The organism is Stutzerimonas stutzeri SDM-LAC, assembly GCF_000235745.1.
Lineage (GTDB): Bacteria > Pseudomonadota > Gammaproteobacteria > Pseudomonadales > Pseudomonadaceae > Stutzerimonas > Stutzerimonas stutzeri_H.
The window spans coordinates 1-57,671 of sequence record NZ_AGSX01000010.1 but is presented as its reverse complement, the minus strand read 5'-3'; the positions used below and the strand labels follow the sequence as shown (position 1 = coordinate 57,671).

42 protein-coding genes and 3 tRNA genes (1 of these 45 running past the window's edge) are annotated in these 57,671 nt (G+C 59.8%); 29 read left to right on the top strand and 16 right to left on the bottom strand.

Annotation, left to right across the window (positions count from 1 at the left end):
* Nucleotides 1-222, top strand: partial view of an alpha/beta fold hydrolase gene (locus PSTU_RS0100985; protein WP_019339180.1) — the 3' portion only. The gene continues 753 nt to the left of window position 1, outside the view; the window shows 222 of its 975 coding nt (coding positions 754-975); the start codon falls outside the window, past its left edge; the stop codon is at nucleotides 220-222.
* Between the two features lie 67 nt (nucleotides 223-289).
* On the top strand, nucleotides 290-1,003 hold the full coding sequence (locus PSTU_RS0100980; protein ID WP_019339179.1) for a DUF1294 domain-containing protein: 714 nt from the start codon (nucleotides 290-292) through the stop codon (nucleotides 1,001-1,003).
* Between the two features lie 64 nt (nucleotides 1,004-1,067).
* Here PSTU_RS0100980 and PSTU_RS0100975 read toward each other — a convergent pair whose 3' ends face one another.
* Entirely contained in the window at nucleotides 1,068-2,654 is a 1,587-nt protein-coding gene (locus tag PSTU_RS0100975; RefSeq protein ID WP_019339178.1) for an ABC-F family ATPase, read from the bottom strand.
* 324 nt (nucleotides 2,655-2,978) lie between these two features.
* Nucleotides 2,979-5,588 carry a bifunctional aconitate hydratase 2/2-methylisocitrate dehydratase gene (acnB, locus tag PSTU_RS0100970; RefSeq protein WP_019339177.1) on the bottom strand — a complete coding sequence of 870 codons (2,610 nt, stop codon included), beginning with the start codon at nucleotides 5,586-5,588 and terminating at the stop codon, nucleotides 2,979-2,981.
* 403 nt (nucleotides 5,589-5,991) lie between these two features.
* On the opposite strand from acnB, the gene PSTU_RS0100965 reads away from it, so the two are divergent.
* Nucleotides 5,992-6,477, top strand: a complete 486-nt coding sequence (locus PSTU_RS0100965) for a DUF1289 domain-containing protein (protein ID WP_029404546.1) — start codon at nucleotides 5,992-5,994, stop codon at nucleotides 6,475-6,477.
* Between the two features lie 6 nt (nucleotides 6,478-6,483).
* Here the strand turns inward: PSTU_RS0100965 and PSTU_RS0100960 are convergent, their stop codons facing one another.
* Nucleotides 6,484-7,347, bottom strand: a complete 864-nt coding sequence (locus PSTU_RS0100960; RefSeq protein ID WP_019339175.1) for a universal stress protein — start codon at nucleotides 7,345-7,347, stop codon at nucleotides 6,484-6,486.
* A 173-nt stretch (nucleotides 7,348-7,520) separates the two neighbouring features.
* Between PSTU_RS0100960 and PSTU_RS0100955 the strand changes: the two genes are divergently transcribed.
* Nucleotides 7,521-8,126, top strand: a complete 606-nt coding sequence (locus tag PSTU_RS0100955) for a tRNA-(ms[2]io[6]A)-hydroxylase (protein WP_019339174.1) — start codon at nucleotides 7,521-7,523, stop codon at nucleotides 8,124-8,126.
* 4 nt (nucleotides 8,127-8,130) lie between these two features.
* Here PSTU_RS0100955 and lpxH read toward each other — a convergent pair whose 3' ends face one another.
* Together lpxH and PSTU_RS0100945 are read right to left on the bottom strand one after the other, a co-directional pair.
* On the bottom strand, nucleotides 8,131-8,853 hold the full coding sequence (gene lpxH / locus PSTU_RS0100950) for a UDP-2,3-diacylglucosamine diphosphatase (protein ID WP_019339173.1): 723 nt from the start codon (nucleotides 8,851-8,853) through the stop codon (nucleotides 8,131-8,133).
* A gap of 5 nt (nucleotides 8,854-8,858) precedes the next feature.
* Nucleotides 8,859-9,353 (bottom strand): peptidylprolyl isomerase, encoded by a 495-nt coding sequence (locus tag PSTU_RS0100945; protein WP_019339172.1) that lies wholly within the window; start codon nucleotides 9,351-9,353, stop codon nucleotides 8,859-8,861.
* A gap of 185 nt (nucleotides 9,354-9,538) precedes the next feature.
* Here PSTU_RS0100945 and PSTU_RS0100940 point away from each other — a divergent pair, with 185 nt between their 5' ends.
* Both PSTU_RS0100940 and cysS read left to right on the top strand, forming a co-directional pair.
* Nucleotides 9,539-11,209, top strand: coding sequence for a glutamine--tRNA ligase/YqeY domain fusion protein (locus PSTU_RS0100940; protein WP_019339171.1), 1,671 nt, complete (start codon nucleotides 9,539-9,541; stop codon nucleotides 11,207-11,209).
* Nucleotides 11,209-12,594, top strand: coding sequence for a cysteine--tRNA ligase (gene cysS, locus PSTU_RS0100935; RefSeq protein WP_019339170.1), 1,386 nt, complete (start codon nucleotides 11,209-11,211; stop codon nucleotides 12,592-12,594). Before PSTU_RS0100940 ends, cysS begins: the two co-directional genes overlap by 1 nt.
* A gap of 159 nt (nucleotides 12,595-12,753) precedes the next feature.
* On the opposite strand, the gene PSTU_RS0100930 is transcribed toward cysS, so the two are convergent.
* Nucleotides 12,754-14,625: a sigma-54-dependent Fis family transcriptional regulator gene (locus PSTU_RS0100930; RefSeq protein ID WP_019339169.1), complete on the bottom strand. Its 1,872-nt coding sequence runs from the start codon at nucleotides 14,623-14,625 to the stop codon at nucleotides 12,754-12,756.
* Between the two features lie 220 nt (nucleotides 14,626-14,845).
* Here PSTU_RS0100930 and PSTU_RS0100925 point away from each other — a divergent pair, with 220 nt between their 5' ends.
* Genes PSTU_RS0100925 through PSTU_RS0100900 form a run of 6 tightly spaced genes read left to right on the top strand, consistent with a single transcriptional unit; the run spans nucleotide 14,846 to nucleotide 20,774 of the window.
* A complete protein-coding gene (locus PSTU_RS0100925; protein WP_019339168.1) occupies nucleotides 14,846-15,928 on the top strand; it encodes an ABC transporter ATP-binding protein in 1,083 nt (360 codons plus the stop codon).
* A gap of 10 nt (nucleotides 15,929-15,938) precedes the next feature.
* Nucleotides 15,939-17,036 carry an ABC transporter ATP-binding protein gene (locus tag PSTU_RS0100920; protein ID WP_019339167.1) on the top strand — a complete coding sequence of 366 codons (1,098 nt, stop codon included), beginning with the start codon at nucleotides 15,939-15,941 and terminating at the stop codon, nucleotides 17,034-17,036.
* A complete protein-coding gene (locus PSTU_RS0100915; protein WP_019339166.1) occupies nucleotides 17,033-17,896 on the top strand; it encodes a carbohydrate ABC transporter permease in 864 nt (287 codons plus the stop codon). Before PSTU_RS0100920 ends, PSTU_RS0100915 begins: the two co-directional genes overlap by 4 nt.
* 13 nt (nucleotides 17,897-17,909) lie before the next feature.
* Nucleotides 17,910-18,710, top strand: a complete 801-nt coding sequence (locus PSTU_RS0100910; RefSeq protein ID WP_019339165.1) for a carbohydrate ABC transporter permease — start codon at nucleotides 17,910-17,912, stop codon at nucleotides 18,708-18,710.
* A 10-nt stretch (nucleotides 18,711-18,720) separates the two neighbouring features.
* A complete protein-coding gene (locus PSTU_RS0100905; RefSeq protein WP_019339164.1) occupies nucleotides 18,721-18,993 on the top strand; it encodes a DUF2160 domain-containing protein in 273 nt (90 codons plus the stop codon).
* 41 nt (nucleotides 18,994-19,034) lie between these two features.
* Complete coding sequence (locus tag PSTU_RS0100900) at nucleotides 19,035-20,774, top strand: ABC transporter substrate-binding protein (protein ID WP_019339163.1); 1,740 nt, start codon at nucleotides 19,035-19,037, stop codon at nucleotides 20,772-20,774.
* An 84-nt stretch (nucleotides 20,775-20,858) separates the two neighbouring features.
* Here PSTU_RS0100900 and folD read toward each other — a convergent pair whose 3' ends face one another.
* Nucleotides 20,859-21,713, bottom strand: a complete 855-nt coding sequence (gene folD, locus PSTU_RS0100895) for a bifunctional methylenetetrahydrofolate dehydrogenase/methenyltetrahydrofolate cyclohydrolase FolD (RefSeq protein WP_019339162.1) — start codon at nucleotides 21,711-21,713, stop codon at nucleotides 20,859-20,861.
* Between the two features lie 270 nt (nucleotides 21,714-21,983).
* On the opposite strand from folD, the gene PSTU_RS0100890 reads away from it, so the two are divergent.
* From PSTU_RS0100890 to PSTU_RS0100880, 3 genes are all read left to right on the top strand, one after another.
* Nucleotides 21,984-22,060: transfer RNA gene (locus tag PSTU_RS0100890), tRNA-Arg, on the top strand.
* A gap of 29 nt (nucleotides 22,061-22,089) precedes the next feature.
* Nucleotides 22,090-22,165: transfer RNA gene (locus PSTU_RS0100885), tRNA-His, on the top strand.
* A gap of 46 nt (nucleotides 22,166-22,211) precedes the next feature.
* Nucleotides 22,212-22,296: transfer RNA gene (locus PSTU_RS0100880), tRNA-Leu, on the top strand.
* 684 nt (nucleotides 22,297-22,980) lie between these two features.
* Here PSTU_RS0100880 and PSTU_RS0100875 read toward each other — a convergent pair.
* From PSTU_RS0100875 to murJ, 4 genes are all read right to left on the bottom strand, one after another.
* Nucleotides 22,981-23,946: an XdhC family protein gene (locus tag PSTU_RS0100875; RefSeq protein ID WP_019339161.1), complete on the bottom strand. Its 966-nt coding sequence runs from the start codon at nucleotides 23,944-23,946 to the stop codon at nucleotides 22,981-22,983.
* 181 nt (nucleotides 23,947-24,127) lie between these two features.
* Nucleotides 24,128-24,820 (bottom strand): RES family NAD+ phosphorylase, encoded by a 693-nt coding sequence (locus PSTU_RS0100870; RefSeq protein WP_019339160.1) that lies wholly within the window; start codon nucleotides 24,818-24,820, stop codon nucleotides 24,128-24,130.
* Nucleotides 24,814-25,218 carry an antitoxin Xre-like helix-turn-helix domain-containing protein gene (locus PSTU_RS0100865; protein WP_019339159.1) on the bottom strand — a complete coding sequence of 135 codons (405 nt, stop codon included), beginning with the start codon at nucleotides 25,216-25,218 and terminating at the stop codon, nucleotides 24,814-24,816. The genes PSTU_RS0100870 and PSTU_RS0100865 overlap by 7 nt, the downstream gene beginning before the upstream one ends.
* Nucleotides 25,219-25,329: 111 nt before the next feature.
* Entirely contained in the window at nucleotides 25,330-26,799 is a 1,470-nt protein-coding gene (gene murJ / locus PSTU_RS0100860) for a murein biosynthesis integral membrane protein MurJ (RefSeq protein ID WP_019339158.1), read from the bottom strand.
* Between the two features lie 273 nt (nucleotides 26,800-27,072).
* On the opposite strand from murJ, the gene PSTU_RS0100855 reads away from it, so the two are divergent.
* The 4 genes from PSTU_RS0100855 to PSTU_RS0100840 all read left to right on the top strand — a co-directional run bounded on the left by PSTU_RS0100855 (nucleotide 27,073) and on the right by PSTU_RS0100840 (nucleotide 36,083).
* Nucleotides 27,073-28,317: an MdtA/MuxA family multidrug efflux RND transporter periplasmic adaptor subunit gene (locus PSTU_RS0100855; protein ID WP_019339157.1), complete on the top strand. Its 1,245-nt coding sequence runs from the start codon at nucleotides 27,073-27,075 to the stop codon at nucleotides 28,315-28,317.
* Nucleotides 28,314-31,394, top strand: a complete 3,081-nt coding sequence (locus PSTU_RS0100850) for an MdtB/MuxB family multidrug efflux RND transporter permease subunit (RefSeq protein WP_019339156.1) — start codon at nucleotides 28,314-28,316, stop codon at nucleotides 31,392-31,394. The genes PSTU_RS0100855 and PSTU_RS0100850 overlap by 4 nt, the downstream gene beginning before the upstream one ends.
* A 118-nt stretch (nucleotides 31,395-31,512) precedes the next feature.
* Entirely contained in the window at nucleotides 31,513-34,617 is a 3,105-nt protein-coding gene (locus PSTU_RS0100845; RefSeq protein WP_019339155.1) for an efflux RND transporter permease subunit, read from the top strand.
* Nucleotides 34,614-36,083: an efflux transporter outer membrane subunit gene (locus PSTU_RS0100840; RefSeq protein WP_019339154.1), complete on the top strand. Its 1,470-nt coding sequence runs from the start codon at nucleotides 34,614-34,616 to the stop codon at nucleotides 36,081-36,083. The genes PSTU_RS0100845 and PSTU_RS0100840 overlap by 4 nt, the downstream gene beginning before the upstream one ends.
* A 147-nt stretch (nucleotides 36,084-36,230) precedes the next feature.
* On the opposite strand, the gene PSTU_RS0100835 is transcribed toward PSTU_RS0100840, so the two are convergent.
* The 5 genes from PSTU_RS0100835 to PSTU_RS0100815 all read right to left on the bottom strand — a co-directional run bounded on the left by PSTU_RS0100835 (nucleotide 36,231) and on the right by PSTU_RS0100815 (nucleotide 44,556).
* Nucleotides 36,231-37,223 carry a TRAP transporter substrate-binding protein gene (locus PSTU_RS0100835; RefSeq protein ID WP_029404545.1) on the bottom strand — a complete coding sequence of 331 codons (993 nt, stop codon included), beginning with the start codon at nucleotides 37,221-37,223 and terminating at the stop codon, nucleotides 36,231-36,233.
* A 217-nt stretch (nucleotides 37,224-37,440) separates the two neighbouring features.
* Entirely contained in the window at nucleotides 37,441-38,844 is a 1,404-nt protein-coding gene (locus PSTU_RS0100830) for an efflux transporter outer membrane subunit (RefSeq protein WP_019339152.1), read from the bottom strand.
* Nucleotides 38,841-42,011, bottom strand: coding sequence for an efflux RND transporter permease subunit (locus tag PSTU_RS0100825; RefSeq protein WP_019339151.1), 3,171 nt, complete (start codon nucleotides 42,009-42,011; stop codon nucleotides 38,841-38,843). The genes PSTU_RS0100830 and PSTU_RS0100825 overlap by 4 nt, the downstream gene beginning before the upstream one ends.
* A 99-nt stretch (nucleotides 42,012-42,110) precedes the next feature.
* Entirely contained in the window at nucleotides 42,111-43,340 is a 1,230-nt protein-coding gene (gene mexE, locus PSTU_RS0100820) for a multidrug efflux RND transporter periplasmic adaptor subunit MexE (RefSeq protein ID WP_019339150.1), read from the bottom strand.
* A 298-nt stretch (nucleotides 43,341-43,638) separates the two neighbouring features.
* The gene (locus tag PSTU_RS0100815; protein WP_019339149.1) at nucleotides 43,639-44,556 is read right to left on the bottom strand and encodes a LysR family transcriptional regulator; all 918 of its coding nucleotides are present in this window, start codon (nucleotides 44,554-44,556) and stop codon (nucleotides 43,639-43,641) included.
* Nucleotides 44,557-44,824: 268 nt separating this feature from the next.
* Here PSTU_RS0100815 and PSTU_RS0100810 point away from each other — a divergent pair, with 268 nt between their 5' ends.
* The 10 genes from PSTU_RS0100810 to PSTU_RS20260 all read left to right on the top strand — a co-directional run.
* Complete coding sequence (locus tag PSTU_RS0100810) at nucleotides 44,825-45,841, top strand: zinc-dependent alcohol dehydrogenase family protein (protein ID WP_019339148.1); 1,017 nt, start codon at nucleotides 44,825-44,827, stop codon at nucleotides 45,839-45,841.
* A 105-nt stretch (nucleotides 45,842-45,946) separates the two neighbouring features.
* Nucleotides 45,947-46,804: an SDR family oxidoreductase gene (locus tag PSTU_RS0100805; RefSeq protein ID WP_019339147.1), complete on the top strand. Its 858-nt coding sequence runs from the start codon at nucleotides 45,947-45,949 to the stop codon at nucleotides 46,802-46,804.
* Between the two features lie 29 nt (nucleotides 46,805-46,833).
* A complete protein-coding gene (locus PSTU_RS0100800) occupies nucleotides 46,834-47,841 on the top strand; it encodes a Ku protein (RefSeq protein ID WP_019339146.1) in 1,008 nt (335 codons plus the stop codon).
* A gap of 17 nt (nucleotides 47,842-47,858) precedes the next feature.
* Nucleotides 47,859-48,779, top strand: coding sequence for a non-homologous end-joining DNA ligase (gene ligD, locus PSTU_RS0100795; protein ID WP_019339145.1), 921 nt, complete (start codon nucleotides 47,859-47,861; stop codon nucleotides 48,777-48,779).
* 155 nt (nucleotides 48,780-48,934) lie between these two features.
* Nucleotides 48,935-52,003: a formate dehydrogenase-N subunit alpha gene (gene fdnG, locus PSTU_RS0100785; protein ID WP_141566874.1), complete on the top strand. Its 3,069-nt coding sequence runs from the start codon at nucleotides 48,935-48,937 to the stop codon at nucleotides 52,001-52,003.
* A 9-nt stretch (nucleotides 52,004-52,012) separates the two neighbouring features.
* Nucleotides 52,013-52,948, top strand: coding sequence for a formate dehydrogenase subunit beta (gene fdxH / locus PSTU_RS0100780; protein ID WP_019339142.1), 936 nt, complete (start codon nucleotides 52,013-52,015; stop codon nucleotides 52,946-52,948).
* On the top strand, nucleotides 52,945-53,637 hold the full coding sequence (locus tag PSTU_RS0100775; RefSeq protein ID WP_019339141.1) for a formate dehydrogenase subunit gamma: 693 nt from the start codon (nucleotides 52,945-52,947) through the stop codon (nucleotides 53,635-53,637). The genes fdxH and PSTU_RS0100775 overlap by 4 nt, the downstream gene beginning before the upstream one ends.
* A gap of 45 nt (nucleotides 53,638-53,682) precedes the next feature.
* The gene (gene fdhE, locus PSTU_RS0100770) at nucleotides 53,683-54,576 is read left to right on the top strand and encodes a formate dehydrogenase accessory protein FdhE (RefSeq protein WP_019339140.1); all 894 of its coding nucleotides are present in this window, start codon (nucleotides 53,683-53,685) and stop codon (nucleotides 54,574-54,576) included.
* A gap of 611 nt (nucleotides 54,577-55,187) precedes the next feature.
* Complete coding sequence (locus tag PSTU_RS0100760) at nucleotides 55,188-57,200, top strand: alpha-1,4-glucan--maltose-1-phosphate maltosyltransferase (protein WP_019339138.1); 2,013 nt, start codon at nucleotides 55,188-55,190, stop codon at nucleotides 57,198-57,200.
* Between the two features lie 143 nt (nucleotides 57,201-57,343).
* Nucleotides 57,344-57,671: alpha-amylase family glycosyl hydrolase (locus PSTU_RS20260; RefSeq protein WP_036992436.1), on the top strand; the 328-nt coding region annotated here is incomplete at its 3' end.

Genomic DNA, 57,671 nt, shown 5'->3' with positions numbered 1-57,671 from the left:
GCCGAGCGCAAGGTGGAGCAGCCCGCGCTTTTCCTGCTGGGCGACAAGGACCCGGTCGGCACCCTGGAAGCACATACCCTGCAGAAGATGCCCAGCTGGGTGCCCGACCTCGAGCAGTACCTGATTGAAGACTGCGGCCATTGGATACAGGGCGAGCAGCCTGGGGAGGTCAACAAACTGCTTGTCGATTTTCTCGAGCGCCGCTACATCCCAACCCGATAACGGCTTGCTGCTCGCAGGTCCGAAGGTAAGCGTCTAGAATCCCCGGTTTTTCGCTGGGCCACTTGCTATGGAATCGCGCGGTCAGCTGAAAAGCTGGAACGATCAGAAGGGATTCGGTTTCATTCGACCGGAGCAGGGCGGTGAGGAAATCTTCGCGCATATCTCGGCCATGCGCGGCACTCGCCGTCCAGTGCAGGGTGACCCGGTTCTCTATATCTGCGAACGGGACGAGAAGGGGCGCTTGCGCGCCGCGCATATTCGCCTGGATGGGGGACTGTCTTTAGACGAGCCAAGCATCGGACGAAAGCCGCCAGTCGTAGCGATCCAGTCCGCGAAGACCAAAACCTCCCAAGCACGCACTAAGCCTGAAGTGCGGCCTCGGAGCCGCGGTTCGATAAAACGGGCACTACCAAAGCTCTTGGGTCTCGTCCTGCTCGGTCTGCTGCCAGCGCTCGGGCTTTTTCGTCTGGCGGAGCAGGGCGCTTACTGGCCGCTCTATGCCTATCTATCGGCCAGCCTGTTGGCCTTTGGGCTCTACCTGCACGACAAGCGCAGCGCACTGCGTAGCGGCTGGCGTATACCCGAGGCGCGTCTGCATCTGGTTGAGCTATTTGGGGGCTGGCCGGGGGCGTTGATCGCTCAGCAAATGCTACGTCACAAGACGCGCAAGCTTTCGTTCCAGCTGGTGTTCTGGCTGATCGTTTTGGCCCACCAGGCTGTGTGGCTGGACTATCTGTATCTCCAGAGGCTGCATCAGTTCCTGCGGTATCCGAGCGCATAAAACCAAACGCAGCAGACACAAAAACGCCCCGGTTGAACGGGGCGCTTTGTCAGATCGAATTGCCTTAGATCACACCGAGGCTGCGCAGGTAGTCATCGTAGGTACCGCTGAAGTCGGTCACACCTGAATCCGACAGCTCGATAATGCGGGTCGCTAGCGAGCCGACAAATTCCCGGTCGTGGCTGACGAAGATCAGCGTTCCCGGGTAATTCTCCAGTGCAAGGTTCAGCGCCTCGATCGATTCCATGTCGAGGTGGTTGGTCGGTTCGTCCATCAGCAGCACGTTGGGCTTTTTCAGGATCAGTTTGCCGAACAGCATGCGGCCCTGTTCACCACCTGATATCACCCGGACGGATTTCAGAATCTCGTCGTTGGAGAACAGCATGCGACCCAGCGTGCCGCGGACGACCTGCTCACCCCCTTGCGTCCACTGACCCATCCAGTCGAACAGCGTGACATCGTCCTCGAAATCATCAGCGTGATCCTGGGCGTAGTAGCCGAGCTCGGCGCTCTCGGTCCACTTTACCGAACCCGCGTCGGGCTGCAGTTCGCCAACCAGCGTGCGCAGCAGGGTGGTCTTGCCGATGCCGTTGGGCCCGATGATGGCTACGCGCTCGCCGGCCTCGACGGTAAAGCTGAAGTTCTTGAACAGCGTTTTGCCGTCGAAGCCCTTCGCGACGTTCTCCACAGTGACTGCCTGGCGGTGCAGCTTCTTTGTTTGCTCGAAGCGGATGAACGGGCTGACACGGCTGGATGGCTTGACCTCAGCCAGCTGGATCTTGTCGATCTGCTTGGCTCGCGAGGTTGCCTGCTTGGCCTTCGAGGCGTTGGCTGAAAAGCGGCTGACGAAGGTTTGCAGTTCGGCGATCTGTGCCTTCTTCTTGGCGTTGTCGGCCAACAGTTGTTCGCGCGATTGAGTGGCCGCGGTCATGTATTCGTCGTAGTTGCCCGGGAACAGCCGCAGCTCGCCGTAGTCGAGGTCGGCCATGTGCGTGCACACGCTGTTCAGGAAGTGCCGGTCGTGGGAAATGATGATCATGGTGCTGTTACGCGCCGTGAGGATGTTTTCCAGCCAGCGGATGGTGTTGATGTCCAGGTGGTTGGTTGGCTCATCGAGCAGCAACACTTCCGGATCGGAAAACAACGCCTGGGCCAGCAGTACGCGCAGTTTCCAGCCCGGCGCCACCTCGCTCATCGGCCCAAAGTGCTGTTCGAGCGGGATACCCAGGCCCAGCAGCAGCTCGCCGGCGCGCGATTCGGCGGTATAGCCGTCCATCTCCGCGAACTCTGTTTCCAGTTCCGCCACCGCCATGCCGTCTTCTTCGCTCATTTCCGGTAGCGAGTAGATACGCTCGCGCTCGGCCTTGACCTTCCATAGCGCCTCATGGCCCATGATCACCGTGTCGATGACGTTGAAGTCTTCGTAGGCGAACTGATCCTGCCGCAGCTTGCCCAGGCGCACGTTGGGCTCGAGCATGACCTGACCGGCGGACGGCTCCAGGTCGCCACCGAGGATTTTCATGAAGGTCGACTTGCCGCAGCCGTTGGCGCCGATCAGGCCGTAGCGATTGCCATTGCCAAACTTGACGGAAACGTTTTCAAACAGCGGCTTGGCGCCAAACTGCATGGTGATGTTAGCTGTAGAAATCAAGAACGCTATCTCGCGGGTTTCAGAGTGTTAGGTTTCGGCTTGTGCATGTTTGGCGCAAACGTCGTTGCTCGTTTGCCCAAAGCCCTACCGCATTGATCTGGTGGGCGTACGTTGGCGGCAGCATTCGTGCGCAGGAGGCCGAGCTGTTGGGATCAAGGTAGGGGTTCATGCCAGACAATGCCGCCATTGTCGCATAGCTGCGCCGGCAGTTGTATGAGATCCGCAAAAGCAAGCGCCCCGAACCAGTCGGGGCGCTTGCTCATCTACTGCTGCATCGTCAGGCCGTTCTATCCAGCCTGCAAGGCGAGCGTTGTCACGGGTCCATCAAACAGCATTCACCTCGATCTTTGCCTTCGCCGCGGATTCGCGGAACTCAGCAATCTGATCGAAGCTCAGGTAGCGGTAGACATCAGCTGCCATGGTATCGATCTGAGCGGCGTAGACCATGTACTCCTCGACGGTCGGCAGACGGCCAAGAATCGAAGCAACTGCTGCCAGTTCGGCAGAAGCCAGGTACACGTTGGTCGCGTCGCCGAGGCGGTTAGGGAAGTTACGGGTCGAGGTGGAAACGACTGTCGAGCCGGTTTCAACACGTGCCTGGTTACCCATGCACAGCGAGCAGCCTGGCATCTCCAGTCGTGCGCCGGCGCGACCGTAAATACCGTAATAGCCTTCCTCGGTCAGCTGATGCTGGTCCATCTTGGTCGGAGGCGACAGCCACAGGCGCGTAGGCAGGGAGCCTTCGACTTTGTCCAGCAGCTTGCCGGCGGCGCGGAAGTGACCAATGTTTGTCATGCACGAACCGATGAACACTTCGTCAATCTTCTCGCCTTGGACGGTCGAGAGCAGGCGAGCGTCGTCCGGGTCGTTCGGTGCACAGAGCACAGGCTCAGTGACTTCGGACAGGTCGATCTCGATGATCTCGGCGTATTCGGCGTCCGCATCGGCAGCCAGCAGTTCCGGCTTGGCCAACCAGGCTTCCATGGCCTGTGCGCGGCGCTCCAGCGTACGAGCATCGCCGTAGCCTTCGCTGATCATCCAGCGCAGCAGGGTGATGTTCGACTGCAGGTATTCGGCAATTGCCGCTTCCGGCAGCTTGATCGTGCAGCCAGCAGCAGAGCGCTCTGCCGAGGCGTCGGACAGCTCGAACGCTTGCTCGACGGTCAGTTCATTCAGACCTTCGATCTCGAGAATGCGGCCAGAGAAGATGTTCTTCTTGCCTTTTTTCTCGACGGTCAGCAGGCCTTTCTGGATGGCGTAGTAAGGGATTGCATGAACCAGATCGCGCAGGGTGATGCCAGGTTGCATCTTGCCCTTGAAGCGAACCAGTACCGATTCCGGCATATCCAGCGGCATTACGCCGGTAGCGGCAGCGAAGGCAACCAGGCCGGAACCGGCCGGGAACGAGATGCCCATCGGGAAGCGGGTGTGCGAGTCACCGCCGGTACCAACTGTGTCCGGCAGCAGCATGCGGTTCAGCCAGCTGTGGATGATGCCGTCACCAGGACGCAGGGAAACACCGCCGCGGGTCATGATGAAGTCCGGCAGCGTGTGGTGGGTGGTGACGTCGATCGGCTTCGGATAAGCCGCGGTGTGGCAGAAGGACTGCATCACCAGGTCAGCCGAGAAGCCCAGGCAAGCCAGGTCCTTCAGCTCGTCGCGAGTCATCGGGCCAGTAGTGTCCTGGGAACCGACAGTGGTCATCTTCGGCTCGCAGTAGGTGCCCGGACGCACGCCTTTGCCTTCCGGCAGACCGCAGGCGCGGCCGACCATCTTCTGCGCAAGAGTAAAGCCCTTGTTGCTCTCTGCCGGTGCTTCTGGCTTTTTGAACAGATCGGACGGACCCATGCCCAGTTCGGCACGTGCTTTTTCGGTCAGGCCGCGACCGATGATCAGAGGAATACGGCCGCCAGCGCGCACTTCGTCGAGCAGGACGTCGGTTTTCAGCTGGAAAGTGGTGACCACTTCATCGCTGCCATGACGACGGACTTCGCCTTTGTATGGGTAGACGTCGATCACGTCGCCCATGGCCAGGTCGGAGCAATCGAACTCGATTGGCAGGGCGCCGGCGTCTTCCATGGTGTTGTAGAAGATCGGAGCGATCTTGGTGCCGAAGCAGAAACCACCGGCACGCTTGTTCGGTACGTTGGGAATGTCATCACCAAAGAACCACAGCACGGAGTTTGTAGCGGATTTACGCGAGGAGCCGGTACCGACTACGTCACCCACGTAGGCGATTGGGAAGCCTTTTGTCGTCAGCTCTTGCATCTGCTTGAGCGGACCAACCGAACCAGGAACGTCGGGGTTGATGCCGTCGCGCGCCATTTTCAGCATGGCCAGGGCATGCAGTGGGATATCCGGGCGCGACCAGGCGTCAGGCGCCGGGGACAGATCGTCGGTGTTGGTTTCGCCAGTGACCTTGAATACGGTCAGAGTGACTTTCTCGGCGACCGGTGCGCGATTCTTGAACCACTCGCCGTCGGCCCAGGACTGCAGAACAGATTTGGCGTTGGCATTGCCAGCTTTGGCTTTTTCCGCCACGTCGTGAAACGCATCGAACATCAGCAGCGTGTGCTTTAGCTCTTTTGCGGTGGTGTCAGAGAGCTCCGGGTTGTCCAGAAGGTCAACCAGCGTGACGATGTTGTAACCGCCCTGCATAGTGCCCAGCAGCTCTACAGCGTGTTGCTTGCTGATCAGCGGAGAGGCGGCTTCACCCTTGGCGATGGCTGCCAGGAAACCGGCCTTGACGTAGGCAGCTTCATCGACGCCCGCCGGAACACGGTTGGTGATCAGGTCGAGAAGAAACTGTTCTTCGCCGGCTGGCGGGTTTTTCAGAAGTTCGACCAGGCCTGCGGTCTGCTCGGCGTTCAGCGGCTGGGGCACGACGCCCTGGGCGGCACGCTCTTCTACGTGTTTGCGATAGGCTTCAAGCACAGTTATATACCCTCATCATTGGTCCCTTGGGTGTCTCGGGACGCGCATCCGGAAGCTGTTTTCAAAGTTTTACGCCGGTTTGAAAGCCGGGGCGCAGGTTAGAGGGATCTGCGCGCCCGGTGGAGTAGCCGGTCAACTGTGCTCGTGACGCTTTGAAAACAGCTTCTTGCGGATTGTGGCGCCTAAAACGGCGGGCTGATTCTACTGGAACGGGTTCGCAAAGTTAAGTGAAACGCCCGGCTTCGCCAGTGGCGCGGCTGATAGGGAACACCTGGCGCTTTCGGCTGAGGCCCGTAATCCGTGGGCTGTGCGGCTTTTTATCGAACGGCTGGTATGGATTGGTCAGTGACCGGGCTTGGACAAAAGTCTAAGATGCGGCGCTGTCCATTGATCCATCGCACCCATGTCGAATCAGCGAATCAAAACCCCTTGCGTAGGCCTTTGCTCCACTGTTTATGGTGATCTCGTCTGCCGTGGATGCAAACGGTTTCATCATGAAGTAGTGGACTGGAATGGCTATAGCGAAGAAGTCAAGCGCTCGGTCTGGAAGCGCCTGGAGGTATTGCTTGCGCAGGTGATGGCGGCAAAGCTGGAGGTTTTCGATGCGGCGCTGCTGCGTCGTCAGCTGGAAAATCGGCAGATTCGCTTCGTTGCGGACCAGTCGGCTTACTGTTGGGCTTATCAACTGATCGCACGCGGCGCGCGCGTTATTCAGCAGCTCGAAGCCTATGGCGTCGTGCTGCTGCCGGAGTTTCGCGATTGGTCCTTGCCTGAGCTGCGCGATGCCGTTGACCGGGAGTTCTTTCTCCTTTCTGAAGCCCATTACCAGCGTTATATCGCCCCTCAGTTTCTTCAGGGCATGACTCTAGGGACTCAACACAGCCAATAGATGGTCCTAGCGGCGAGCGACGAGCTCTTCAAGGTGGTCGATGATGTCCTCTGGCTTGAGTACCAGCACATCGCTTTCCAGCGTATCGAGCACCACTTCCGCAGTGTTGCCCATCAAGGCTCCAGAGAATCCGGTGCGGGCGACAGTGCCGATGACCGTTACGACAGCCTGAAGCTGATGACAGACGCGAGGAATCAGAGCATCGGCGGGGCCTTCCTCGACGTGTAACTGACCATCGGGAATGTCGAACTCGGTCTGAAACTGGCGGCAGGCGTTGCGGTAACGCGCCTCGATCGTTTCCTTGAGTTGAAACGCGGGATCAGCGGAGGACAGCATCGCCGACGGATGAGCGCTGATTACGTGCAATGTGCCCTCGGCAAGCGAGGCAATTTGGTATCCATGGTTGATGATGCTGGAATGAAGTGTCCGATGTTCGATGTCCGCATTGCCAACGTCTACCGCGGCCAGAATGTTGCCGCCCGTCCAGGGCGCTTCGGTTTTGACCATTAGCACCGGGCAGGGGCAGTAGCGAAGCAGCTTCCAGTCATCTGGAGTCAGCAGGGCACGCTTCAGAGGATTGTCCGCGATGTGCTGTTTGATCACCAGGCCGCAGCCTTCGGCTTGCTGAACACAGATGATGGTCTGGTGCAGGTTTTCATGCCAGGCCTGCTTAGCGGTGACGACGTGGCCCTGGTCTTCGAGCTCTTGACGCAAGCGCTCGAGGTAGCCGCTGTGGTCCTGTTTGGCGTCGCAGATCAGCAAGTGCAGCCGGGACTGGCTGACGCTGGAGATCAATCGGGCTCTTTTCAGTGCCAGGTTTTCGGAAAGTTTCGGGTCAATTACCACGAGAATACGACGTATGGCCTGCATGATCGGCTCCGTTTGGGTGATCGGACGGTTTCACTATAGACAAGGTTTCACGACAACTACTGATCCATATCAAGCAGTGCTGGCCGTTGCTCGCCGGGCTCGTATAATGCGCGGCTGCGGGTGACTTCATGCCTTTCCGCCGCTCTCATTTCCCTCATGAATACCTAGATCCGATGCTTCCTGAACTGAACGAATTCCTTGGCTGTGCGACACCTTCGACGTGGGTCGACGTTGCGTTGCAGAACCAAGACGTGATGCTGGTCGATCACGGCAACTGCGAGAAGAAGGCCGCGGGCGCGGCCTTCCAGTTGATGTTTCGCTATGTCGATAAGCCTGATTTGCAGAACAAGATGTCGAGACTGGCCAGAGAGGAACTGCGTCATTTCGAGCAGGTGCTCTCGATCATCCGCAAGCGCGGGATTGGTCTGCGCAATATTGGCTCATCCCGTTATGCGGCAGGTTTGCGAGAGTTGGTGCGCAACCACGAACCCTACCGGCTAACCGATACGCTGGTGATTGGGGCATTTATCGAAGCTCGGTCCTGCGAGCGTTTTGCCATGCTGGTGCCGCATCTGGACGAAGAGCTTGGGCGCTTTTACCACGGGCTGCTGAAATCCGAAGCGAGGCATTTTCAGGACTATCTGAAGCTGGCATATCTCTACGGAGAGGCTGCGGACATCGATGCGACTATCGTTCGCGTGCGCGAACGTGAGCGCGAACTGATCGAAAGCCCTGACAGCGAATTCCGCTTTCACAGCGGCGTACCGAGCGCCGCCTGACGGGTCAGTCCAGGTCGAACGGAGCCTGGTGAAAGCCTGACTCGTCGACTTGCAAGGCCCAGCCTTGGCGATCCCAGTCACCCAGCACGATGCGCGTAGCGGGCTGACCGTCGATTTGCATCGTATGGGTTGCGGGTCGGTGGGTATGGCCATGGACCAACAAACGAACCTTATGGCGCTGCATGATTGCTAGGACTTCGTCGGGCGTTACGTCGACGATGTCGCTGGCTTTCATGCGTGTCTCTTCCTTGCTGCTCGAACGCAGTTTCTGCGCTAACTTCTGACGCTTGGCGAGCGAAAGGTTATGCAGGATGAAGAGGCTGACCGGGTTGCGCAACCAGCGGCGCAGTCGCATGTAGCCTTCATCCCGTGTGCACAGGCTATCGCCATGCATCAGCAGTACTCGCTCGCTGCCGAGCTGGGTCACATGCGGATCGGCGAGCAGCGTGCATCCGGCCTCGCGGCAAAAAGCCTTGCCGATCATGAAGTCGCGGTTGCCGTGCATCAGATAGATACGCGTCCCGGTCTGGCTCAGGGCATGCAACGCGTGGGCGATCTCATGCTGGAAGGGTGTCATGCCGTCATCGCCGACCCAGACCTCGAAAAAATCACCGAGGATATAAAGCGCCTCGGCTTCGATTGCACGAGTCTCGAGAAAACGAAGAAACGCCCGGGTGATATCCGGGCGCTTTTCTTCAAGGTGGAGGTCGGAGATCAGCAGAATCAATGGGTTTACTCGACGATCTCAGCTTTCTCGATCACCACGTCTTCTACCGGAACGTCCTGGTGGCCCGATTTCATGGTGGTGGGTACGCCCTTGATCTTCTCAACCACGTCCATGCCTTCGACCACTTCGCCGAACACCGCGTAGCCCCATCCCTGAACGGTCGGAGCTGTGTGGTCGAGGAAGTCGTTGTCCTTGACGTTGATGAAGAACTGAGCGGACGCCGAATGCGGCTCCATAGTGCGTGCCATGGCCAGCGTGCCTGTCTTGTTGGACAGACCGTTGTTGGCTTCGTTTTTGATCTGGGCGCGGGTGGCTTTTTGCTTCATACCGGATTCGAAGCCGCCGCCCTGGATCATGAAGTTGCTGATTACACGGTGGAAGATGGTGCCATCGTAATGGCCGCTCTTCACGTATTCCTTGAAGTTGGCGGTTGTCTCCGGGGCTTTGTCTTCAAAGAGCTTGACGGTGATGACGCCGTGATTGGTATGAAGCTTGATCATTGAAATCATTCCTTAAATGAAGAAGGGAAAGTGGCGCGCTGATAACGAGAGCGAGCGTCGCAACTGAAGGGCACCGCATGGCAGGGCGCTTTGCTCTGTCAGGGGGTTGACGGGTCCGCTATGATAGGCGCTTTGATTTGGCGGGCCTACCCTGAGCCGCACACTCGCAGATCGTGAAGGACACCATGAGCAAGCCTGAGACTACCGCAGCCACCAATTTTCTCCGCCCGATCGTCCAGGCTGACCTGGAATCCGGCAAGCACGCGAAGATCGTGACGCGCTTTCCACCGGAGCCCAATGGCTACCTGCACATCGGCCATGCCAAATCCATCTGCCTGAACTTCGGTCTGGCGAAAGAGTTTGGTGGCCAGTGCAATCTCCGTTTCGACGACACCAACCCGGCAAAGGAAGACCAGGAATACATCGACGCGATCAAGAGCGATGTCCAGTGGCTCGGCTTCGAGTGGGCAGGTGAGGAGCGTTACGCCTCCAACTATTTTCCGCAGCTGCATGGCTGGGCTGTCGAGCTGATCAAGGCGGGTAAGGCTTATGTCTGCGACCTGACGCCTGAGCAGGCGCGGGAATACCGCGGCAACCTGACCGAACCGGGCAAAAACAGCCCGTTCCGTGACCGTTCGGTGGAAGAAAACCTGGATTTGTTTGCGCGCATGAAGGCCGGTGAGTTCCCGGACGGTGCCAAGGCGCTGCGTGCCAAGATCGATATGGCCTCGCCGAACATGAACCTGCGCGATCCGATTCTCTATCGGATTCGCCATGCCCATCACCATCAGACCGGCAACGACTGGTGCATTTACCCGAGCTACGACTTTACGCATGGGCAGTCGGACGCCATCGAAGGCATCACGCACTCGATCTGCACCCTCGAATTCGAAGACCACCGCCCGCTCTACGAGTGGTTCCTGGAAAACCTGCCGGTGCCGGCACGTCCACGTCAGTACGAATTTGCGCGTCTCAACCTGAACTACACAATCACCAGCAAGCGCAAGCTCAAGCAACTGGTGGATGAAAAGCACGTCGTCGGCTGGGACGACCCACGCATGTCGACGCTCAGTGGCTATCGTCGTCGTGGCTACACGCCCGCATCGATCCGTACCTTCTGCGACATGATCGGGGTCAATCGTGCCGGCGGCGTGGTGGACGTAGGCATGCTGGAGTTCGCCATTCGCGAAGATCTGGACGCCAATGCGCCGCGTGCCATGTGCGTCCTCAAACCGCTGAAAGTCGTCATCAGCAACTATCCCGCAGACCAGACGGAGATGCTTGAACTGCCTCGTCATCCGAAGCAGGACATGGGCGTGCGTCAGCTGCCGTTCTCGCGGGAAATCTATATCGACGCCACCGATTTCGAAGAAGTGCCACCAGCCGGATTCAAGCGCCTGATTCCGGGCGGCGAAGTGCGCCTGCGTGGCAGTTATGTGATTCGTGCCGATGAAGCGATCAAGGACGAGCAGGGCAACATCATCGAACTGCGCTGTTCCTACGACGAGAATACGCTGGGCAAGAACCCCGAGGGACGCAAGGTCAAGGGCGTCATCCACTGGGTGCCGGCTGCTGAGAGCGTCGAATGCGAAGTGCGTTTGTACGATCGTCTGTTCCGCTCGGCCAATCCCGAGAAGGATGAGGATGGCGGTAGCTTCCTGGACAACATCAACCCTGAGTCGCTGGTGGTGTTGAAGGGTTGCCGCGCCGAGCCGTCGTTGGCCTCGGCTGAAGCTGAGGATCGCTTCCAGTTCGAGCGCGAAGGCTATTTCTGCGTTGATCGCAAAGACAGCCGGCCCGACGCAATGGTGTTCAACCGTACCGTGACGCTGCGTGATTCCTGGGGAGGCCAGTAATGGCGCTGGCGATTTACAACACGCTGAGCAAAACCAAAGAGCCGCTCAAGCCTCTGATCGCTAATCAGGTGCGCATGTACGTTTGCGGCATGACGGTCTATGACTTCTGCCATATCGGTCATGCACGCGTCATGGTGGCGTTCGATGTCGTATCGCGCTGGTTGCGCCAGCGCGGTTACGATTTGACCTACGTGCGCAACATCACCGATGTCGACGACAAGATCATCCGTCGCGCTCAGGAAAACGGCGAAAGCTTCGAGGCCTTGACCGGGCGGATGATCGCTGCGATGCATGAGGACGAGGCGCGGCTCAACGTGCTTCGCCCCGACCTTGAGCCGCGTGCCACCGACCACATTGCCGGTATGCATGAGATGATCCAGACCCTGATCGACAAGGGTTTCGCCTACGCGCCGGGCAACGGCGACGTGTACTACCGGGTTGGGAAATTCGTCGGTTACGGCAAGCTTTCACGCCGCAAGATTGAAGACCTCAAGATTGGTGCACGCATCGAGGTCGACGAAGCCAAGCAAGATCCGCTGGATTTCGTGCTCTGGAAGGGCGCTAAGCCGGGTGAGCCGAGCTGGGAATCGCCTTGGGGAGCGGGGCGTCCGGGGTGGCACATTGAATGCTCGGTCATGTCCACCTGCTGCCTGGGCGAGACCTTCGACATCCACGGCGGTGGCCCCGATCTCGTATTTCCACATCACGAGAACGAGATCGCACAAAGCGAGGCGGCCACTGGCAAGCTCTACGCCAACGCCTGGATGCATGCCGGCGCGGTCCGCGTCGATGGTGAGAAGATGTCCAAGTCGCTGGGCAACTTCTTCACCATTCGCGAGGTGCTCGAGAAATACCAGCCGGAAGTGGTGCGCTACCTGTTGGTCTCCAGCCATTACCGCAGCCCGATCAACTATTCCGAAGACAGTTTGAAAGAAGCCAAGGGTGCTCTTGAGCGCTTCTATACCGCGCTCAGAGGACTACCTGAAGCGCCTCCCCAAGGCGGTGATACGTTCGTGGCTCGCTTCGGTGAGGCAATGGATGACGACTTCAACTCGCCCGAAGCTTGCGCGGTGCTGTTCGAAATGGCTCGTGAGATCAACCGTCTACGCGATACGGATCTGCAGGAGGCGGCCGGCCTTGCGGCACGTCTCAAGGAGCTGGCTGGCGTACTCGGTGTATTGCAGATGGACCCTGACAGCTTCCTGCAGGCCGGGGCCGACGGCAAGGTGAATGCTGCCGAGGTAGAAGCGCTGATTTCGGCGCGTCTCCAAGCCCGGGCCGACAAAAACTGGGCCGAATCCGATCGGATTCGTGACCAGTTGACGGCCATGGGCGTGGTGCTTGAAGACGGGAAGGGTGGAACGACCTGGCGTCTCGGCGAATAACCCGCACCGTCTCTTAATGGCCGCACTTCAGGCTTTCAACGCCTCAAGTGCGGCCTTTTCATATGGAATCAACGGAGCGTGATCGCCTCTCGTGTCGCCTGTTAGCTGGAAGGCCTAGTCATCAGTTTGACCGTAAGAGACCGGCTCGCTCCAGCTGGCTCATGCTGGATACAGCCCCTCGGCGCGCAGCCGCTTGTACAAGGTGTTACGGCTGACACCCAGATGCCGGGCCAAATGCGAAACGTTGCCGCGACAGGCCTCGAACTGGGCCTTGAGTGGCCCATCAGAAGGCGCTGGGAATCTCAACGTCTCTCCTGTCGACACAGACGGATTCGCTCCGTCTTGGGCAGTCAGCCCTGCGCGGGTGTCCGCGAGGAAATCATCCGGCAGATGCTCCGACCGTATCGGTTGGTCCTGAGCCAGGGCCAGCGCGACCTGCATGACGCTGGCCAACTGGCGAATATTCCCCGGCCAGGGATGGATCTCAAACAGGCGCAGCACTTCCGGACTTAAACCGGCCCACTGCTGTGGTTCTCGGTACTGCTCCCACACCCGTTGGAAAAGGGCTTGTTTGTCGAAACGGGCTCGTAGCGGTGGCAACTCGATGCTAAGACCGTTGACCCGGTAGAACAGGTCCTGGCGGAAGCGACCACACTCAACCTCTTGGCGTAGCGAACGGTTAGTCGCGCAAATCAATCGAAAGTCGACTCGATAGGGTTCACCACCGCCCAGCGGCTGGACGCTGCGTTCCTGCAGGACTCGCAACAGGCGCGCCTGCAAGCTCAGCGGCATATCCCCGATTTCGTCGAGAAACAGCACTCCACCGTCCGCTTTGCGGATGAGGCCGAGGCTGCCTTTGTGGTGTGCGCCGGTGAACGCGCCTTTCTCATAACCGAAGAGTTCGGATTCGATCAGCTCGCTGGGAATCGCTGCGCAATTTACGGCGATCAACGGGGCGCTCGACCGTGAGCTGGCTGCGTGCAGCGCTTTGACCAGTACTTCTTTGCCAACGCCCGTTTCGCCGCTCACCAGAACCGGAATGTTCTTCTCCAGCATGAGTTGAGCCTGGCGAATACCCTTATGAACCTGTGGGTCACCCTGATCAATACTCGCCAAGTCGATGGTATGTTCCTGCTTGGCCGCTGCCGTTCGAAAATCACGGGGCTGGATACGGGGTTTCTGCGGACGACGAACCAGGCCATGGAAACGATGATTGCCTGTGGTCCGCAGCAGCATCGGCTGATCTTCTGGCTGACTGAGCAGCTGCCGCAGCCCTACATCGAACAGGTTGCCAATGCGGCTACGGGTAAGCGCCAAGCCGAGTAGATTGTCTGCGCGTCGATTGGCTGAGACGATCAGCCCGGATTCGTCGAAGACCAGCAGGCCGGCCCACTGGCTGTCGAGATTGTCCTGGCCTGTATTAAAGGTCAGCTGAAAATAGTCGTCGCGAAACAGGTTGAGGATCAACCGGTTTTCAACCGACTGGCTCATCATCTTGACCATGCCCAGCGTGTGCGATGGCGGCAGATAGCTGTCGCTGGAGACATCGAGCACCGCGATCAGTTGGCGTTGCGCGTCGTAAATGGGCGACGCTGCGCCGGACAGATAACGGTTGGCCTTGAGGAAGTGCTCGTCGCGCTGAATATGCACCGCCTGCCCGCTGGCCAGTGCGGTGCCGATCGCATTGGTTCCGGTGTCTCGCTCCATCCAGCTGGCGCCTGGCTTGAACCCACGCTGCTGCGCGGGATCAACGAAGCGTCGGTCCCCCCAGGACTCGAGCAGCTGACCACCACTGTCCGCCAGCAGGATCAGGCAGCTCGAGTTCGAAAGGATGTTCTCGTAATAAGGAAGTACTTCGCGCTGCGTGGTCTGGACCAGGTTGCGCTGACGCTCCAGCAATGCGTTCACGTCCTGCTCCGCTGGATCGCCGAAGCTGGGGATGCTGAGCGGGTTTAGTCCGTAGCGTTCGCAACGGCTCCAGGAACCTTCTACCAGAGCCTGATGTGAGATGGGCTGGGCTGGGCTGGCCATGTTGCCTCTCTATCGCTGCATATTCTTGTTGTTTTGGTGTTTGCCACAGTCGGTGCCCTGAACAGTCTTGTTCATTTTTGTTCACTGTCAATGTTCACAACTGTTCATTTTGAACACTTAACAACAACGGTAGACCCACCGCACCACGCGCTAGAGGGGTTGAGCGCGGCTGGCACGGATATCGCTCTGTGTCCTTCCATAACAACTAGAAGGATGCGGCATGTCCCTCACCCTGGAACACGTCACCAAGACTGTCGATGGTCAACTGCATATCGACGACGCCAGTCTTAGCTTCGAACCCGGCTCGTTCAATGTGCTGATCGGCCGAACCCTGTCGGGCAAGACCTCGCTGATGCGGCTCATGGCGGGGCTCGACAAGCCGACTCGGGGGCGGGTTTTGATGAACGGCGCCGATGTCACCGGTGTGCCGGTGCGCAAGCGCAACGTGTCGATGGTGTACCAGCAGTTCATCAACTACCCGACGTTGACTGTCTACGAGAATATCGCTTCACCGTTGCGCCAGGCCGGTGTGGGCAAAGCGGAGATCGAGCGCAAGGTGCGCGAAACTGCCGAGATGTTGCACATCGAAGCCCTCCTGCAGAAATACCCGCTGGAACTCTCCGGGGGGCAGCAGCAACGCACCGCAATGGCTCGGGCGTTGGTTAAGGACGCCGATTTGGTCCTGTTTGACGAGCCGCTGGTGAACCTCGATTACAAATTGCGTGAAGAGCTCCGTCAGGAAATGCGCGAGCTGTTCAAGACTCGCCGCAGCATCGCCGTATACGCGACCACCGAGCCGAACGAGGCGTTGGCATTGGGCGGGACTGCAACCATCTTGCACGAAGGTCGCATCATCCAAAGCGGCCCGACCTCAGCGGTGTACCACCGCCCCAGCCAGGTGCTCAGCGCCGAGCTGTTCTCCGAACCGCCGATCAACCTGTTGCCGGGCCTGATCGCGGCGAACGAAGTCAGTTTTCAGGACTGCATGCATTTCCCGCTCAACGCTGATCTGAGCGGGTTGGACAAAGGCGAGTATCGCTTCGGAATCCGGCCCAGCCATATCGGTTTGGTGCCGTCTAACGACGATGATCTGGAAGTGTCCGGCCTGGTCGAGCTGGCGGAGATCAGCGGCTCGGAAACCTTTCTCCATGTGCGTAACGAGCACCTCAGCCTGGTGCTGCACCTGCAAGGGGTGCACGACTACCACGTCGATTCGCCGATCCGGGTCTACATCCCGTCTCACAAACTCTTCGTCTTCGATGCTTTGGGCCGTCTCGCCCAGGCGCCGGCTCGACGCGCCTGAGGAGATCGTTATGGCAGAAATCCGTTTGCAGAATCTTGCGCACAGCTATAGCAGCCAGCCGCAGGGCGACGCCGACTATGCGATCCGTGAAATGGACCACGTGTGGGAGCAGGGCGGCGCGTACGCATTACTGGGCCCTTCCGGATGCGGCAAGTCGACATTGCTCAACATCATTTCGGGCTTGCTCAGCCCTTCCGAAGGGGACGTTCTGTTCGACATGCGGAAGGTCAATACGCTGACGCCGGAGCAGCGCAACATCGCCCAGGTTTTTCAGTTTCCAGTCGTCTACGACACCATGACGGTGTTCGACAATCTGGCTTTCCCGCTGCGCAATCAAGGCATCGCAGAGGCGCGCGTCGCCAGCAAGGTTCACGAGATCGCCGAGGTGCTGGACCTCCATCCACTGCTCAAACGAAAGGCTCACAACCTCACTGCCGATGAAAAGCAGAAGGTGTCCATGGGGCGGGGGCTGGTCAGGGATGATGTCTCAGCGATTCTGTTCGACGAGCCGCTTACCGTCATCGATCCGCACCTGAAGTGGAAGCTCCGGCGCAAGCTCAAGCAAATCCATGAGCAGTTCAACATCACCATGATCTACGTCACGCATGATCAGCTGGAGGCGTCGACCTTTGCTGACAAGATCGCGGTGATGTATGGCGGCCAGATCGTCCAGTTCGGCACGCCGCGGGAGCTGTTCGAGCGGCCCCAACATACCTTTGTGGGCTATTTCGTCGGCAGCCCAGGCATGAACCTGATCGAAGTGCAGGCGCGCGATGCTGGAGTCGCGTTTGGTGACCAACATTTGCCACTGCCCGCTGCGCTGGCTGAGCAGCTGCCGGGCTTGGCCACTAAGCGCCTGCACATCGGCATCCGCCCGGAGTTCGTTCAGGTCAGCGAAGAGCCGGGTGTCGGCGGGATGTTGGCCGAAGCCGTACGGGTCGAGGATCTGGGAACGTACAAGATCATCACGCTTCGGCTGCAAGGGCATCTGGTCAAGGCGCGCCTGCCAGAAGACCAGGCGGTCCCCAAGGGGGAAGCCTGGGTTGGCTTTCCAGCGCAGTGGCTGCTGCTCTATGCCGACGATCGACTGGTGGAGACGCAGCCATGACCAAGACGCACAACAACCGCGCCTGGTGGTTGGTCCTGCCGGTGTTCCTGCTGGTGGCCTTTAGCGCGATCCTGCCGATGATGACCGTGGTGAACTATTCGGTTCAGGACATCTTTGACTCTTCAACACGGTTCTTCGTCGGCGCGGACTGGTACCGGCAGATACTCAACGATCCTCGGCTGCATGACTCACTGCTGCGGCAGTTCATCTTTTCGGGCTGCGTACTGTTGATCGAGATCCCGCTGGGGATCGCGGTCGCGCTGGCGATGCCGACTCGTGGCCGCTGGGCGTCGCTGTGCCTGATCGTGATGGCGATACCGCTGCTGATCCCATGGAACGTGGTCGGAACCATCTGGCAGATCTTCGGGCGTGCGGATATCGGTTTGCTGGGTTACAGCCTCCGCGAGCTGGGCATCAGCTACAACTACGCATCCAACACCCGGGACGCCTGGCTGACGGTCCTGGTGATGGACGTCTGGCACTGGACGTCCTTGGTCGCGTTGCTCTGCTACTCGGGCCTGCGGGCCATCCCGGATGCCTATTACCAGGCGGCTCGCATCGACAGGGCATCGAGCTGGGCCGTGTTTCGCTACATACAGCTGCCAAAGCTCAAGAGCGTGCTGCTGATCGCCGTCATGCTGCGCTTCATGGACAGCTTCATGATCTATACCGAGCCCTTCGTGCTCACCGGTGGCGGGCCTGGCAACGCCACCACCTTCCTCAGCCAGACCCTGACCAAGATGGCGGTCGGCCAGTTCGATCTCGGACCGGCAGCGGCGTTCTCGCTGATCTACTTCCTGATCATCCTGTTGGTGTCCTGGCTGTTCTACACCGCCATGACCCATGGCGACCAGAAATGACGAGGGCCTGCTGATGAACCTGCGCAAGCGAGTGGTGTTGATCCTCTACATCGCGTTTTTGATGGTGCCGATCTATTGGTTGATCAACATGTCGTTCAAGAGCAACACCGAGATTCTCGGCGGGCTGACACTTTGGCCGCAGGGGTTCACGCTAGATAACTACAAGGTGATCTTCACCGACCGAAGCTGGTATAGCGGCTATATCAACTCTCTGTATTACGTGTGCCTGAACACGATCATTTCGCTGGCCGTCGCGCTACCCGCAGCCTATGCATTTTCCCGATTCCGGTTTCTTGGGGACAAGCATCTGTTCTTCTGGCTGCTGACCAATCGGATGGCGCCACCGGCGGTTTTCCTGCTGCCGTTCTTTCAGCTTTACTCATCAATCGGCCTGTTCGACACGCATATCGCGGTGGCGCTCGCGCACTGCCTGTTCAACGTGCCCTTGGCTGTCTGGATTCTTGAAGGGTTCATGTCAGGTGTGCCCAAGGAGATTGATGAAACGGCCTACATCGACGGCTACAGTTTTCCTAAATTCTTCGTGAAGCTTTTTATTCCGCTGATTGGTTCGGGTATCGGCGTCACGGCGTTTTTCTGCTTCATGTTTTCCTGGGTCGAGCTGCTGTTGGCACGCACGCTGACTTCGGTAGATGCCAAACCAATCGTCTCGGTGATGACACGAACCGTCTCGGCATCGGGGATCGACTGGGGCGTGTTGGCCGCGGCTGGCGTGCTGACGATCCTGCCCGGCATGCTGGTGATCTGGTTTGTCCGCAATCACGTCGCCAAGGGCTTCGCCCTGGGCAGGGTATAGGAGGCAGCAGATGAACTGGATGGCCTGGACCACCCCCACCGCAGCCTTCTTCGCGGTGATCGGCTTGATGCTGGCGATGATGAGCGTGTGGGAGCTGCGGCGCCCCTGCCTGCCGCGCAAAGGCTTTCTACCAATCGTCACCACACGGGGTGATCGATTGTTTATCGGACTTCTGGGCAGCGCCTATTGGCACCTTCTGCTGATAGGGCTGACCGACTGGAGCATCTGGATAGCGTCCGCGCTGTCTCTCGTCTGGTTGTTTGCAGTGATGCGCTGGGGTTGAGCCTGTGGTTCATCCTTTCGAAAAACCCAAAGGAGGTGTTTATGTTCGAAAATAAAAACAACACCCGACATGGCATGGCGCTCGCGGCCCTGCTGACGTTGTCCGGCCTTTCAGGTGCTGCGTGGGCTGACGCCTATGAAGACGCGGCGAAAAAATGGATCGAGTCGGAATTCAACCCCTCGACGCTATCGCCAGAAGAGCAAATGGAGGAGCTGCGCTGGTTCATCAAGGCCGCTGAGCCTTTTCGTGGGATGGAAATCAACGTCGCATCGGAAACCATCACCACCCATGAATATGAGTCCAAGACGCTTGCGCGTGCATTCCGCGAAATCACTGGCATCAAGCTGCGACACGATCTGATGCAGGAGGGCGATGTCGTCGAGAAACTGCAAACACAGATGCAGTCTGGCAAGAACATCTACGACGGCTACATCAACGACTCCGACCTGATCGGCACACACTTCCGCTACGGCAAGGCGGTCGCTATCAGCGACATGATCGAGGGCGAAGCCAAGGATTACACGCTGCCGACGCTCGATCTGGACGACTTCATTGGTATCTCGTTTACCACCGGGCCGGACGGCAAAATCTACCAGTTACCGGTCCAGCAATTTGCCAATCTCTATTGGTTTCGCGCCGACTGGTTCGAACGGCCGGAGCTGAAGAAACAGTTCAAGGAACGGTATGGCTACGAGCTTGGTGTGCCAGTGAACTGGTCCGCATATGAAGACATCGCTGAATTCTTCAGCAAGCATGTCAAGGAGATCGACGGGCAGCGGGTCTACGGTCACATGGATTATGGCAAGAAGGATCCGTCGCTTGGCTGGCGCTTCACCGATGCCTGGTTCTCCATGGCTGGCGCCGGTGACAAAGGTCTTCCAAACGGTTTGCCGGTAGACGAGTGGGGGATTCGTGTCGAGGATTGCCATCCAGTTGGATCAAGCGTAGCGCGTGGCGGCGCGACCAACGGTCCGGCGGCGGTTTATGCAACGCAGAAATACGTCGACTGGATGCGCGAGTACGCGCCGCGCGAAGCCCAGGGCATGACGTTCTCCGAGTCGGGTCCGGTTCCTGCGCAAGGCAATATCGCCCAGCAAATTTTCTGGTACACCGCCTTTACTGCTGACATGACCAAGCCGGGGCTGCCTGTTGTCAACGAGGACGGCACGCCGAAGTGGCGGATGGCGCCGTCGCCTAAAGGGCCGTATTGGGAGGAGGGCATGAAGCTCGGCTATCAGGATGCGGGTTCATGGACATTCCTGGAGTCGACTCCTGAAAAGCGCCGTCTGGCTGCCTGGCTCTACGCGCAATTCACCGTGGCGAAAACCGTGTCGTTGAAAAAGACGCTGGTGGGGCTGACGCCGATCCGTGAGTCAGACATCAACTCGGACGCCATGACCGAGGTGGCGCCGAAATTGGGTGGTCTGGTGGAGTTCTATCGCAGCCCGGCACGGGTGCAGTGGACACCAACCGGAACCAATGTGCCGGACTATCCGCGTCTCGCGCAGCTCTGGTGGCAGTACATCGCCGAAGCAGCCAGTGGTGACAAGACACCTCAGGAGGCGCTGGATGGGCTCGCCGAAGCACAGGACACGATGATGGCGCGGCTCGAGAGAGCCAATGTACAACCGAAGTGTGGGCCAAAGCTGAACGAGCCGCGTGACCCGGAATACTGGCTGACCCAGCCCGGTGCGCCGAAACCCAAACTGGAAAATGAAAAGCCACAGGGCCAGACAGTCAGCTATAGCGAACTGATCAAGTCCTGGGAGCAGGCGCGGTAGTCGGATTGCGCTGAGTAAAACAAAACGGCACCCGCGGGTGTCGTTTTGATGTGTCCGTTGCCTTCGCTTCAGGCGCTACGCGCCTCAACCGTGGAGGTGTTCAGCTGCATGGAGTGTGTTTTCCAGCAGACAGGCACGTGTCATAGGACCTACACCACCCGGTACGGGGGTGATCCAACTGGCGCGTTGCACCGCCACATCGAACTCAACATCACCCACCAGCTTGCCGTCGGCTTGGCGATTGATGCCCACATCGATGACGATGGCGCCTTCCTTGATCCACTCTCCTTTGACCAAACCGGTGATACCCGTTGCGACTACGATCAGGTCGGCGCGTTTGACGTGGTCAGCCAGGTCATGGGTGAATCGGTGAGTGACGGTAGTTGTGCAGCCTGCCAGCAATAGCTCGAGCGCCATGGGTCGGCCGACGATGTTGGACGCTCCCACCACCACCGCGTTGAGGCCATGCAGATCGACCCCGGTGCTGTCCAGCAAGGCCATGATGCCCTTAGGTGTGCAGGGGCGCAGCAGCGGCATCCGTTGGGCGAGCCGGCCAATGTTGTACGGGTGGAAGCCATCCACGTCCTTGTCGGGGCGGATGCGCTCAAGCAGTTGCGAGGCGTCCAGATGCTTAGGCAACGGGAGCTGCACAAGAATGCCGTCGATCGAGGGGTCGTCATTAAGCTGATCGATCAATCCCAGCAATTCATCCTGGCTGGTGGAAGCGGGTAGATCATGCGCGGTGGACTTGAATCCCACCTCCTCGCAATCCTTGCGCTTGTGCGCCACATAGACCTGAGAAGCTGGGTCCATGCCTACGAGGATCACCGCCAGGCCAGGCACTCGTAAACCTTGCTTGGATCGCTCGGCAACTCGGCCGGCGATTTGCTGGCGGACATTGGCAGCGATCTGTTTACCGTCGATCAGTTTTGCGGTCATGACGCGTGATTAACCATCGAGAAGGACTGAAAAAGGACGCGCATTCTCGCACGGCGGCACCGTTCGGCAAAGGCGACACGGTGGGGGATTCCCGTAACTCCTTTACCAGACTGAATTTTTTTCGGTTTAGCTGTTGACGAGGTAAAGCCAGGCCATTAAGATTCGCCCCGCTTGTCGAGCACAGCTTGCTGCTGGGTAAGACGGCTTTTGAAGGTCAAGCCTTCACTGGCCGGAGCTTGAAGTCTGCGCTCAATCGAATGCAGATATAAAGCGCCCGTAGCTCAGTTGGATAGAGCATCCGCCTTCTAAGCGGATGGTCGCAGGTTCGAGTCCTGCCGGGTGCGCCATTCCGGCTTGGTACAAGCAAAGCAATATGGTGGGCGTAGCTCAGTTGGTAGAGCACAGGATTGTGGCTCCTGCGGTCGTGGGTTCGAACCCCATCGTCCACCCCATATTCCGGAACGCCAGGCGCTGCCTGGCGTTTTCGTTTAGAAGTTTGCGGACGTGGTGAAATTGGTAGACACACCAGATTTAGGTTCTGGCGCCGCAAGGTGTGAGAGTTCGAGTCTCTCCGTCCGCACCATCTGAAACGCTGAAAGCCCCGTTAATCGGGGCTTTCGCGTATCTGGAAACCGACAACAGCGGCGCTTCTCTGTGTATACGCGCGAGCGCTCGCGCTACTCCCAACTTTCAACCCCGCGATGGCATTTTCTATGGCTAAGCCGCAGTGGTGTTATTCAGCATTGCAGTGTGTGCAGATCGCATCAGCGAGAGTGGCTCGGTTTGCTATGACTGGAAGCGTTGCGCTCGATAGTAGCCAGCAGGACGTGCTCGCACTAGGTTAGAAGTGATCGGGTCTCGGCCTGCAAGAGCAATTTTATCTAAAAAAATTATTGACAAGAATTGTTATGCACACTCCCAGGCCGATCTTCACTATCAAACCGAAAGCCTTTTTGGTTGTTGGTGTTGCTTATTGCAAGTTATTGAATCGAAAGCGTTTTTCGTTAATGGATAAAAACTCGACGATCTGTGGCAGCCCCCGTCAGTCGGGCGTTTGAGCGAGTCATTCCTGATATGTTCACAGTCTTATCCACAGCTTTTGTGGATAACCGCGTGCAAGCCAAGCGCGGCGGGGCCTTCACGGCTTCGCTGGATGGCCCTGATGTTTATGACAGGAATTCAATCACAAAAAAGCCGTCGGTAAGCATTGGGTGACCGGTGCTCTCTGCCAGCCGCGAGAGGTATTGGATGGCTGTGATCTCATCGTTTAAAGTACGTCCCGCGCCTTGCCTCGATATACCCGCAGCACGTCAGCCATCACCGATAGGGCAATTTCAGCCGGCGTCTTGCTGCCGAGGTTCAATCCGATAGGCATATGGATGCGCTCGATTTGCTCTTCGGTAAGCCCGCCGACGCGCTGCAGTCGCTCGGCCCGCTTGGCCGATGTCTGCAGCGAACCCATGGCGCCGATATAGAACGCCTGGGTTCGTACCGCTTCCATTAGCGCGAGATCATCGATGCGCGGATCGTGTGTCAGTGCGACCACGGCGGTGGCTTCGTGGCACGCGCCGGACGCAATAAGTACGGAGGGTAATATTGGTTGCACTTCGATGCCTTCGATCAGCATGCCCTGCATTTCTTCGCGCGGATCACAAGCTATAACTTCGCAACCAAGCGCTCGGGCGAAGCCAGCGCACGCCCGTGCAACTGGCGATACACCCGCGAGCAGCAGCCGAAGCGCAGGGCCGATACGAATATCCACCTGTTCATCCCTGAGGCACGTCTGCTCGCCGCCTTGGTCGGCCAGCAGTTCGGCGGTGCCGGTCGTCAGGTCTACACGCCGCAGCAAGCGTTCCTGGCCTCGTAGAGTTGCCTGCAGCGTAAGCAGATGGGCACGCCATGCTGGGCTCGGTGTGTGGTGTTCCACCAGCACCTGCAGGATGCCGCCGCACGGTAGTCGTAGGCGATGTCGGTCGTCATCGGTTTCACCGTAGCGCACGATTTGCGCCGGCGCTTGCAGCTCGCCTTGCGCCAGGCTGGCGAGAAATTCCTCTTCGACGCACCCGCCGGACAACGAGCCTGCATGTGTGCCATCGGCTCGGGCAACGAGGAGCGCGCCGGGCGCTCGCGGTGCTGATCCGTAGGTCGATAATACGGTGCAAAACCATACGTCATGTCCGTCCGCTACCCATTGAAGCGCCTGATCGATCACCTGCAGATCAAGGTGTTGCATAGCTGTCCCCCTGGCGAATCGGCGAGACTGGGCCGCCCATTTTGGATCGGACCAGCCCGAAGCGCGTTCTGCTGCATGGGGCTGCGTTGTACGTTGCTGGCAAGCGTTCAGGGAGAGGGCGTGCCGGGCGCCCGCCGCGTGCCGCTCGGTCTGCAAAGTTGCCGCAGGCAGATGACGATGTTCAGATTGAGCCGATCGAGCTGACGCTCGAGATGCAACCGTTCCAGACCATCTCGTAACGCGCGCTTTGGATGATCGAAATCACCGGCTTTGGGGTCATCAGCGCCCAGCAATGCTGGCCTGCCTTGCGTACGGAGTGATAACGCAAACCCGGCTTTCGACCTTCCCTCAGCCGCCGCCCTAGACGATGACCGCTCGAATAGTCGTCAGGGGCGTAGAGCGGATCCGTCATCGGGATGGGCAGTGCATCGAGCATTCCGGCTTCACTGAAGCGGCACGACAAGCCTCGGAAAACAAAGCGCTCATAGTTCAGGCCAATCACCTTGGACCAGTAGCGGTCCTGGTGATAGCTCACCTCAGCGAGCGCCGTATCCATGGTGCTGGCGAGATAAAGCACGCCAAAACTGCCATCGCTGAAGCGCGACCCCGCGGGGTTTATATGAGTAAACGGAGCGGTGGCGTATGAGCAGCCTGGTATGCCGAAGGGGATCTCGGCGCGCGAGATCAACTCCAGATGTCCAGTCTCGTTGCGCAGTCGTGGATTGGTCAGGGCTTGTAGTTGATAGAGCGTTTCGAATTCGTCGGCATCGGCGACATCATCGAACAAGGCGATAGGCGGGAACTTCGAGTTCACCAGCCGATAGGCCTGTTGTTGGACATCAGCCAGCTCCGGCAGCTGATTCGGATTTACCACTGAGCGCCTCGCAGGCTGTCGATACGACGGAATGATTCATACAAGGAAATCATGTCTCCTTGCGCCATGATTTCCAGCGGCGAGCGCCCATTGAAGAATTCGTTGTGGTTGGCCATCGCAGCGAACCCGTACACGTTCTCCGGATTGTCAAAAACCAGTCGAAGGGCGGCATGAATGTTCAGAACGAAGCTGATGCGTTGCATCTGGTCCGGGTCGAGACTGACCGACCAACTGGCGTCACCCGACCTGGCTCGATTATGGGTACTGCGTGAAATGCGAAGAATAGTGCAGGCCTGGTCGGTGGTTGCCTGCCATTTCTCCAGAATGCTCACCGCAGCCCTTAGACCGGTTGCGCACTGGTCTTTCGAAAATGCCTGTGCCTGAAGAATTGCTGCCATGGCTAACCTGCTTGTTTTGCGTCTGTGGAAACAAAGTTAGCACATATTGTATCTGCAGACAAAAACGATGGCTGTCTTTTCATATCGGAACAGCTGGCGTAGCAGGAGCGATCAGGCCTTTTTCATAGACCAATAGGCCGGCTTGAACAGATCCCGCTCGCCGAGCAGTACTACGCCCACAGCGAAGGCGCAGAGTACTAGCGCTATGTACAGGCACAGCTGGAGCAAGCCATGCGGTGCGGGTAGCCAATGCAGCGCGGTAGCCACTGCTGCGGCCGTGGCTACCCAGCGTAGAAGAACGGCAGGTGCCAGGCCTGCCGGGGAGGCGCGATAGACGTACAGGCCCATGAACAGCGCTTGCAAGGCGGCGCCGCTCGAGAACGCGAATGCCAGGCCCTCTGCTCCGTAGGTTCGATACAGCAACGCGTCGAGGCTTACCGTCATTGCAGAGCTGATCAGCGTGATGACCAGAAACAGGCGTGCCTGATGCTGGGCGAGAAGAACTCGTCCCCACAGCAGGGCCAGACCCATCGCCGGAAGCCCTAAGGCATACAGAACTACCAGCGATGCCGTGGCGTCGGTTTGCGTTGCGCCGAACTGGCCGCGTTCCAGCAAAACGGCGACCACGGTTTGGGGAAACGAACAGAGCACCACTGTGGCTGGAACGAGAAACAACAGAGTCGCCAACAGGCCCTTGCGGACCATCGTGGCGTGGCCGCTGAGATCGTCCTGCGTCCAGCTCGATACGAAACGGGGAAACAACACAGACAGTACTGACAACGCGTACAGCGTGAGCGGAATGGTGACGATGCGGAACGCAAACGACAGCATGGTGATGCTGCCTTCGTCCAGATAGGACGCGAAGATCCGTTCGGCCAGAATGCAGCCCTGTTGCGCCCCCGCTGCGAGCAACACCGGAGCGAACGCCAGCCCGAAACCACCACCGTGTCCGTCTGTATCCGCGCGATGGACCTCGCCTCGCAGATACGCGATGCGCCGGTGTTGGACAACAATCAGCGCCAGTTGGGGGAGCAGCATGCCGATGAAAATCACCATGCCGGTGGGCTGAAACAGCAAGATGCCGATGATTGCCCCCGCGTTGAGCAGCACGGTGCGGGTCATCGGCAGGATGAACACTTCATCCATGTTGAGCAGCGCACCCTGGCAATAGAGCACGGCCTGTACCGCCACCAGCGCTGCGCCAAAGCAAAATACGATCTGACCGGCATCGACCTGCGCATCGGTCCAGCCCGGCGCAAGCAGGTTCAGGAACCAGTAGCTACCGACGATTGCAATGGCGCTGACTGCCGCGCCTGCGAGCATGACCCGCCAGTAAAGCCAGCGGCTCACCGTTTCGAAAAGTGCTTCCGACTGGCTACGCAATTTTTGCAGGTAGGGAATCATGGCGTCGCGCAAGGCGAGGCCGAGGAAGTTCTCGAAGAACATCGGCAGGATCAGCGCGACGAAGATAAGGTCCGCTTCCCAGCTCAGGCCGAAGGCCTTGGCAATGAACAGGTCGCGTAGAAAACCCAGTAAAAAGCTGGCAACAGTTAACGCCAGGATGACCAGTGATGCGTTCATTCCTTGATCCTGTGCAGGCCATTATCGGACGGCCTGAAAAAATACGGCATAACTCATCGAGCACGGGGTGATTGCGCTGAGCCACGTTTGGCAGCATCCCGGCGAACGCTACATAGACTGGATAGCTCAAGCATGGTTCCTGCGCCGGCATGGAGCGTTTTGCCATCAGTTCGCGTTGTGACAAGGACGGATACGTAAAAATGCCGTAAATCCCCTTTGCGAGCGGAGCGCGACTGCTTATGGTTCACGCTCATTTTCAGGCGAACCCAGTTCATGTCCGAGGCAAACACTTCTTCCGCCGGCTCCTTTCGGCGCTGGTTGATCATCGGTGGCGTCGTCGCTGTGATTGCGCTATTGCTTTGGTGGCTATGGCCAACCGAGGCCGAGACGCCGTCACAGCGAGAGGGTGGGCGGCCGGCTTTCGGCGCGTTTGGCGGCCCAACGCCCGTGCGGGTCGCATCGGTCGAGCAGGGGACGTTTGAGGTCTATGCCAAGGCGCTCGGCACCGTTACGCCGCTGAACACCGTGAATGTGCGCAGTCGCGTGGCTGGCGAGCTGGTCGAGGTACGCTTCGAAGAAGGCCAGCGGGTCAAGGCCGGTGATCTACTGGCGGTCATCGATCCGCGGCCCTACCAGGTAGCGTTGCAGCAGGCGGAAGGTACCCTGCAGCAGAACCGCGCGCTGCTGCAGAATGCCCAGCTGGACCTGAAGCGCTACCGAGGTCTGTTTGCCGAGGACAGTATTGCCAAGCAGACCCTCGACACCCAGCAGGCGCTCGTCAACCAGTATCAAGGCACACTGGCGGCCAACCAGGCGGCGGTCAATGAGGCCAAGCTGAACCTGCAATTCACTCAGATTCGCGCGCCAATCGATGGGCGCGTCGGCCTGCGCCAGCTTGACCAAGGCAATCTGGTCGCGGCGAACGACACCACACCCTTGGTCGTCATCACTCAGACGCAACCCATGGCGATCAGCTTTACCTTGCCTGAGGGTGAGTTGCCGCCGGTCATCGCCCGCTTTCGTCGCGGTGACGAACTGTCGGTACAAGCCTGGGATCGCGGCGAGCGGGTGCTGTTCGGCGAAGGGGTACTGGAAAGCCTCGACAACCTGATCGACACGACCACTGGCACGCTAAAAATGAAGGCTCGCTTCGATAACGAGGCGGAGCTGTTGATACCCAATCAATTCGTTAACGTTCGCCTGCGCGTGGAAACCCTCGATGATGCGGTGCTGATTCCTTCTGCAGCACTGCAGTTCGGTTCGCGTGGCAACTACGCCTATGTGGTTGGCGAAGACTCGAAGGTCGAGCTGCGGGTGCTTGAGGTTGGCCCGAGCAACGACGAGAAAACGGTCATCACCAACGGCCTCAACGTCGGTGAGCGAATCGTCATGGAAGGCACCGATCGGCTGCGTGACGGCAGCGAAGTCGAAGTGGTGGATCGCCAGAAGCTCGCCGAAGAAGCAGCCGATAATCCGAAAATCGACACACAGAGCGCCAAGGAGCGTCCTGCGCGATGAATATGTCGCGGCTGTTCATCCTTCGGCCGGTGGCAACCACCCTGACGATGATCGCGATCCTGCTGGCCGGTCTCATCGCGTACCGCATGCTGCCGGTCTCCGCGCTGCCTCAGGTGGATTACCCGACCATCCGAGTGATGACGCTGTATCCCGGTGCCAGTCCCGAAGTCATGTCCAGCGCCGTGACCGCTCCGCTGGAACGGCAGTTCGGACAGATGCCGGGATTGACCCAGATGTCCTCGACCAGCTCCGGTGGCGCTTCGGTGATCACCTTACGTTTCTCGCTCGAAGTCGAGCTGGATGTGGCCGAGCAGGAGGTTCAGGCGGCCATCAACGCTGGAAGCAATCTGCTGCCAAACGACCTGCCGGCGCCGCCCGTGTACAACAAGGTCAACCCGGCGGACACACCGGTGATGACGCTGGCGATCACCTCGGAAAGTCTTGCGCTGCCCGAGCTTCATGATCTGGTCGATACGCGCATGGCGCAAAAGCTCGCGCAGATCAGCGGCGTGGGTATGGTCAGTATCGCCGGGGGGCAACGCCCAGCCGTGCGCATCCGCGTCAATCCGGAGGCCTTGGCCTCCTACGGATTGTCACTCGCTGATGTCCGCACATTGGTAACCAGCTCCAACGTCAACCAGCCCAAGGGCAATTTCGACGGCCCGACGCGTGTATCGATGCTCGATGCCAACGATCAGCTGAAGACTCCGGAGGAGTACGCCGAACTCATACTGGCGTACGAGGACGGGGCAACGTTGCGTTTGAAGGATGTTGCCGACATTGTCGATGGTGCCGAGAACGAACGCCTTGCCGCCTGGGCCAATGAAAGCCAGGCCGTGCTGCTGAATATCCAGCGCCAGCCAGGCGCCAATGTGATCGAGGTGGTCGAGCGCATTCAGGCGCTGCTTCCCGAGGTCACAGCCAGCATGCCGGCTGGTCTCGACGTGGTGGTGCTCACCGACCGTACCCAGACCATCCGCGCCGCTATCACCGATGTGCAGCATGAGCTGCTGATGGCCACCTTTCTCGTGGTGATGGTCACTTTCGTTTTTCTCAAGCGGCTCTCGGCAACCATCATCCCCTCTATCGCGGTGCCGTTGTCGCTGATCGGCACCTTTGCTGTGATGCATCTTGCCGGGTTCTCGCTGAACAACCTGACCTTGATGGCGTTGACCATCGCGACCGGTTTTGTGGTCGACGACGCCATCGTTATGCTGGAAAACATTGCGCGCCACGTGGAGGAGGGTGAGACGCCCCTGCAGGCTGCTCTCAAAGGCGCTAAGCAAATCGGCTTCACGCTGATCTCGCTGACGCTGTCGCTGATCGCGGTCCTCATTCCTCTGCTGTTCATGCAAGACGTGGTGGGACGTCTGTTCCGCGAGTTCGCCATTACGCTGGCCGTCGCTATCCTCATCTCGCTGGTGGTGTCACTGACACTGACGCCGATGATGTGCGCCAAGTTGCTCAAGCCTGCGGCAGCGGAAAAATCCAAGCCGGACTGGGTCGAGCGGCTGATCGGCGGCTACGCGCGTTGGCTGACCTGGGTGCTGGGGCACCAGACGCTGACTCTGCTGGTTGCCGTGGTCACACTGGGATTGACGGTCGTGCTGTACCTGGCCGTACCGAAAGGCTTTTTTCCGGTACAGGACACCGGCGTGATTCAAGGCATCAGTGAAGCGCCTCAATCGATTTCCTTCCGCGCGATGAGCGAGCGTCAGCAGTCCTTGTCTCGCGTGATCCTGGCCGACCCGGCTGTGGCCAGCCTGTCGTCCTATATTGGTGTCGATGGCGATAACGTGACGCTCAATAGCGGTCGCCTGCTGATCAATCTAAAACCTCACGCTGAGCGTGATGCAACCGCCAGCCAGATCATCGACCGGCTGCGACCGGAATTGGCGAAACTGCCGGGCATCGACCTGTATTTGCAGCCGGTGCAGGATCTCTCCATCGAGGATCGAGTCAGTCGTACGCAGTTCCAGTTCAGCCTCGAGTCCCCGGACGGCGAACTGCTGCAGGAATGGACGCCGCGTCTGGTCGCGGCGCTGCGCGAGCGCCCCGAGTTGACCGATGTTGCCAGCGATCTGCAAAGTGACGGGCTGCAGATTTTCCTGGATATCGATCGTGATGCGGCGGCGCGGCTGGGTATCGAGATATCGGCTATCACCGATGCGCTGTATGACGCGTTCGGTCAACGCCAGATTTCGACCATCTTCACCCAGGCCAGCCAATACCGCGTGGTGATCGAGGCCGAGGCGGGTGGGCGTCTTGGCGCGAAGGCACTGGAACAGCTGTTCGTGCAGAGCGAAGGCGGCACGCCGGTAAGACTGTCGAGTCTGGCGACGCTTGAGCAGCGCAGCGCGCCGCTGTTGATCAACCACATCGGCCAATTCCCGGCCGTGACGCTGTCATTCAATCTGGCAGACGGCGTTTCGCTCGGCGAAGCGGTGGAGGTCATCGAAGGGGGCGAGGCCGAGATCGGGTTGCCGGCCGGTATTCAGAGTCGTTTCCAGGGCGCCGCCGAGGCGTTCCGCGCGTCGCTGTCGAGCACCTTGCTGCTGATCCTGGCGGCGGTGGTGACCATGTACATCGTGCTCGGCGTGCTCTATGAGAGCTACATTCATCCAATCACCATTCTCTCGACGCTGCCATCGGCTGCGGTCGGCGCCTTGCTCGCGCTGCTACTGACCGGCAACGATCTGGGACTGATCGCCATCATCGGCATCATTCTGCTGATCGGCATCGTCAAGAAGAACGCAATCATGATGATCGACTTCGCGCTCGAGGCCGAACGCCACCAAGGCATGAGCCCGCAGGACGCGATCTACCGCGCGGCGCTGCTGCGTTTCCGCCCGATCCTGATGACCACCCTGGCGGCGCTGTTCGGTGCCGTACCCCTGATGCTGGCGTCCGGCTCGGGCGCAGAACTGCGCCAACCACTGGGCCTGGTGTTGGTCGGTGGCCTGTTGCTCAGTCAGTTGCTGACGCTGTTTACCACGCCGGTGATCTATCTGTTTTTCGACCGCCTGGGCAATCGCTTTTCCCGTAACGGCACGACAGGTCAAGAGGCGAGCGCATGAGCACGGGCGTTCGTAGGATGGGTACAACCCATCAGCGGGGATTAATGGGTTACACCCATCCTACCGTTGACCTGGCTCGTCCAGCCCTCAGACAGCGGCTTCCAGCGGCTTTCAATCGATGAACCTCTCCGCGCCCTTTATCGCGCGTCCGGTCGCGACCATGCTGCTGAGCCTGGCGATTTTGCTGTTGGGAGGAGTCAGCTTCGGCCTATTACCGGTGTCGCCGCTGCCGAACATGGACTTCCCCGTCATTACGGTGCAAGCGAGCTTGCCGGGGGCGAGTCCGGAAATCATGGCCTCCAGCGTCGCAACGCCGCTGGAGCGCTCATTAGGCAGCATTGCCGGCGTCAGCCAGATGAGCAGTCGCAGCAGCCAGGGCTCGACGCGGATCATCATCCAGTTCGATCTCGATCGCGACATCAACGGTGCCGCCAGGGACGTGCAGGCGGCCATCAACGCGTCGCGCAACCTACTGCCCAGCGGCATGCGGAGCATGCCGACCTACCGCAAGATAAACCCGGCGCAGGCGCCGATCATGGTGCTGTCCCTAACTTCCGAGGTGTTGGATAAGGGGCAGCTCTATGACATCGGTTCGACCGTCCTGGCGCAGAAGCTTTCCCAGGTGCCCGGTGTCGGCGAGGTACAGGTCGGCGGCAGCTCCTTGCCGGCCGTGCGCGTCGAACTGCAGCCGCAACAACTCGAGCAATACGGTGTTTCCCTTGATGAGGTGCGCCAAACCATCGCCTCGGCCAACGTGCGTCGCCCCAAAGGCATGGTCGAAGACGATCATCGTCACTGGCAGGTGCAGGCCAACGATCAACTGCACGAAGCCGCGGATTACCTGCCACTAATCATTCGCTATCAGGATGGCGCGGCGCTGCGCCTGAGCGACGTTGCCAAGGTCAGGGATGGGGTCGAAGACCGCTACAACGACGGATTCTTCAACAACGAGCGAGCGGTGCTGCTGGTAATCAATCGCCAGGCCGGCGCAAACATCATCGAAACCATCGAGGGCATCCGCAACGAGCTACCCGCGCTCCAGGCAATCGTGCCTGGCAGCGTAAAGATGGCAGTGGCGATGGATCGATCACCCGTCATCCGGGCAACCCTGCACGAGGCTGAGCGGACCTTGTTGATTGCGGTGGGGCTGGTCATTCTGCTGGTATTCCTGTTCCTTGGCCGCCTGCGTACAGCGCTGATACCAGCGCTTGCGGTACCGGTTTCGTTGGTCGGCACCTTTGCCGTGATGTATCTGTTCGGCTTCTCGCTCAATGTGCTGTCGCTGATGGCTCTGATCCTCGCCGCCGGGCTGGTGGTGGACGACGCGATCGTGGTGCTGGAGAACATTGCACGACACATCGATGACGGCGTCCCACCGATGCGTGCCGCCTACATCGGGACCCGTGAGGTTGGCTTTACCCTGCTGTCGATGAACCTGTCACTGGTGGTGGTGTTCGTTTCGATCCTGTTCATGGGCGGTATCGTCGAGCGGCTGTTCCGCGAGTTCTCCATCACCCTGGCGGCTGCCATCCTCGTCTCGCTGTTAGTGTCGCTGACCTTGACGCCAATGCTGTGCGCCCGTTGGCTCAAGCCTCACCAGCCCGAGCACGATGGCCGGCTGCATCGCTGGAGCCACGATGCCCACCAATGGCTGTTGCGCCACTACGACCGTTCCCTGGGCTGGGCGCTGCGTCATCATCGCATCACCTTATTCACGTTGCTGGCGACCATCGGCCTCAATGTTTTCCTTTATATCGAGGTACCGAAAACCTTCCTCCCGCAACAGGACACCGGCCAGCTGACCGGCTTCATCCGCGGTGACGACGGGCTGTCGTTCCAGGTCATGCAGCCGAAAATGGAAACCTACCGTAAGGCGGTGCTGGCCGATCCGGCGGTGGAAAGTGTGGCCGGCTTTATCGGTGGCCAGGGTGGCATCAACAACGCCTTCATGATCGTTCGGCTCAAGCCGCTGGCCGAGCGCAAGATATCCGCGCAGAACGTAATCGAGCGCATTCGCAAGAATCAGCCAAAGGTCCCCGGCGGCCGCATGTTCCTCATGGCGGATCAGGATCTACAGTTCGGTGGCGGCCGGCAGAGCAGTTCGGCCTATTCATACAATCTGTTGGCGAGCGATCTGGCCGATCTGCGCACCTGGGTGCCGCAAGTGACCCGAGCGCTGATGGCCTTGCCGGAGCTCACCAGCATCGACGCCAATGAAGGCGAGGGCGCGCAACAGATCAGCCTGAAGATCGATCGCGACGCGGCCAAGCGACTCGGCATCGACATGAGCACGGTGACAACCTTGCTCAATAACGCGTTCAGCCAGCGACAGATCTCCACCATCTACGAATCGCTCAATCAGTATCAGGTAGTGATGGAGATCGACCCGAGCTACGCCCAACATCCAGAAGTGCTGGAACAGATCCAGGTGATCACCAGCGATGGCCGGCGCGTACCGCTGGCCGCATTCGCCCGCTACGAGCGAAGCCTGGAAGAGGACCGCGTCAGCCATGATGGGCAGTTCGCCGCCGAAAACATTGATTTCGATCTGGCGCCCGGCGTCAGCCTCGATCAGGCGACACGGGCCATCGAACGGGCTGTCGCAGCCATCGGCATGCCCAGCGAGGTGCAGGGGCGCCTAGGTGGTACCGGCGACGTATTCAAGGCCACTCAGGAAGGTCAGCCGCTGATGATCCTCGGTGCCTTGCTGCTGGTGTACATCGTGCTTGGGATTCTCTACGAAAGTTACATTCATCCGCTGACTATCCTGTCGACGCTGCCTTCGGCTGGTGTCGGGGCATTGCTGGCTATCATCCTGACACGCGAAGAGTTCAGTCTGATCTCTCTGCTGGGCCTGTTCCTGCTGATCGGCGTGGTGAAGAAGAACGCGATTCTGATGATAGATCTCGCGCTGCAGTTCGAACGGAACGACGGCCTGCCGCCGGCGGAATCGATTCGTCGGGCCTGCTTGCTGCGTTTCCGCCCGATCCTGATGACGACCATGGCCGCCATTCTCGGCGCGCTGCCTCTGCTGATGGGCGGTGCCGAAGGTTCCGAAATGCGCCAGCCGCTGGGGCTGGCCATCATCGGAGGTCTGATGCTCAGCCAGATTCTCACGCTCTACACCACGCCGGTGGTCTACCTGTACCTGGACCGCGCGCGTCATCGTTTCAACCGCTGGCGCGGTGTACGCACCGACGCCGCACTGGAAAATCCGCTATGAGTCCGTTGTCCCTGAAACACACCCTCCGTCCGCTGGCCCTTGTGGTTCTGGTGCTCTCTGTAACCGCCTGCACCTTGGGCCCTGACTATCAGCGGCCCGAGTTGCCCATGGCTGCAGAATTCAAGCAGGCCGAAGGTTGGAAGGTCGCCAATCCGGCAGATACGCTGGAGCGCGGTAATTGGTGGCGGCTATACGGAGATACGAAGTTGGATGCCTTGGTTGGTCGGCTGAACCTGTCGAACCAGAATCTGGCGGCGGCAGAAGCACAGTATCGCCAGGCGCGGGCGCTGGTTCGGGGCGCACGCTCGCAATTGTTTCCGACAGTGGGCAGCAGTGCTGGAGCGACGCGCGCTGCGCAGAACGGTTCGACCAGCGCAGTACAAGGCGGCAGCGCCAGTGGTATCAGCGAGAGCTACAGTGTTGGCCTCGATGCTTCCTGGGAGCTGGATGTGTGGGGCCGTCTGCGGCGCAACCTGGAAGCCAATCGCGCCAGCATGCAGGCGAGCGCGGCAGATCTGGCAGCGGTTCGCTTGAGCCTGCAATCCGAATTGGTCCAGACCTATTTGCAATTGCGCGTGATGGACGAACAGCAGCGATTGCTGAACCAGACGGTCGAAGCCTTCGCCCGTTCATTGCGACTGACGGAAAACCAGTACCGCGCGGGAATCGTGCCGAAGTCCGATGTAACCCAGGCACTGACGCAGTTGCGGAGCACTGAGGCCCAGGCCATTGACCTGCAGTGGCAGCGAGCGCAGATGGAACATGCGATCGCAGTGCTGATCGGAGTGCCGCCAGCGGAGCTGAACATAGCCGAACTCGACGAGATTCCGGAGCTGCCGGCGGTGCCGCTGGCGCTACCTTCGCAATTGCTTGAGCGTCGCCCGGATATAGCCTCGGCTGAGCGTCAGGTGATCGCTGCCAATGCCCAGATCGGTGTGGCCGAAGCGGCCTGGTATCCGGACCTGACGCTGAGCGCGAGCGGTGGCTACCGCAACAGCAGTTTGAGTAACCTGATCAGCTTGCCCAACCGCTTCTGGTCGCTCGGCCCACAGCTGGCGGTCACGCTGCTCGATTTTGGTGGCCGTCGTGCTGACCTCGAAGCAGCCGAGGCTAACTATGATTTGACGGTGGCCAATTACCGCCAGACGGTGCTCGACAGCTTCCGTGAGGTCGAAGACAACCTGGTACAACTGCGCGTTCTCGCTGCTGAAGCGGTGGTCCAGCGTCAAGCCCTGGAAGCGGCACAAGAATCGCTGCGCCTGGTTCAGAACCAGTACCGCGCCGGTACCGTCGACTTCCTCAGCGTTGCCACCGTGCAAACCAGTGCGCTGAACAACGAGCGCACCTATCTGACGCTGCTGGGCGATCAGCTCGCCGCCAGTGTTCAATTGATCGCAGCGTTAGGCGGTGGGTGGGAAGAATCGCAGCTGGATTTCGAACCCGTGCTGGAGACGCCTGAGCGCTGATAATCAACGGACGCGCCCGTGCCAAGTCATTCTTCAGATGGCGAGCCGCATGCTGCTTACAGATAAAGGCTGGGCTTGGGCTGTCGTTGAGGGGCAATTTGAAACCGCGGCATTGCTGCCGCGGTCAGGAAGTGAAGCGGGGAGTGGTCAGTCGCGCTGCTTGCGATTGACCGTTTGCGCCGCCTTGATGATATCGGCGCCGATCACCGGTTCGAATTCCTTCCAGACCGGTCGCATGGCTTCGCGCCAGGCTTCGCGTTGTGCTGGCGTCAGTTCGATGATCTCGGACGTCCCAGCTTTGCGGATGCGCTCACGGTCGGCCTGGTTGGCTTCCTCCGCCGCGCGATTCACCTCGAAGGTGACCTCGTCGATGATGCCTTCCAGCTCGGTACGGACTCGATGCGGTATGCCGAACCAGAATCGCGTATTGCTCACCAGCATGTAGTCGAGTACGCCATGGTTGGATTCGGTGATGTAGGGCTGCACGGTGTGCATCTTCTTGCTGTAGATGTTCGACCAGGGGTTCTCCGCACCTTGCACGGTGCCGTTCTGCAGCGAGGCGTAGACCTCGGAAAAGGGGATCTTCTTGGTCGGCGCCTCTACCTGCGCGAATTGCGATTCCAGAACGGCTGAGGGTTGGATACGGAATGCCAGCCCCGCTGCATCGCTCGGCAGCAGTAGCGCCCTTGTCGCCGATAACTGCTTCATACCGTTGTGCCAGTAAGCCAGGCCGGTGATGTTTTCCTTTTCCATCGAGCGCAGCAGTTGGCGGCCCTTGGCGCGTTTCTGGAACCGGTTGACGGCTTCCAGATCGTCAAACAGGAAAGGCAGGTCGAACACCTGCACCTGCTTGGTGTACTTCTCGAACTTCGCTAACGACGGCGCCAGCAGTTGCACCTCGTTGTTGGCCAATGCCTCGAGTTCGTTAGCATCGCCGAACAGTGACGAGTTGGGATAAACCTCGACGGTCACCTGGCCGGGCAGACGCTCTTCAACGAGTTTCTTGAACAGCAGGGCACCCTTGCCTTTCGGGGTGTCTTCAGCGACGACGTGCGAGAACTTGATGACGATCGGCTCAGCTTCGACCGCGGTCGCGGTCAACGCCAGCACGAGGCCGGCGAGGGTGATGATCGGCTTGATCATGAAAAGGCTCTTTATTTTTGGTGGGTTGGCATCACATCCGGAAACCGAATGTTATTTGAGCTTCAACGAAGCGTTATGCCAAATAAGGCGCACCGTAAAAAGGGCTTTCTCAAAGAATTCATAATTGAGGGAGCGGGAGTTGCAACAGGTCACACTTTGGCCGCTGAGAGCAACTGCTCTGCGCAGCAAGGCGGCGGCGCAGAGCTATTGCAGATCAACGACTGGACAACTGCCAACCGCCGCCAAGTGCTTTGTAAACACCCACGACGCCACGATAGACCGCGACTTCGGCTTGCGCCTGCGCATCCTCCGCAGCCAGACGCTCACGTTCGGCATCCAGCAGCACCAGAAAGTCCACCGTGCCTTCGCGATAACGGATGGCGGCTTGCTCCGCTGCTGCGCGACTGGCGCCTGACTGACGCAACAGGGCGAGCAACCGCTCCTGCGCGCGGGCATAGTCGCTGAAGGCGTTCTCCGATTCCTCCAACGCCAGCAGGACCTGCTGCTCGTAGCTGGCCAGCGCTCCTTCGGCGTCCGCTTTTGCACCGCGCAATCTGGCGCGAACACTGCCCATGTCGAACGCTGCCCAAGTGATGCTCGGTGCGACGCCCCAAGCCTGGGCCGCACTCGAACCGATCTGCGAGCCGCGCCCGGCGATGAAGCCGAGGAAGCCACTCAGGCTTACCCGCGGAAACAGATCAGCAGTCGCCACGCCTACGTTGGCGGTCGCCGCTGCCAGTTGCCGTTCCGCCGCAAGAATGTCTGGCCGGCGACGTAACAGTTCGGTCGGGTCGCCAATCGGCAGCGCCTTGGCAATGGCCGGTAGCTCGCGCGCCGAGAGGTTAACACTCAGCTTGTCGGCGCGCTGACCAAGTAAGGTTGCGATGCGATTGGTCGCGCGGGTCTGCTGCGCCTGCAGTTGCGGCAAGCTGGCCTCGGTTGCGGCCAGCCGCGCATCGGCGCGCAGCACGTCGAGCTCGCTGCCCACGCCAGCGTCTCGCAACTGCTCGGTTAGAAGATGCGAGTTGCGCTGGTTTTCGAGATTTTCCCTGGCGATGCGTTCACGCAATTGCGCGCCGCGCAGCTGGCCGTAGGCATCGACCAGTTCGGCGATCAGGCTGACCTGTAACTGGTACAGCTCGGCTTCTGCGGCCTCGCTCTGCGCCTCGCTGGCTTCGATGCGCCGTTGCACCCGACCGAACAGGTCCAGTTCCCAAGCCATGTCGAGTCCCAGATCGTAGCGCTCGACGCTGCTGCGCTCCTCGCTGAAGCCGGGCTGTTGAGCCTCGCCGTATTCGGCACTGGCGCCTGCAGTTACGATGGGGAATCGATCGTTGGCCGCATCATCCCGGATCGAGCGAGCGGCTCGGAGCCGGGCGAAAGCGATGCGCAGCTCGCGGTTTTCCGACAACGCTTCACTCACCAGCACATCGAGCGTCGGATCGTCGAACTGACGCCACCAGGCCGCCTGAAAGCGTGACTGGTCGAAACCCGCCGCCGCAGCGCGTTCAATTTGCGCGGGCGCAACCTCCGGGGCGCGATAGTCCGGTCCCACTGCACAGGCACTCAATGCGAGGGCAGCCACCAGCAGCAGCGGGGTGGTAATGACAGCCTTCATGCATGTGCCTCCTTCAGTACCGCTTTCTTCTCCGCGCGCCGTTCGACGAAGGCGCGGATCACCAGATAGAACACCGGCGTCAGCAACAGCCCGAAGAAGGTGACGCCGAGCATGCCGCTGAACACTGCGACGCCCATGGCGTGACGCATCTCGGCGCCAGCGCCGGAGGAGAGCACCAGCGGCACCACACCCATGATGAACGCGAAGCTGGTCATCAGAATCGGGCGCAGCCGCAGGCGGCAGGCCTCGAGTACAGCGGACAGCCGATCCATGCCTTCTTCCTGCTTGTCCTTGGCGAACTCGACGATAAGGATCGCGTTCTTGCACGCCAGACCAACGAGCACGATCAGGCCGATCTGGGTAAACACATTGTTGTCACCGCCAGACAGGATCACCCCGGTGATGGCCGATAGCAGCGTCATCGGCACGATCAGGATCACCGCCAACGGCAGGCTCCAGCTCTCGTACTGCGCCGCCAATACCAGGAAGGCCAGCAGCACACAGAGCGGGAAGACGAACATTGCGGTGTTGCCGGCGAGGATCTGCTGATAGGTCAGTTCGGTCCATTCGAAGCTCATGCCGTTCGGGAGCTCGGCTTGCAGCAGCCGTTCCATGGCCGCCTCGGCCTGGCCGGAGCTGTAGCCGGGGGCGGCCGCGCCGTTGATCTCAGCGGTGAGGAAGCCGTTGTAGTGCATCACCCGATCCGGCCCGGAGCTGTCACTGACCTCGACGAACGTCGACAGAGGCACCATCTCGCCACGGTTGTTGCGCACCTTCAATTGGCCAATCTGGTCGGGCGTCAGGCGAAACTTCTGCTCGGCCTGGACGTTGACCTGATAGGTGCGACCAAAGCGGTTGAAGTCATTGGCATACAGCGAGCCAAGGTAGACCTGCATGGTGTCGAAAATCTGGTCGATCGCCACGCCATGGGTCTTGGCTTTTTCTCGGTCGATGTCGGCATCGATCTGCGGCACGTTCACCTGATAGCTGGTAAACAGCCCGGCCAGTTCGGGATAGTCCGCGCTCTTGGCAATGACGTTCTGTACTTGCTTGTACAGCTCTTCATAGCCGAGGTTGCCGCGGTCCTGCACCTGCACGCGGAAGCCGCCGATGGTGCCCAAACCTTGTACGGGTGGCGGCGGAAAGATGGCGATGAAGGCGTCTTGTATCTGCGCGAACTTACCGTTCAGATCAGCCGCAATGGCGTTGGCGGACAGTGACGGATCACTGCGCTCATCGAAGGGCTTGAGCGGGGTGAAAACGATTCCACTATTCGGGCTGTTGGTGAAACCATTGATCGACAGGCCGGGGAAGGCCACGGTGTTTTCCACACCGGGGTGCTCGGCAGCGATTTGCGACATGCGCTTGATGACGTCCTCAGTGCGATCCAGCGTCGCGGCATCGGGCAGTTGTGCGAAGGCGACCAGGTACTGCTTGTCCTGCGGGGGCACGAAACCGGTCGGTGTGCTGGCGAAGCCCATATAGCCGAGTCCGACCAGGCCGAGATAAACCACCAGAGCAATGCCGCTGCCACGCAGGATGCGTTTAACCGCACCGACGTAACCGTGGCTGGCGCGTTCGAATACCCGGTTGAAGGGGGCGAACAGCCAGCCGCCGAACAGCTTGTCCAGCAGGCGTGAGAAGCCGTCTTTAGGCGCGTCATGGCTGCGCAGCAACGCGGCCGCCAACGCTGGTGACAGGGTCAGGGAGTTGAAGGCCGAGATCACCGTCGAAATCGCAATGGTCAACGCAAACTGTTGATAGAACTGCCCGGTGAGGCCGGAGATGAAGGCAGTCGGGATGAACACAGCGCAGAGCACCAGCGCCGTGGCGATGATCGGCCCAGTCACTTCCTTCATCGCCTGCTTGGTGGCTTCCACCGGCGACTTGCCGAGGCCGATGTTCCGCTCGACGTTCTCCACCACGACGATGGCGTCATCCACCACGATGCCAATCGCCAGCACCAGGCCGAACAACGACAGCGCGTTGAGCGAGAAGCCGAGCATGTGCATTACGGCGAAGGTGCCGATCAGCGATACGGGCACGGCAGCCAACGGAATAATCGAGGCGCGCCAGGTCTGCAGGAACAGAATCACCACCAGCACCACCAGCACGATGGCTTCAAGCAGGGTATGCACCACCGCCTCGATGGAACCGCGAACAAAGATGGTTGGGTCGTAGACGATTTCGTAGTCCACGCCTTCAGGGAAGTCCTTCTTCAGCTCGGCCATGCGGGCACGCACTGAGTCGGAGATTTCGATGGCGTTTGAGCCAGGACGCTGGAACACCGGGATGGCAACGGCAGGCTGGTTGTTAAGCAGTGAACGCAGTGCGTATTGACTGGAGCCCAGTTCGATACGAGCGATGTCCCGGAGGCGAGTGATCGAACCGTCTTCGCCGGCGCGAATGATGATGTTCTCGAACTCTTCTTCGCTGACCAGCCGGCCCTGTGTGTTGATCGACAGCTGGAAGTCCGTCGCGCCCGGCGCGGGTGGCGCACCCAGCGAACCCGCAGCGACCTGACGGTTCTGCTCGCGGATCGCGTTAACCACGTCGGTTGCGGTGAGGTTGCGCGAGGCCACCTTGTTCGGATCGAGCCACACACGCAGCGAGTAATCACCCATGCCGAACAGCTGCACATCGCCGATGCCGTCCAGCCGCGCCAGCTCGTCCTTGACGTTGAGTGCCGCATAGTTGGACAGATAGAGCATGTCGTAGCGCTCATCCGGCGAGGTCAGGTGCACCACCATGGTCAGGTCCGGCGAAGCCTTGTCCACCGTTACACCGAGACGCTGCACTTCCGTCGGCAACGTCGGCTGGGTACGCGTGACGCGGTTCTGTACCTGCACCTGGGCGTTGTCCAGATCGGTCCCCAGCGCGAAGGTGACGGTCAGGGTCAGCTTGCCGTCAGCGGTCGCCTGGGACGACATGTAAAGCATGCCCTCGACACCGGTGATGGCTTGTTCCAGTGGCGACGCAACGGTTTCGCCGATTACCTTCGGGTTTGCACCCGGGAAGCTGGCGCGCACCACTACGGTCGGCGGCACGACTTCGGGATATTCGCTGATCGGCAGTTGGAACAGTGAAATGGCGCCGCCGATCAGGATGATCAGCGACAGCACCGCGGCGAAGATCGGCCGCTGGATGAAGAACTGGGAGAAATTCATGACGCACTCCGGGGGAGAGGGTGCGCGTGACGCACCCTGTCGGAATCGATTTTGTTTTGAGTTGGCGCCTCGGCGCCGGTCAGCGGATCGTGTCTATCGTCAACTGCTTGGCCCGCGCGCCAGGGTGCGCTCGACCACCTGCGGATTCATCGCGGCGGAGATTGCACGGTTCTGTTCTTTCAGCGCGGCGAGGGTGTCAGCGTCGGCCATTGGCACATTCTGGGGCTGCACGGCGTTGCCTGGCCGAACGCGCTGCAGGCCGTTGACCACGATGGTTTCACCTTCCTTCAGCCCGCCACGCACGATGCGCAGCCCTTCGAGCTTCGGACCGAGCTCGATGGAGCGGTAATTGACGGTGTCATCATCCCCGACGACCAGAACAAACTTCTTGCCCAGATCGGTTCCGACCGCGACATCCTTGATCAGAACGGCGTCGTAGGTGGCGCTGCCGACCAGCTTCAAACGGGCATACAGACCGGGCGTGAAGCTGCCGTCGCGGTTGTCGAACACGGCGCGCCCGCGAATGGTGCCGGTGCGCGGGTCGACCTGATTGTCGATGAAGTCCATGTGCCCCAGATGCGGATGACCTTCTTCGCTGGATAGCCCGAGGTACACGGGTGTTTCCTCGCCACGCTCACCGTCACGGGCGAGTTCGCGGTACTTCAGGTAGGTGCGTTCATCCGCCTCGAAGTAGGCATAGACCTTGTCGGTCGAAACCACGGTCGTCAGCAAGGCTTCGCCCGCATTGACGAGGTTGCCCGCGGTGATCAGAGCGCGACCGACGCGTCCATCGATAGGAGCCGTGACGCGGGTGAAACCGAGGTCCAGTTTCGCCGCGTCGAGCTGTGCCTGGATGGCGGCAACGGCGGATTTCGCTTCGCTGGCGGCGCTGGTCCGCGCATCAGCCAATTCAGCGGAAATGGCGTTATTGGCGCGCAAGCGCTCACCGCGCTCGGCCTCGCTTGCGGTCCGGCGTTCGGTGGCGCGAGCCTGTTGCAGTTCGGCTTGTAAACGTTTGACCTGCGCTTGGAACGGGCGCGGGTCGATCTGGAAAAGCAGGTCCCCTTTCTTCACGACCGAGCCTTCCTCGAACGTGACCTTGTCGATAAAGCCCGATACACGTGGGCGAATTTCAACCGACTCGGGAGCCTCCAGGCGCCCGGTGAGTTCGTCCCATTCAGTCACCTGCTGCTCGATGACCTCGGCGACGCTGACAGCGGGCGGCGGCAGACCCGCCTGGGTGGCCTCAGGAGCCTTGCCACAGGCGGCGGTGATCAGCACCGTCAGGGTGATAAGGGGAAAACGCAAGGCGCTGAACGAACGTTCCATTTGCTTGACTCCGCAAGTCGGGATTTGTTGATGGCGAGTCTGCGTGGCCAAGCCGTTCAGCGAAAATCGAACGAGACAAAGGTGAATATCATTGGCGTTGATGGGTGCGTATTCCGTATCAGCGCAGGCGAAGGAAAAATCTTCGCGACCAAGGTCGCTCCCACGAAAAGCGGGCTGTGCATTAGGCTGCAGCTACCCCGTGGCGGTCTTTCGTGGGAGCGGTCTCGACCGCGAATGGGGATCCGCTGAGCGTCCGGGACGACGAACTGTTAGCCGTGAAATCCAGATGAAGCGCGTGTTAGAGGCTATCCGGATCGCCTACGAACATCTGAATGCGTGAGCGCAGCCAGCGCTCCGCTGGATCGTTGTCCTGAGCGCCGCGCCAGGCCATGGACAGTTCGAAATCCTGGCTGGTATCGAATGGCAGCGGCTCGGCACGTACGCCACCGTTAGCGGCCAGCGCTGCGGCGGCATAGTCAGGCATCGTCGCTACCAGGTCGGTTCCGGCCAAAAGGCTGGCCAAGCCGTTGAACTGCGGTACCGCCAGCACGACCTTGCGCTTGCAGCCGTGCAGTGCCAGTTCGTCATCGATATAGCCGTTCAGGTCGCCGGCAAAGGAAACCATGGCATGCGGACGCGAGCAGTAATCTTCCATCGTCATGCGGCCGGGGATGCTATCCGCGCGCAGCAACATCGGTTTCGGCCGGCGCAATACCTTGCGCTTGGCATTGGCCGGGAGCTCCTGGGTGTAGCAAACACCGACCGAGATCTCGCCGGAGGCAAGCAGGCCGGGCATTAGCAGATAGTTGGCGCGACGCACCACCAACACCACGCCCGGCGCTTCGGAACGGACACGCCTGAGCAACTGCGGTAGCAGGGCGAATTCCACTTCGTCAGTCAGGCCGATGCGAAACACCAGCTCGCTGGTGGCGGGGTCGAAGGTGGAGGCGCGGCTGACGGCGGTGGAAATGGAATCCAGTGCGGGCGAGAGCAGGCCGGCGATCTCCTGCGCGCGCGCAGTCGGCTCCATGCTGCGACCGGTTCGCACGAACAGCGGGTCGTCGAACAAGGTGCGCAGGCGTGCCAGGGCCGCACTGATGGCGGGCTGCCCGAGAAACAGCTTTTCGGCGGCGCGGGTCACGCTGCGCTCGTGCATCAGTGTTTCGAAAACGATGAGCAGGTTCAGGTCCACGCGTCGAAGGTCGTTGCGATTCATGCCATTCACTTCAAGCTGTGGTCAGACACTCGAGGCAACTGACCAAATGAGGGTTGCGTCTGCATTCTAGACAGATCGGAGTGACGTCGGCATGTCTATTCCCGCTTTGCAATGACACAAACCTGCAGCGATGGGAACAGCCTTACATTCAGCGCGTCATCATTCGCATGCATGGCGACTATCGAGCGGAATGCAGGGATCGCTGCTGGAGTTGTGCCGATGGTGCGGATAGAGTCACATATACAGTAGTAACCGAGGGGTCTTTGTCATGTCCCGCATCATCCGTTTCCACCAGTTCGGCGCAGCGAATGTGCTGCGTTACGAACAGCGAGAGGTGCCTCAGCCGGGTCCCGGCGAGGTACTTATCGACGTCAATGCGATCGGCGTCAGCTGGAATGACGTGCTCTGGCGGCAGGACCTTGCGCCTCGTCACGCCAAGCTCCCGGCCGGGCTCGGCTGCGAGATCGCTGGCGAAGTGATGGCGGTGGGCGAGAACGTGGATGGCTTCGCGATCGGTGACCGTGTGGCCAGTTTTCCGGCACATGACCTCAATCAGTACCCGCTCTATGGCGAGCAGGTTCTGCTACCTCAGGGCTCTCTGGTCCACCATCCCGACATTCTCAGCGCCGCCGAGGCCAGCGTCCATTACACACCGGCACTGGTCGCCTACTTTGCGCTGGTCGAACTGGCCCAGCTCGAACCGGGGCAGTACGTGCTGGTTACCCAGGCGCGACATTGCACTGGGCCTTCTGCCGTGCAGTTGGCCAAAGCGCTCGGCGGACGGGTGATCGCCACCTGCGAGACGGCCGAGGACCGTGATTTCCTGCGTGAGTTGGGCGCCGATACGGTCATCGTTACCGAAGAAGAAGACCTGGTCGGCCGACTGCAAAAGGTCACCGGCGGAGCAGGCGTCGAAGTCGTGCTCGACGGTTGCGGCGGCTCGCAGATGAAGCTTCTTGGGGATGTCATTGCCCCTCGCGGCAAGCTGATTCTTTACGGGCTCAACGGCGGCAACGAGACGGCGTTCCCCGCCTGCGCGGCGTTCAAGAAGAACTTCAAGTTCTTCCTGCATTGTCTGTGCGACTTCACTGGCCAGCCAGAGCTGGGTATCGAGCAGAACCGCGAAGCGGTCCAGCGGGCCTTGTTGCACATCAACCAGCTCACGGCCGATCGTCTGGTCACGCCTCAGGTCGACAAGGTATTTGCCTTCGACGAGGTGGTTGCCGCGCACGAATACGTCGAGAGCGGCGCTCCGCGCGGTCGGGTCGCACTGCGCGTCGACTGATTCTCCGGGCCCCTTGCTAGGGGCCTCTCATCGCTTCACAGAAACTTTTCCTTCCGGCGCCAAGTCCTCCGAATACAGGTTTCCAACCGTTACGGAGGATTCAGCATGCCCGATGAGAACCAGACGCTCCCGCCTCAACAGCAGCCGGAGCCTGGCAAGGAAAGCGAGATGAGGCCGCGTCCCGAGTACCGTGGCGAAGACTACAAGGCCGCCGGCAAGCTGCAGGGCAAGGTTGCAATCATCACAGGTGGTGACAGTGGTATCGGTCGCTCTGTCGCCGTGTTGTTTGCCCGTGAAGGCGCTGACGTAGCCATTCTCTATCTGGATCAGCACCAGGACGCCGAGGAAACCAAGCGCGTAGTAGAACAGCAGGGCCGCAAATGCCTGACCTTCGCAGGCGACGTGGCGGACCGCGACGTGTGCCGCAAGGTGATCGACGAAACGCTGGGCGCGTTTGGCCAGCTCGACCTCTTGGTCAACAACGCTGCTGAGCAGCATCCGCAGGAAAAGCTCGAGGACATCAGCGAAGAACAGTGGGAGAAAACCTTCCGCACCAACATCTTCGGCATGTTCCAGATGACCAAGGCCGCACTGCCGCATCTGAAAAAAGGTGCCTCCATCATTAACACCACCTCGGTGACCGCCTACAAGGGCAGCCCGCAACTCTTGGACTACTCATCGACCAAGGGCGCGATCACGGCTTTCACCCGCTCGCTTTCGATGAACATCGCCGACCGGGGTATCCGCGTGAATGGAGTAGCGCCGGGGCCGATCTGGACGCCGCTGATTCCATCGACCTTCGATGAGGACAAGGTGGAGAAATTCGGCGCCAACGTGCCCATGGAGCGTCCAGGCCAGCCTGATGAAGTAGCGCCCGCCTATGTATATCTGGCCAGCAGCGATTCGTCTTATGTCAGCGGCCAGGTGATTCATGTGAACGGCGGTACTGTGGTCAACGGCTGACCGAACGACTGGTTATAGGAGGGAAGGCTATGCCCCGTACGATCTGGAAAGGCGCCGTCAGTTTCGGCCTCGTTCACATCCCCGTCGCGCTTGTTCCGGCCACGACCCGGCAGGGCATTGATTTCGACTGGCTGGACAAGCGCAGCATGGACCGCGTCGGCTACAAGCGCATCAACAAGACCACCGGCGAAGACATCGAGAGCGAAAACATCGTCAAGGGCGTGGAGTACGAAAAGGGCAACTACGTCGTCATCAGCGACGACGAGATAAAGGCGGCGCATCCGGAAGCCACACAGACGGTGGATATCGTCGCCTTTGTCGATGCCAAGGACATTTCCTTCCTGTACATCGCGACGCCGTACTACCTCACCCCGGATCGTCGGGGTGAGAAAGTCTATGCGCTGCTGCGTGAAACCCTCGTCCAGACCGGCAAAGTCGGCATCGCCAACGTGGTGCTGCGCAACAAGCAGCATCTGGCCGTGGTAATGCCGCTGGGCAAGGCGCTGGTGATGAACACCCTGCGCTGGGCCGATGAGGTGCGTGGCGTGGAATACCTGGAGATGAAGGACGAGGCGCTTAACGCAGACCTCAATCCCAAGGAACTCGACATGGCCAAGCGCTTGGTCGAGGACATGAGCGAAGAGTGGAACCCCGACCAGTACAAGGACACCTTTCAGGATCAGATCATGGATCTGGTAGAGACCAAGGCCCGCGAAGGCAAGATCGAGGCGGTGGGCGGCCCGGAAGAGGCAGTGGATCGTCGCAGCGCTGATGTCATCGACCTGACCGAACTGCTCAAGCGCAGTCTGGCTGGCAAATCCTCAGCGAAAAAAGCTGCGCCGGCTGAAGACGACGATGACGGCGAAGAGACCGCAACGCCCGCCAAACGAAGCACGAGCAAAAGCGCGGCGAGCAAATCCAAGGCGCCTGCCAAATCCTCAGCCAGTAAAACTTCAACCAGTAAAACCTCGACGGCTCGCAAGGGCACGACCAGCAAGCCCGCGGCAAGCAAATCCAGCAACAAGAAAGCCAGCTGACTCATACAGGAGCGTGCATGGCTGAAAAACCGAGCAAGAGCCGCCCCGATGTGGGCGGTATCGGCATCAGCAATCCGCAGCGTGTCATTGACGAGCGCAGCGGGGCGACCAAGCTGCAGCTTGCCCAGTATTACCTGTCGGTCGGCGACTGGTTGATGCCACATCTGACCCAACGGCCGCTTTCTATCGTCAGGGCGCCGGACGGGGTCGATGGCGACAGCTTTTTTCAGCGCCACTGTGGGCGGTTGAAGATGCCGCACATGCGCGTGCTGGACAAATCACTCGATCCCGAACACGCCCGCCTGATCCAGGCCGACAGTATCACCGCGGTGGTCGAGGCGGTGCAGATGGGTACCGTCGAGTTCCACACCTGGAACGCCCGCAGCGACCGGATCGACCGGCCGGACCGCATCGTTTTCGACCTGGACCCCGACCCCGAACTGCCCTGGTCGAGCATGATCGACGCGACCCGGCTGACGTTGAAGCTTCTAGAAGAGTTGGGCTTGAAGGCATTCCTCAAGACCAGTGGGGGTCGCGGTATGCATGTGGTAGTGCCGATAGATCGTCGTCACGACTGGGAGTGCGTCAACAGCTTTGCCCGCAGTGTCACGGAGCGTTTGGCCGCACAATCACCCGAGCAGATCGTGGCGAAAATGGGGCCTAAAAACCGTGTAGGCAAGATTTTCGTCGACTATCTGCGTAACCAGCGCGGCGCCAGTACCGTGGCTGCCTATTCGGCTCGCGCCCGACCCGGGCTGCCGGTCTCCGTGCCGATCAGCCTCGATGAACTGGAAAAGATCGACAGGGCAAACCAATGGACGATTCACAACCTCCCAGAGCAGCTCGACCATCTCAAGGCCGACCCCTGGGCCGGGTACGGTTCGATGCGCCAGCGATTGTCGGCGGCATTGCTGAAAGCGGTCCGAAGCGACGCCTGATCGTCATACCCCTCTTTTCAATGGGGAATTCCCAGCTACGCTTGAGGCTGTACAGCAAAGCGCGCCGAAGCCGTCTATCACCGGACTTGAACCTTGGCGCAGCGGTACCAGTCGACTCACCGATGAGCAGACATAATTAGAAACAGGAGATACCGATGACCGTGCGAGTATCCCGGCGGCAGTTCCTGAAGTTCGGTGCGGTAGGTGTAGGCGCATCGAGCATGGCAATGATGGGATTTGCGCCTGATGAAGCCGTAGCGTCGATTCGTCACTTCAAGCTGACCGGCGCCAAAGTCACCCGCAACATCTGCACTTACTGTTCGGTAGGTTGCGGCATGTTGCTCTATTCGCGCGGCGACGGCGCGGCCAACGTGATCAACCAGATCTACCACGTTGAAGGCGACCCGGATCATCCGGTCAGTCGCGGATCGCTTTGCCCACGGGGCGCGGGCGTGCTGGATTTCATCAACAGCCCATCGCGGGTCAAGTACCCGGAAGTGCGCGAACCCTATACCAACGAATGGAAGCGCATCAGCTGGGATGAAGCCTTCACCCGTATCTCACGGCACATGAAGGAAGACCGCGACCGTAATTTCCAGACCCATGACGAGCAGGGCCGGCTGGTCAATCGCTGGATGACGACCTCCATGGTGGCGGCTTCGGCCTGCACTAACGAGACGGCGTATCTGACGCAGAAGATCACCCGGGCGCTCGGCATTCTGACCATCGACAACCAGGCGCGCGTCTGACACGGACCAACGGTGGCAGGTCTTGCCCCATCATTTGGTCGCGGTGCCATGACGAACCATTGGGTCGACATTGGTAATGCAAACCTCGTCCTTTCCATGGGCGGTAATTCTGCGGAGGCGCATCCGGTCGGTTTCCGTTGGGTGATGTATGCCAAGACGCATAATAATGCCCGGCTGATTTCGATTGACCCGCGCTACAACCGCACGACGGCGGTTTCGGATATCCATGCCTGGCTACGCACCGGGACGGACATCGCCTGGCTGGGCGGCTTGATCAATTACCTGATCGAAACCGGCCGCTACAACCATGAGTACGTGCTGAACTACACCGATGCGGCGCTGATCGTCAAAGAAGGCTTCGGCTTCGAGGACGGGCTGTTCACCGGCTTCAATCCTGATGAGCGGACCTACGATCGCAGCACCTGGAACTTCGAGCTCGGCGATGACGGCTTTGCCAAAACCGACCCGACGCTCGAGCACCCACGCTGCGTCTTCCAGCTACTGCGCAAGCATTACAGCCGCTACACGCTCGACCAGGTGGAAAACATCACCGGGATGCCGCGCGCACAGGTTCTGGAAATATGGGACTTGATCGCAGCTACCTCGGCCCCCGACAAAACCATGACGATCCTGTACGCGCTGGGCTGGACGCAGCACACCGTGGGTTCGCAGATCATCCGAACAGGTGCGATGGTCCAGCTGCTGCTGGGCAACATGGGCATGCCTGGCGGCGGCGTGAACGCCTTGCGCGGCCACTCCAATATTCAGGGCCTGACCGATATCGGCTTGCTGTCGAACCTGCTGCCTGGCTACCTGAATCTGCCTTCGGCCAACCTGCAGAACTATCAGGACTACATGAAAACCCGCGTCAAGCCGCCGCTGCTGCAGGGTGAAGTGTCCTACTGGAAGTTCTACGAGCGCTTCCATGTCAGCCTGATGAAGGATTGGTATGGCGACGTGGCAACCAAAGAAAACAATTGGTGCTACGACTGGCTGCCGAAGCTGTCGGCGCCGCTGTACGACGTGCTCTATGCGGTCAATCAGATGACCAAGGGCGAGATGACAGGGGCCTTCTGTCAGGGTTTCAACATTCTGGCCTCGTTCCCGAACAAGCGGAAAGTCACCGAGGGGTTATCCAAACTCAAGTGGCTGGTCATCATGGACCCGCTGGAAGTCGAAACAGGTGAGTTCTGGAAGAACTATGGCGAGTTCAACCCGGTCAACCCGGCCGAAATCGCTACGGAAGTGTTCCGCCTGCCCACGACGTGCTTTGCTGAGGATGATGGCTCGATCACCAACAGTTCTCGCTGGTTGCAGTGGCATATCAAGGCGGCGCCGCCACCCGGTGAGGCCGCCACTGATACGGAGATCCTGGCGCAGGTGATGGTCCGTCTGAAAGCGATGTATCAGGCTGAAGGGGGTGCGTTTCCCGAGCCGATCCTCAACCTCTCCTGGAACTACACCAACCCGCTGTATCCATCGGCCGAAGAGCTGGCCAAGGAATACAACGGTCGCGCGCTGGCTGATATCACGGACGACAAAGGCAACGTCATCAAGCGCGCCGGGCAGCTGCTGGATGATTTCAGCCAACTGCGTGACGACGGCAGTACCGCCTGTGGTTGCTGGATCTACTCGGGTGCCTATACCGAGGCCGGCAACATGATGGCGCGGCGCGATAACAGCGACCCGTACGACACCGGCACCACGCTCGGCTGGGCCTGGGCCTGGCCGATGAACCGCCGGCTGCTCTACAACCGTGCCTCGGCGCGGCCGGACGGGACGCCATGGGCGCCGAACAAGGCGTTCATCTGGTGGAACGGCGAGCGCTGGATCGGCGCTGACGTACCGGACTACCCGATATTCACGCCGCCGTCGGCCGGCGTTGGGCCTTTCATCGTCACGCAGACCGGTACCGGGCACTTCTTTGCCAGTGAATGGCTGAACGAAGGTCCGTTCCCGGAGCACTACGAGCCGATGGAAAGTCCGATCGACCGCAACCCGCTGCACCCGAACAATCCGATCGCGTACCACAACCCCATCGTCCGGGTATTCCCGCAGGACCGTGACGATTTTGGTACGAACAAGGAGTTTCCGTACGCGGCAACGACATACCGGCTGACCGAGCACTTCCATTTCTGGACGACTCACGCGCTGCTGAACTCGATCATGCAACCGGAGAAATTCATCGAGATCAGCGAGGTGTTGGCCGGCGAGCTCGGCATCGCGCAGGGCGAGCGGGTGCGGGTGCGCTCCAAACGGGGCTATATCGAGGCCGTGGCTGTAGTGACCAAGCGCATGGTGCCGTTGCAAGTGGACGGACGAACCGTTCACCAGATCGGCATCCCGCTGCACTTTGGCTTCAAGGGCGTCGCTCGCAAGGCCCACCTGACCAACTCCCTGACCCCATTCGTGGGCGACGGCAATACGCAAACACCGGAATTCAAGTCATTCCTGGTGAACGTCGAGAAGCTCTAGGAGAAGGCTATGCGAGGAGACCAGATCAACCTGCAAAACATCGTCGCGCGATCAGCGACCACGACGCCTTCTCCCCAGGTCCGCCAGGGCGGGGTAGAGCCCGTCGCCAAACTGATCGACGTGTCGGTCTGCATCGGCTGTAAAGCCTGCCAAGTGGCGTGTTCGGAGTGGAACGACCTGCGTGACGAGGTAGGGCATTGCCATGGCGTATACGACAACCCCATCGACCTGACGGCCGAATCGTTCGAGGTGATGCGTTTCAGCGAATACGAGGACGAGCAGGGCAACCTCGAATGGCTGATCCGCAAGGACAACTGCATGCATTGCGCCGAGCCGGGTTGCCTCAAGGCATGCCCGTCACCCGGTGCGATCGTGCAGTACGCCAACGGTATCGTCGACTTCAATTCCGAGCACTGCATTGGCTGCGGCTACTGCGTAGCGGGCTGTCCGTTCGACATCCCCCGAATCTCGCAGCGCGATAACAAGGCCTACAAGTGCACGCTCTGTTCGGATCGTGTCTATCACGGGCTGGAGCCGGCGTGTGTCAAGAGTTGCCCGACCTCGGCCATCATGTTTGGCACCAAGGAGGACATGCTTGACTACGGCGCTCATCGGGTCGCGAACCTTAACGAACGCGGCTACAAGAACGCCGGCATCTATAACCCGCAAGGTGTTGGCGGCACCCATGTGATGTATGTGCTGCAGCACGCCGACAAGCCGGAGATTTACAGCGGCCTGCCGAAGGACCCGCACATCGCTCCGACTGTGGAGCTCTGGAAGGGCATCACCAAGCCGATCATGTCGGTGGCGCTGGGCATGTCGGTGCTGGCGGGCTTCTTCCATTACGTAATGAAGGGGCCCAAGGAAGAGCCGGAGGATGATCCGGATCCGGAAAAGGCGCACGCCGCGCGTGAGCTCGACAGGCGAGGGGAGGACCGGTTATGAGCCACTCCAATGTGAAACACGGCATTCTCCGTTACGGATGGTGGACCCGCGTCAACCACTGGCTCGTCGCGATCAGTTTCGTGCTGCTTACATTGAGCGGCCTGTCGCTGTTCTATCCGGCGTTCTTCGCGCTTACCGGGCTGTTCGGAGGGCCGGAGCCGACGCGTATCGTCCATCCGTACATCGGCGTGTTCATGTCGCTGTTCTTCGTTATTCAGGCCGTGCGGTTTTTCACTGACAACCTGATCCGCCGCCACGATGTGCAATGGATGAAGCAGATCCGCGATGTTCTGGCCAACCGCGATGAGCGCCTGCCGCCGGTGGGTAAGAACAATGCGGGGCAGAAGATGGTGTACTGGATCTTTCTTGCCACGGTCCCGGTGTTGCTGGTGACCGGCATTGTTATCTGGCGGCCCTGGTTCGCGGACGAAATGCCGATCTGGGCGCTGCGCTGGGCGGTGACGATCCACGCGTATACCGCCTTCATCGCAATCATCACGCTGGTGATTCACATCTATTCGGCGATCTGGGTGAAAGGCTCGGTGCGCGCGATGACTCAGGGCCGTGTAAGTCACGCCTGGGCGCGCCATCACCACGGTCTCTGGTATGACGAGGTACGCCGCAAGGGAGGCCACGACGATCCGGGCGGTCTTTCGCCCAATCGTGACGTGCCGTCGAAACGAACTTAAGGAGCTGCAGTGAACCACTCTTTTGGAAGTGCGCCTTCGGGGATCATGGAAGCGCCGAACGTGGTGTTGCCGAACGCCAACGTGTTCAGCAAGCGCGCTACGCGACTGCGGGAGCTGGTCCAGCAGGTTCCGCCGCTGGACGAGTTTCTCGCCTTCATGGCGCGGCTGGTGCAAGCCCAGCACCAAGTGCTCAACGAACGCGAACCGTCCTGGCGACCGGCTGAGGATGCGTTCGATCAGGCACTCAAGCATGGCTTGCCGCCGCTTGGCTTCCAGGCCTTGAAACGTGACGTCCCGTGGCATGAAGACCTGCTGTCGATGCTCGATGCAATGGAGCTGCATGTCGGTGAAATTCAGCGACCTTTGTTCAAGAAGCTCAGGGAATTTTCCCGCGAGCAGCTCGATGAATTGGCCGATGAAATCCTCGAAGCGCGCTCCGGCAATGACACCACCCGGCCACTGCTGCCACTGGTCGCAGCTGGGCTGCAGATTAGCTGGATGAGACTGGCGATAGCCCTGCCTCGGCCGCCGGATAAGCCCGAGGGCGAAGCAAAGGGGCTGTGCCCGTCCTGCGGTTCGCCACCTGTCGCCAGTGTCATTCATAACGAGCGTCATCGCGCTGGGGTGCGTTATCTGCATTGCTCGCTGTGTGCTACCGAGTGGCACCTGGAGCGTCTCAAGTGCAGCGTTTGTGACAGCGCCTCGAAGCTGTTGTACCTCGCGCTCGACGATGAGCAAGGCAAGCCCGCCATGCCGGTGCAGGCAGAATCGTGCGGCGAGTGTCATAGCTACCTGAAGGTCATGCTGCGTGAAGAGCACGGCCGCGCTGACCCCGTTGCGGATGACCTCGCCAGCCTTGCGCTCGATATCCTGCTCGCCGAACAGGGTGAATATGGCCGTAGCGGTTACAACCCCTTGCTGATAGCGGGCGATGATTAGCCTGCCGCGAGCTTCGGGGCTTGGGCTGTAACCTCAAGCTCTTTACCTCACGAAAGGCCCAGCGCCGGCAGCTTGCGCATCGACCTGAAAACCCACTCCGCCCCCGTGGGTGCGGTCTCGACCGCGAATGGGCCGCACACAGCTTCGCGGTCAAGACCGCTCCCACGAAAAGCCAACCCCCGCAGCTGCACATTGATCCAATGAAAAGCCCAACTCAGCAGCTGCACATTGACCCAACACAAGCCCAACTCCGCAGTTGCGCACCAACGAAAAGCCCAACTCCAGCAGTTTGCGCATCGCCCCAATAGGAAATGCCACCCGAGCCTGACGACGGCACATCGACCTGAAAACCCACTCCATGCCCGTGGGAGCGGTCTCGACCGCGAATGGCCGCACGTAACTCCGCTCCAAGCAACGCTCGGCGCCACGCGCTCTGCGGCAAGGACAACGGTCGTTTCTGCTGAACTTTTAAGGCCTCCTTTGGTTCGGAAAGAACAGAGCCCGAGAAAGCCCGCAACGGGTTTTCTGCCGGTATAGCCAGCCCCGCCCGGTGCAGATCCCGAGTGGGTGGTTTTGCCGTTTGCTGCCATTTCGCTCAGGAGCCCCGTTCGATGACCGATGCAAAGCCCCATCCGGTGATTCACCCCCGACTTGAACAGGCCTTGCGGATGCCGCGCATTGCTATTGAATCGACCCAACCCGTGTTGGAAGGAGGGCGGTTTGCTGCGAAGGCGACCATCGGCCACCCGATCAACGTTACGAGCAAGATCTTCGCCGATGGGCACGATCAGCTCGCTGCGACGATTTGCTGGCGGACCAAAGACGAAACCACCTGGCGCCGCGCTCGGCTCAAGCTGATCGGTAACGACAGCTGGGAAGGGCAGTTCACGCCGACGCAGGTTGCCTCGCACGAGTTCATGATCGAGGCCTGGTGGGATATCTACGAGACCTACCGCTACGAGCTTTCGAAGAAGCACACCGCCGGGGTTCCGGTTCAGCTTGAGCTGGAAGAGGGTCGTCTGTTGCTGGAGCGCGCCAGCGGGCGCGTGCAGGGCGAAACCAAGGCGATCATCGATGATCTGCTGCATCGACTGAGCATGGCGCACCTGGACGATGAGCGCGTCTCGGTGATGCTGGCCAATGAAACGGCCGCGGCGATGGCTGACGCTGACCCGCGTGAACATTGCAGTCGAAGCGAGGTGTTTCCTATCGAGGTGGAGCGGCCGCTTGCGCTGTTCGCCAGCTGGTACGAGCTGTTCCCGCGCTCCGAAACCGATGACCCAAACCGTCACGGTACCTTTCATGACGTGCACAAGCGTTTGCCGTCGATCCGCGACATGGGCTTCGACGTCCTTTATTTCACGCCGATTCATCCCATTGGCCGGCAACACCGCAAGGGACCGAACAATACGCTGCAGGCTGGCCCGGATGATCCAGGCAGCCCCTATGCAATCGGTAGCGAAGCCGGCGGGCACGATGCGGTCCATCCTGAGCTAGGCACGCTCGACGACTTCCGCGCCCTTGTCGCTGCTGCCCGTGAGCACGGCCTGGAGATCGCCCTCGACTTCGCCATTCAATGTTCGCAGGATCACCCCTGGCTGCAGGAGCATCCGGGCTGGTTCTCCTGGCGACCGGACGGGACCATCCGCTATGCGGAAAACCCTCCCAAGAAATACCAGGACATCGTCAACGTCGACTTTTACGCCGAAGATGCCATGCCCGATCTCTGGATCGCGCTGCGCGACGTGATCTGGCATTGGGTGGAGCAGGGCGTGAAGATCTTCCGCGTCGATAATCCACACACCAAGCCATTGCCATTCTGGGAGTGGATGATTGCCGACATCCGCGAGCGCGACCCGGATGTGATGTTCCTCTCCGAGGCCTTTACCAAGCCGGCGATGATGGCGCGCCTGGGCAAGGTTGGTTTCAACCAGAGCTACACCTACTTCACCTGGCGCAACAACAAGGCGGAGCTCAGCGAGTACTTCAGCGAGCTGAACGAGCATCCGCTACGCGACTGCTACCGTCCGAATTTCTTCGTCAATACACCGGACATCAACCCGTTCTTCCTGCATGACTCCGGCCGCGCAGGATTCCTGATCCGTGCGGCGCTGGCGACCATGGGTTCCGGGCTGTGGGGCATGTACTCGGGCTTCGAACTGTGCGAGTCAGCCGCCATTCCGGGCAAGGAAGAGTACCTGGATTCAGAGAAGTATCAGATTCGGGTTCGGGACTATCACGCACCTGGCAACATCGTCGCGGAGATCGCTCAGCTCAACCGCATCCGTCGACAGAACCCGGCGTTGCAGACGCATCTCGGCTTCAAGGCGTACACGGCCCATAACGACAACATCTTCTTCTTCGGCAAGCGTACGCCGGATCTCAAGAACTTCATTCTCGTCGCGATCAGCCTCGATCCGCACAACGCGCAGGAAGCGCATTTCGAGCTCCCGCTCTGGGAGCTGGGCCTGCCAGACGATGCCGAAACCCGCGGCGAAGACCTCATGAATGGGCATCGCTGGACCTGGTACGGCAAAACTCAGTGGATGCGCATCGAACCGTGGCACCTGCCGTTTGGCATTTGGCGCATCAGCTCGGATGCCATGGATCCAGACTTAAAGTGATTTATTAAGAACGATATAAGGCGTTATTTATCAGTAATTTGTAAACGATAGATGACGTAACTTATAGACTGATTGGCTTACTTTTGCGCCTCGGCCGGCTCCTGATATGGGGCAGCCGTGAGGCAGATAAAGGGAACGAGACCATGGCAAGAGCACGCAAACCTGCTGCCTTTATCAAGGATCCTCTTTGGTACAAGGATGCGGTGGTCTATCAGGTCCACCTGAAATCCTTTTTCGACTCCAACAACGACGGTGTAGGCGACTTTCAGGGGTTGATCGACAAACTCGACTACATCGCCGACCTGGGGGTGAATACCGTCTGGCTGCTGCCGTTCTACCCGTCGCCGCGTCGTGACGACGGCTATGACATCGCCGAGTACCGCGGCGTGCATCCGGACTACGGCACCATGGCCGACGCCAGGCGCTTCATTGCCGAAGCGCACAAGCGTGGCCTGCGCGTGATCACCGAGC

What these genes read in the sequence shown, in the direction of transcription:
- PSTU_RS0100980 (WP_019339179.1), top strand. Translation starts at nt 290, where the DNA reads ATGGAATCGCGCGGTCAGCTGAAAAGCTGGAACGATCAGAAGGGATTC.
- PSTU_RS0100965 (WP_029404546.1), top strand. Translation starts at nt 5,992, where the DNA reads ATGTCGAATCAGCGAATCAAAACCCCTTGCGTAGGCCTTTGCTCCACT.
- PSTU_RS0100960 (WP_019339175.1), bottom strand. Translation starts at nt 7,347, where the DNA reads ATGCAGGCCATACGTCGTATTCTCGTGGTAATTGACCCGAAACTTTCC.
- PSTU_RS0100955 (WP_019339174.1), top strand. Translation starts at nt 7,521, where the DNA reads ATGCTTCCTGAACTGAACGAATTCCTTGGCTGTGCGACACCTTCGACG.
- PSTU_RS0100945 (WP_019339172.1), bottom strand. Translation starts at nt 9,353, where the DNA reads ATGATCAAGCTTCATACCAATCACGGCGTCATCACCGTCAAGCTCTTT.
- PSTU_RS0100940 (WP_019339171.1), top strand. Translation starts at nt 9,539, where the DNA reads ATGAGCAAGCCTGAGACTACCGCAGCCACCAATTTTCTCCGCCCGATC.
- cysS (WP_019339170.1), top strand. Translation starts at nt 11,209, where the DNA reads ATGGCGCTGGCGATTTACAACACGCTGAGCAAAACCAAAGAGCCGCTC.
- PSTU_RS0100930 (WP_019339169.1), bottom strand. Translation starts at nt 14,625, where the DNA reads ATGGCCAGCCCAGCCCAGCCCATCTCACATCAGGCTCTGGTAGAAGGT.
- PSTU_RS0100925 (WP_019339168.1), top strand. Translation starts at nt 14,846, where the DNA reads ATGTCCCTCACCCTGGAACACGTCACCAAGACTGTCGATGGTCAACTG.
- PSTU_RS0100920 (WP_019339167.1), top strand. Translation starts at nt 15,939, where the DNA reads ATGGCAGAAATCCGTTTGCAGAATCTTGCGCACAGCTATAGCAGCCAG.
- PSTU_RS0100915 (WP_019339166.1), top strand. Translation starts at nt 17,033, where the DNA reads ATGACCAAGACGCACAACAACCGCGCCTGGTGGTTGGTCCTGCCGGTG.
- PSTU_RS0100910 (WP_019339165.1), top strand. Translation starts at nt 17,910, where the DNA reads ATGAACCTGCGCAAGCGAGTGGTGTTGATCCTCTACATCGCGTTTTTG.
- PSTU_RS0100905 (WP_019339164.1), top strand. Translation starts at nt 18,721, where the DNA reads ATGAACTGGATGGCCTGGACCACCCCCACCGCAGCCTTCTTCGCGGTG.
- PSTU_RS0100900 (WP_019339163.1), top strand. Translation starts at nt 19,035, where the DNA reads ATGTTCGAAAATAAAAACAACACCCGACATGGCATGGCGCTCGCGGCC.
- folD (WP_019339162.1), bottom strand. Translation starts at nt 21,713, where the DNA reads ATGACCGCAAAACTGATCGACGGTAAACAGATCGCTGCCAATGTCCGC.
- PSTU_RS0100875 (WP_019339161.1), bottom strand. Translation starts at nt 23,946, where the DNA reads ATGCAACACCTTGATCTGCAGGTGATCGATCAGGCGCTTCAATGGGTA.
- PSTU_RS0100865 (WP_019339159.1), bottom strand. Translation starts at nt 25,218, where the DNA reads ATGGCAGCAATTCTTCAGGCACAGGCATTTTCGAAAGACCAGTGCGCA.
- murJ (WP_019339158.1), bottom strand. Translation starts at nt 26,799, where the DNA reads ATGAACGCATCACTGGTCATCCTGGCGTTAACTGTTGCCAGCTTTTTA.
- PSTU_RS0100855 (WP_019339157.1), top strand. Translation starts at nt 27,073, where the DNA reads ATGTCCGAGGCAAACACTTCTTCCGCCGGCTCCTTTCGGCGCTGGTTG.
- PSTU_RS0100850 (WP_019339156.1), top strand. Translation starts at nt 28,314, where the DNA reads ATGAATATGTCGCGGCTGTTCATCCTTCGGCCGGTGGCAACCACCCTG.
- PSTU_RS0100845 (WP_019339155.1), top strand. Translation starts at nt 31,513, where the DNA reads ATGAACCTCTCCGCGCCCTTTATCGCGCGTCCGGTCGCGACCATGCTG.
- PSTU_RS0100840 (WP_019339154.1), top strand. Translation starts at nt 34,614, where the DNA reads ATGAGTCCGTTGTCCCTGAAACACACCCTCCGTCCGCTGGCCCTTGTG.
- PSTU_RS0100830 (WP_019339152.1), bottom strand. Translation starts at nt 38,844, where the DNA reads ATGAAGGCTGTCATTACCACCCCGCTGCTGCTGGTGGCTGCCCTCGCA.
- PSTU_RS0100825 (WP_019339151.1), bottom strand. Translation starts at nt 42,011, where the DNA reads ATGAATTTCTCCCAGTTCTTCATCCAGCGGCCGATCTTCGCCGCGGTG.
- mexE (WP_019339150.1), bottom strand. Translation starts at nt 43,340, where the DNA reads ATGGAACGTTCGTTCAGCGCCTTGCGTTTTCCCCTTATCACCCTGACG.
- PSTU_RS0100815 (WP_019339149.1), bottom strand. Translation starts at nt 44,556, where the DNA reads ATGAATCGCAACGACCTTCGACGCGTGGACCTGAACCTGCTCATCGTT.
- PSTU_RS0100810 (WP_019339148.1), top strand. Translation starts at nt 44,825, where the DNA reads ATGTCCCGCATCATCCGTTTCCACCAGTTCGGCGCAGCGAATGTGCTG.
- PSTU_RS0100805 (WP_019339147.1), top strand. Translation starts at nt 45,947, where the DNA reads ATGCCCGATGAGAACCAGACGCTCCCGCCTCAACAGCAGCCGGAGCCT.
- PSTU_RS0100800 (WP_019339146.1), top strand. Translation starts at nt 46,834, where the DNA reads ATGCCCCGTACGATCTGGAAAGGCGCCGTCAGTTTCGGCCTCGTTCAC.
- ligD (WP_019339145.1), top strand. Translation starts at nt 47,859, where the DNA reads ATGGCTGAAAAACCGAGCAAGAGCCGCCCCGATGTGGGCGGTATCGGC.
- fdxH (WP_019339142.1), top strand. Translation starts at nt 52,013, where the DNA reads ATGCGAGGAGACCAGATCAACCTGCAAAACATCGTCGCGCGATCAGCG.
- PSTU_RS0100775 (WP_019339141.1), top strand. Translation starts at nt 52,945, where the DNA reads ATGAGCCACTCCAATGTGAAACACGGCATTCTCCGTTACGGATGGTGG.
- fdhE (WP_019339140.1), top strand. Translation starts at nt 53,683, where the DNA reads ATGGAAGCGCCGAACGTGGTGTTGCCGAACGCCAACGTGTTCAGCAAG.
- PSTU_RS0100760 (WP_019339138.1), top strand. Translation starts at nt 55,188, where the DNA reads ATGACCGATGCAAAGCCCCATCCGGTGATTCACCCCCGACTTGAACAG.